The following is a 57,671-nucleotide window of genomic DNA, read 5'->3' on the forward strand; positions in this document are numbered from 1 at the left end:
ATAAAAAATGCACCTCCAATTGTTAGACCGTGTCTAACAATTGGGGTGCACTTCAATATGGTGCAGACTTTTCTTTTAATAGTTCTGGTAATTGGGAAGAGTGCCTACATGGAGAAAAAGTGGATTTAATTATAGATAGTATAGGTCCGGCGACTTTCTTAAAATATTTTGATATATTAAAACCAAATGGAAGAATCGTTAACTTTGGTGCAAGTTCAGGAGATAAAATCGAATTACCGTTACGAGCATTATTTTATAATCAAATTGATATTATGGGAACATCAATGGGAAGCCGTGAAGAATTTAATGAGATGGTTCATTTTATAGAGAAACATAATATTAAACCAATTATTGATAAAGTATATCCATTAGAAGAAGCAATCCAAGCTTTAAATCGAATGCAGCAAGGAGAACAATTCGGTAATATTGCCCTTCGTATGGAATAAGAATATGATTTCGTAACTAATATATTTAAATGAATATGTTATGTATTATATTCATGCATAGAGTGTTCACCATACTATTTAAAATGGTTTACAACCTTTATACATATTTAGCTCGTGTAAATAGTTACGCCATTGTCAAATGAATAGTAGCAAAATGAGAATTAGATGAGAAAAGTTTAAGTCCATTTTCATATTGATGTTGTATACTGTGTAAATCAAGAACACTTGTATCTTTATTTAAAGTACAATGAGTAATAATAAGGAGAGAGTAATATGAATTACACAGTATTTCAATGGATTAATAACTTTGCTGGATCATCCAAGCTATTAGATACGCTAATGATCGCTATTACAAATAGTGCTGCATATGTAGCAATACTATTTATGCTTATCCTATGGTTCAATAATGGAAAGAAAGAGAATGCAATTAGAAAACAATATACAGTGTTATATACGACACTTTCAGTTAGTATTGCATTATTAGTAAATGTTCTTATACATGCGGTATATTACCATCCGCGTCCTTTTATAACACATCATGTAAATCAATTAGTACCGCATGCAGCAGATTCATCATTTGTAAGTGATCATTCTGTACTCGTATTTTCGATTGCTTTCGTATTTATTCTAAGAGGAGAAAAACTTAAATATATCGCGTTAATATGGGCAATATTAGTCGGTGTATCACGCATGTACGTAGGCGTTCATTATCCTCTAGATATACTTGGTGCTGCGTTCTTAACATTTATTACAAGTGGATTAGTGATGCAAAGCGCACGTATATTTGAACCGTTAGCAAGTTTTATTTTCAAAATGTATGCACTAGTAGCAAAACGAGTTCCTTTTTTAGCGAAATATAACCACATAGCGTAAACTTAAGAACCTACCAAAAAGTAGGTTCTTTTTATTTGAAGATTCGAAAAATTTCACTCACCGTATTTTATATTAAAAAATACAAAATTAATAAAAAATAAATAGCAACAGAACTGGTTTTCTTATTGTTATAGAGGAATTAGTAAAAAAACTTCGAAAAATATAGTATCTACTATATTAAAGAACATATTTAGTAGCGCATCTTCGCATTAATGCTCTGTAAAGGAAAGGAGATTAGTATGCATAAACTTCAAACGAATAAAGGCGCTCGATATATGATGATTGCTTTTATTGTTTTGTTTCTTACTATGCTTTTACGTATATTTTATATTCAAGCAGTAGGAGTCGTGCATAATGTTAATGTAAAGGATCTTGCGAAGGAACAACAAAACAAAAATGGAGTTTTAGAGGCAAATCGCGGGACAATTTATGATCAAAACGGTAAAGTATTAGTCCAAGACTCAACGACATATCGCATCGTTGTAAACCTAAAAGGAAAAGATAAATTAAAAGATAAAGAAGACACCGCACAACGTTTAGCAGATGCGCTTGAAGTTGATAAAGAGGAGATCATGAAAAATTTTCACGAAGGACGTACGCAAGTTGAAATTGGTAAAATTGGACGTAACTTATCTAGAGAAGCGAAGGAAGAGATTAATAATTTGAAAATACCAGGTGTATCTTTCACAACAGAAAAAGCCAGAGTATACCCAAATGAAGATTTCGCCTCGTATATACTTGGTTTTGCAAGACCAGACGATAAAGGTAATGCGGTGGGGAAGTTTGGGCTTGAAGAAAGTTTGGATAAATATTTGCGCTCTACAAATGGTAATGTTTCATATGTAGGTTCAAGAAAAGGAATCCCACTTACAAATGATATAGGAAAAGTAGAACCTGCTAAAAATGGAAATAACGTATACCTTACGCTTGATAAACAAATTAATAGTTTTTTAGAAGACGCGATGAATAAAGCGGCGCAACACTATGACCCTTCTATGTTAGTAGGAATTATTGCAGATCCAAAAACAGGTAAGATTTTAGCAATGTCTAGTAAGCCTAGTTATAATCCTAACAAGGGAGACATTGAATATTTTTTAAACGATCCAATTGCGAATGCATTCGAACCAGGGTCTACAATGAAAGTTTTTACATTAGCTTCTGCAATTAATGAAGGTGTATATAACGGGAAAGAATATTTCCAATCAGGAAAATACGCAGTTGGTTCAGCAGAGATTAAAGATCATAATGGCGGCTATGGATGGGGCTCAATTACATTTGATGAAGGGTTTGAACGGTCATCGAACGTTGCTTTTTCTATTTTAGAAGACCAGTTACTGAAACCAAATAAATTCAAGCAATATATGAATAAATTTGGTTTCAATCAAAAAACAGGGATAGATTTACCTGGAGAAAGTAAAAATACATTATTGTTAAATACTCAAATTCAACAAGTTACTACTTCTTTCGGCCAAGGCTCAACTGTAACTCCTATTCAAATCGTACAAGCGGCCACAGCTATAGCAAATGACGGGAAAATGATGCAACCTTATATTGTTGATAAGGTTGTAAATCCAACAAATAAACAAGTTATTATGGAAAATCAACCTAAAGAAATAGGGAATCCGATTAAAAAAGAAACTGCAGAAGAGGTAAGGAACTTAATGGAGCGAGTTATTACTTCATCAAAAGGAACGGGAACGATGTATAAAATTGATGGCTATCCGATTGGTGGTAAAACAGGGACAGCGCAAATTCCGAATCCTGAAAATGGACGATATATGGAAGGGAAAGATAATTATATTTTTTCATTCTTAGGAATGGCTCCAATTGATGATCCACAATTAGTCGTATATTTAGCCATTAAGCAACCTAAATTAAAGGGGAATGAATACGGTGCTCAGCCTCTTGCTGAAATTTTTAAACCAGTTATGAAAAATAGTCTAGAATATTTAAAAGTGAAACCATATACAGAAAAGCAAATGGCAGATGCAACAAAGCAATCTGAAATAAAAGTACAAAATTATGTAAATCAAACAATGGATACTGTAAAAAATATTGCAGAAAAAGAGAAACTTCAGCCGGTATTATTAGGAGAAGGAAAGATAATAAAACAATATCCACAGACTAGCGAAGTAATGAGTGAAGGAGATCGCATACTTCTAGTAGGAAGTAATGTGAAAATGCCTAACCTAAAAGGTTGGTCAATGCGTGATGTTATGTATTTCTCCAAGCTATTAAAATTAGATTTAAAAACTTCAGGTATGGGCTATGTAACGAGTCAAAGTATTGAAAAAGGACAAGATTTACAAGAGGGTGACACTTTAGAACTAGAATTAGAACCACCGCTACAACCGTTAGTAGAGGCAAACACGAATTAATTTGGAAATTTTGAAGGGCCTATATATAATTGGCTCTTTTTTTTAGAGATTCAACTAATTTCACGCACCGTAATTTTTAGAAAAAATAATAAATAAGACTATTAACATTGGCATAGCTTGAAATATCTGATTATTTATTATTTACAGTTAAATAGTTATGTGATAATATGGAAAAACCAAATGCAGTGAAGAGAAGAGTAGATAAAATGAATTTTTCACAGAGAGCTCCATTTAGCTGAAAAGGAGCAAAAATTCTTTATTGAATCAAGCCTCTGAGCAGCACATCGGAACCTTTTAAAAGTGGATGGTGTGACGGGAGCTCCCGTTATAGAGCTAAGGTATAAGCATGAAAATAGTGCAGTACCTGATAAGGTTAATATGGCGACATATTAACAAACTAGGGTGGCACCGCGATGATAAATCTCGTCCCTAAGACTAAAAGTCTTGGGGGTGGGATTTTTTTGTTTTTTTTAAACAATTTAGAAAGTGGGTGCCTAAAGTGAAAAAATTACTTAAAGATTGGAAATATCCTTTATTACTATTGTCCGGAGTTGGTATTGCGAATTTAGGTGCATGGATTTATTTAATCGCACTGAATGTACTTGTCTATAATATGGGTGGCTCAGCCTTAGCTGTCGCTACTTTATATGTGATAAAACCATTAGCCACTTTATTTACAAACGCTTGGTCAGGAAGTATGATAGATCGTTTAAATAAACGAAAGTTAATGATTCACCTCGATATATATCGAGTAGTATTTATCGCTATTTTACCCTTGGTTCCATCCCTTTGGATTGTCTATCTCTTAGTATTTTTTATAAGCATGGCCAGTGCGATTTATGAACCAACTGCTATGACATATATGACGAAATTAATTCCAGTAGAGCAAAGACAACGTTTCAACTCACTACGTAGTTTAATAGGATCTGGTGCATTTTTAATTGGTCCAGCAGTAGCGGGGATATTATTAATAACTGGTACACCAGAGTTTGCTATATATATGAATGCTATAGCATTTCTGTTATCAGGGTTCATTACATTACTTTTACCTAATCTTGATAAAAAAGACGATTCTAATACATCCAATGATAAATTTTCACTAACTGTATTAAAGAAAGATTGGAACATAGTTTTAAATTTTAGTAAAAAATCTATGTATATTGTTTGTGTTTACTTCTTATTTCAAGGGATGATGGTTTTAGCTACCGCTATAGATTCACTTGAACTATCGTTTGCGAAAGAAGTTTTATTGTTAACAGATAGTGAGTATGGCTTCCTAGTTAGTATCGCTGGAGCGGGTTTTATTTTAGGAGCCATAACAAATACAATTTTATCAAAAAAATTAGCACCTTCATTTCTAATTGGGATAGGATCATTATTCATTGCAATCGGATATTTGATTTATGCTTTTTCAAGTGAGTTTTTAATAGCTGCTATCGGATTCTTTATTCTATCTTTCTCTATGGCATATGCAAATACAGGATTTTACACATTTTATCAAAATAACGTTCCGGTTCATATGATGGGACGAATCGGGAGTATATACGGGCTCATTATAGCTGTTTTAACAATTTTTATAACGATTCTGTTCGGCGTTGCAACTCAATTCACTTCTATGCAACTTGTGGTCATTGTAGGAGTACTGGTAATGCTACTTATTACTATCATATTGTGCGTGTTTACCTTATTACCATCGCAGTCTAAGATATATTCCGCTGAATCAATAAAATCGAAATAGTTACCTTGATTTTTATTTGAAACTAAAGGGTGGGTGAATAGGAGGTTTCTTTACCCTATATATGGAAAAATAATAAGGGGAAAGAACAATACCAATAAACAAGGGTGGTTATTATGATAAAAACAAAAGATCAAATAGAGAAAATTGTAAAAGAAATACATCAGAATATAGATTTTTCTGGGGTAGTCTTAATAAAAAAAGATGATGATATTATCTATGAAAATTCATTTGGATATGCTAACCGAAGTGAATGTATAAACAATACACTACAAACAAGATTTGGAATTGCCTCAAGATGCAAATTATTTACTGCTATCATAAAGGGGCAGGACCTGAAAAACTAATGGTAGAAATAGAAGTAGCTTTTTAATTACATGGATATAAAAATTAGTGCATATAAAAAAGAAGACGAAATAGGCTAGGTACGTTGCCGTGCGTTATCTTTTTTAGATACAGCATATTATGACAATGTACTTAGAGCGAAAGAAAAATATGAAAATCCCGCAATTGAACTAGTAGCTATATATGAAGACCAAGTAGTAGGAGACGTATGAGTAAAAAGTACGTCTTTTTACTTTTATAAATAATGCTTAAGGCTGATGGGAAATTACATTCCATATTATACAAATTAAAGTAGCTATCGTATTTCAAGTATGATATGAACAGAGACGAATATAATTTTCAAAGGTAAACAAGTATATAGGAGGACTCTAAATGGATATTCTATTTGTTATTCTTATAATTGTATTAATTCAAGGTAAGGAATACAAAGTGAATATTAATCGTATTTGGCTCATTCCGGCTTTGCTGTGCTTTGTAACAATCCAGTCCATTATTCATATGGGACAATTAAATATATTGCAAGGACTTCTCTTCGTTGCAATGCTTGGAATTGGATTGGGTCTTGGAGTTATTAGGGGAAAAGCTTTAACATTTCGATTAGATAGTGAAACAGGTCATGTATTACGAAAAGGAAATTGGTTAAGTACAATTATTCTCCTTGTTATTTTAGGTGCGAAAATCGTGATTAAGCAAAGTATGTTTCCTGGCAGTACTCACCACACATTAATGGTTGTAACGAATGCCTTTTTATGTATCACATTAGGTACCGTAATTAGTAGACGCTATTATATTTGGAAAAAATATAATGAATTAACACAAAAAGCGTAAATACATTCGTCCCTTGTTTAACAACGCTGTGAACGGTAATACTAAATAATATTGAACTTTTACAACAAGGGATGATAATATGATATTCATTTACACAGATTTCGGTGGAACGCATTCAACTGCACTCGCTGCAGCTTATCATTTAAATAAATTACCAACAGATCGTAAGTTAACGAAAGAAGAAATATTAAATGTAGATTACTTTAATAAATTGAAAACAGAGGATATGGGAAAGATTATTTTTCATGGACAAGATGAATATGGGAATCCTGTATATACAATTGGGTGCGGGGCATCCAAAGTCGTTGTACCTGCGATGAAGCATTTAGGAGAGATTCTGCAAAAACATTATCACAGCCATGAAAAGATTATTTTTTCTAATACATCACCAACAGTTCCTTTACCAATGACTTTCGGTGGTCTGTTTTCTAGAAGGTTCCATATCGACTTTATCGGCGTACCATTACTCGTATGGGGAGCAAAACTTAGCTGTGATAACATACAAAGGCTTGTTAATTATACGAAAGAAGCTGGCCGATTGACGAATGATTATGTTGTAATTTTAGATAACGAAACATTTAAGTAATGTTAAAAGAAGGCCGGGAAATTTTGTGGTTTTCTTTTTTTTGATAAATAGACAAAAAACATTCACATTTATTATTACATCTACTATAGCCAAAATAATAAAGTCCTGTTACTATTACAGGGGATATTCTCTTTTCGTAAGATAAATATATAGAAAAGTCAGAAAAGAGGAACAGAATAAGGGAGGAACAACATGAAGCGTGTTGCTTGGTTTACTGATAGTACAACTGCGAGTTTTACAACAGATGGTGATAACTTTGTTATCCCAATTGAAGTTATTATTGATGGAGTGTCTTATAAGGATTGTGAAGAAGGAGTTCATAAACATCTTTATGAAGCGTTAAATGATGGAAGAACAGTTACTACTTCGCAACCTAACATAGGGGAAATGGTAGAATTATTTACTAAATGCAAAGAAGAATATGAAGAAGGCTTTGCAGTTGCTATTAGCGGAAAAGTAAGTGGGACCTATCAAAATATGAAGTTAGCTGCTGATATGGCAGGTTTCCCTTTAACTGTATTAGATAGTGAAACGACAAGTTATCCAATGGATGAACTTTTGAGAAAAGCTAAAACGTTATACAATGATGGTATGACTTTACAAGATATACATAAAACATTAGTAGATGAAAAAAGAAGGCCTTTTTATGTATTTCCAAAAAGCTTAAAAGGTTTATATGCAAGTGGTCGAGTAAAGGGAGTTCAATTTTTACTTGGAAGTTTATTAAGTGTCAACTTAATCTTAGAAGTAAAAGGCGGGGAACTTTTACTTGAAAAGAAAGTGCGTAAAATCCAAAAATGTAGAGAATACATTAAAAATGAGCTTGAAAAAGAATTACCAAAAGTACTTCATATGTTCTATGCTAACGATAAAGATGGAGCTGAAGAATGGATTTTAGATATTAAACAAGCATTCCCTGAAATGGATTTCAAGCTTTATCCATTGCCGATTTCATTTGCTGTTCATGCAGGTGAAGGAACAATAGCAATTAGTTATTAAGAGGAAAACCCGTGAATAATTCGCGGGTTTTTTTATTATATAAAAGCTTCATTACATCATTCTCGTATCATAAATAATAATGTATAGATAAAAGGATTTTCTACTAAAAAAAAGAAGTATGTATAAACAAATATTATAATGGTAGTGATATTATGAAAATCGGAAAGTTTGGAGAAAAAAACAATATAAGTATAGATACAATTAGACATTATATGGATCTCGGACTAATTATTCCTGAAAAGAAGGGTAGCCATTATTTTTTTGATGAGTATTGTCAAAAAGATATAGAGCTTATATTAGAGTACAAATGGCTAGGTTTTAGTTTGAATGAAATTAAAGAACTTTTTCTTTATCAAAATTTAGCAAAATCTATGAATTACGAAACAGATACTTCTTATCAATCTTTATTTAAATTGAAATATGAAAAGGTTGAACAAGAAATAAAAACATTAGAGGAAAGAAAAGATAAATTAAAGACAGCGTTAAATAATTTATCTACAGCAACTAAAATTTCGAATTCAATTTTAGGGATAGATTTAACAGTACTTAATTTATTTAAATGTTTTAAGTGTAACGGAAATTTAATTCTGGAAGATGGCATTATCAATAAGAACCAAATTGTTGAGGGAAATCTAATTTGTAATTGTGGTGAAGAATACGAGATTACCTCAGGGATTTTAATAGCTGGAAAATCATTTAAAGCGTATGAAAGGACTTTACTTGAGGAGTATATTTCAGATTATATCAATGAAACAGATACTACTTTTTTGGAGAATATACAAAGAGGAGGAGAATGGGCGAAAAAGAAACTAATGCAGCTAGATTTAAATAATAAGGTGTTACTTGATTTAGGATCGGGTCTTGGGTTCTTTTTACGAAATATTTATGAAGAACTACCAGAAGATTGTTTATATATTGCTGTTGATCGAGATTTGAATAAACTTCTATTTTTAAAAGATGTAATTGAAAAAAGAAATTCCAAAAGAAACATTCTTTTTATTTGCGCTGATTTTTTAAGTATACCTATTCAGAATCATTCTGTTGATATTGTAATTGATCAGTCTGGTACAAGTAATTACAGTTTTGAGCATGAAAATTTTTTATTGCACGAATTAAACTATCTATTCAAACCTGATTGTTATTTATTAAGTTCATTTATTGTATTTAAAAATTTTAGCATAAATAGCCAAATTACAACTAGATTAAGAGATAATTTTACGTCTTCAAAAGTCAAGGGAGAAATCCAAAAGCTACAGTTTAATTCCATAGATGAAAGAACTTCAGAATATATTGAACGAGGAGGAAAATACGAGGATTTCTTTGTTCAAGGAGAAGAAATTTATACATATTCATTTTTCGGAAAAAGATGGGGTTAACCCCATCTTTTTTAATTTTTCTTTTAAAAGTTTTTAATACTAGCATATTGATATTGGGTTGACCCGAGAACTTACACTGTACGTAATACAAAGTTCAGCGGGAGGGAAATGTTATGGGAAGTTTACGATTACATATAGAAAATAAAAAAAGAAACCAAGAACTAAGAAATATTTGTTTATATTCAATTGCAAAAACAGTATCAATATTCGGTAGCTCTATATATAGTTTCGCATTAGGATTATATGTTTTACAAATAACCGGATCTGCGTTAAATTTTGCGATTACGCTCATTTTAGGAACGATTCCAATGATTGTTATGAATCCATTTGCCGGTGTAATTGCTGATAAGGTTGATAAAAAGAAACTGGTTATTTGTATGGATTTACTAAGTGGATGCTTATTAATAACTGTTTATATATTAAGCAGCTATTATGGATTAAACTTATTCATCGTTTATACTACTACCTTTCTTATGACGGTATTTACAACATTTTTTGGAATAGGATTAGAAGCCGCAAAACCAAATATCGTCTCTAAAGAGCGGCTTATGAGTATTAACTCTATAAGTAAAATTATCGATTCTGTATCTTTAATTCTCGGTCCTATGTTAGGTGGCATCGTTTTTGCAGTCTTTGATATTAAAATTTTTATAATTATAAACGGTATTTCATTTATTCTTTCGGGTATATCCATAGTATTTATTCATTTTAAACTGTTCGAGTTCAATATAAATGAGGAATGCCCAAAAAGGAGAATTAATTTTATTAAAGATATAAAAGAGGGGTTTTCATACTTAATTGAAAAGGAAAGCTTAAAGAATACGTTTCGAATTTTAATTTCACTTAATTTCTTCTTAGGGTTTGCTGTAACTGTTCCATTGCCATACATTATTAACACAGTTCTCAATCTTAGTTCTAAGCAATTTGGTATCATTCAAGGGACTTTTCCAGTAGGGATGATAATTGGTGCAATTTTAGTAAAAAAGATAACTAATCGTTTTTCTTACTCTTATCTTTTGAAAAAGCTAAGTTCAATGTTGGCAGTTTTTATGATTATTTCAGGAATTCCAGTTCTATTCAAAAGTTTTGAAGTAAATGATTTTGTATACGTTATTATGTATTGTGTCGTTATGTTCTTTTTAGGGCTAATAATAGCGTTAATTGATATTCCTTTAATTTATTTCATGCAAAAAGAGATTCCTGATGAATATAGGGGGAGGGTACTCAGTATTGGATTAAGTATAGGTAAAATGATGCAGCCAATAGCATTGGCATTATCAGGATTAGTATTAAATTATATCCCTGCTTACACGCTTCCAATTACAGGAGGGATAGTATTTCTTATTTTGAATAAGGCTTACTCAAATAAGTTAAATTTAGAAATTCATTCAAAAGATTATAGTGTTTTGCGTAGCTAAGTGAACTTGTTAAGTAACAAAAAAGATGCTTATTTTGCAATAAAGTCCTTTAAAAAATAATAATGTTGTTTAAAAATCCTTCTTTAACTAAAGTGATAGGTGGTCGAAGTAAAGGCGCTTTTTTAAATACAAAATTTATTATTTGATTTCGGCTGTGGAATTTGATTTATCTATTTTGTATTTACTAATAAATGTGTTAATGCTTGCTTTAATGGTGTAGCCTGACGTTCTAATAAGAAATTCAAATGGGTATGTGTTGATTCTAATCCTCCTTCACGAATCCCTTTTTGAATCATTACTAACATTGGAAGGTAGGCTTCAGGTACTCCAGCACCTTTTAACATTCCTTCATAAGAAGAGTCATCTACTTCTAATAAAGGAATTTCTTTTCCTAATACTTCACTTAATGTATCAACAAATTGCTGTTGTTTTAAATTTTCACCAGAAAGTTCATAAATCTTATTTTTGTGACCATCAGCTACCAAAACATTCGCTGCTGCTTCAGCTAAATCCGGACGATATACCCAACCGATTTTCCCTTCTCCTGCAGAAGTCACCCAAGGGGCACCAGCCATACAGCTTTGAATTGTACCAAGTTCATTTTCTACATACCAGTTGTTACGCAGAATCACATAAGGAATACCTGATTCAATAATTGCTACTTCACGTGCTCTATGCATGCCCGCTAGGAAAAAGTCATTTCCTTCTGCTCTTGTAACACTTGGATAAATAATTTGTTTTACACCTGTTGCTTTGGCAGCTTCTACTGCATTTGTATGCTGACGTATAACTGTATCAAAGTCACCAAATGTTGACATGATGAATAAACGATCAACATCTTTGAATGCTGAAAACAAGGTTTCTTGATTTTCAAAATCCGTTACACGTACTTCTAAGCCTTGTTCCTTATAGCTAAGTGCTTTTTCAGACTTGTCATCACGTACCCCAACAATTATTTCTTCAATTGATAATCTGGTAAGTAAATACTCAACAATTTTAGAACCTAAATTTCCGTTTGCACCTGTTACTAAAACTTTCATACAATCTCCTCCGTTACATACATCGTTATTTTTGATTTTTGTATACATTACATATACTATTTCTTAAGAAGGATTTATGTAAGTAGGCACAATTTAATAACATAGTCATAAAAATAGTACTTAGCGAAAAAGGAGATTTTATTATGGCACGTTTTAGTTATCAAGATGAATCGGTTTCTGAAGAAACACAGCAAGAAATTTGTCCATTAACAGTTACCCAAAATGCAATTGCAGGAAGATGGAAAATCGTGATTTTGTGGCATTTAAGCAAAAATGAAATTATTAGGTTTAATGAATTATTGAGGATGTTACCTGGTATCTCAAAAGGAATCTTAACTAGACAATTAAGAGAGCTTGAAGAGGACGAGTTAGTACACAGAGAAGTTTATAAAGTTGTTCCACCAAAGGTAGAATATTCTTTAACAGAGCAGGGGAAAAAGTTTATACCTGTATTAGAAGCAATGCAAGTCTGGGGTAAAGATTTACTAAATAAAAAATAGAGATGTATGAAAAGCATAAGGACTAATAAATTATTAATACCTTCCTATTACCAATAGGAAGGTATTAAGTTCAAATTAAATACTGAAAAATTTATTAATGTAAGTTGTACTGGAAAACTATCGTAATTCAGCCGTCTTTCTAATAACAATCTTATCAATATCATCCTCTTCATCACCAATAAATAACCCTCGTTCTTTTAAGTATGTTTCAAAGTATAAATCTGCTTCTGCACGTTCATCATATGGCTTTACAGATAGAACGAAACCTAATTTATTTTGCTCCTCTAAATGAGAAGTGGAGATGTAAGCCGGTACATTGTGGCGTAAAAAGAGCTCTTTAACCGGAATAATCATATCTTTCATTAATTTCGTTAACATACCCATTTCAAACTCAAAATTAAAGCGATCTATACTAGATAAATCCGCGAATACTACACCAATAAAACCTGTATTAAATACTTCTTGATATTCTACTTCTTCGTTACCGTAAAAATTCTTTTCAATTAAATAATTTATAAAATAAGAAACACCATCACTTTGTTCAAAAGGTTTTGTTGAAAGAACGAAGCCGATTTTCTTTTGTTTATGTAAATACACACATGACATGTATGCAGCGGTATTATGTTCTTTAAATAATGCACTCGTTACTCCAGATAGACCATCTAGTACGTGATGCACAATTTGAAGTTTTTTACGAGCGAAATAATAGGATTTCTTTTGTAACTCCAATGTATCAATAAAGACAGAGCCGATAAAGCCTGTATTTGAAATAATAGGTGTTTGCTTTTTTCTTCCTCTGCGCTTTGCTTGAGTCATTGTTGAAATCATCCCTTCATGTACAAATAAATTAAAAAGAACATTTGTTCGTATATTTATATTTTACTATTAAAACGCACTAAAGTAAAGGGTTTTTGACGAAAAAACAATAAAAAAGACACCTATAAAAGGTGCCTTAAACGTTGCAGGGAAGAGGTTTCATCCCATTATTTATATTAAGATACAGATACAATCTCTTCTGTATCTTCTACATCTAAATGACAGTCCATAGTACGAACATCTTGATCTTCATGACTTCCGAAATAAATAGTAATTTTCATATGTATCGCTCCTTTATTCTAGGAATACCTAAAATAATTACTAGTAATGTTAATATTTATTATATACCACTTTTTTCATTCCGACAACGTTAGATCATTTTTAATTCTTTTAGGGCGCAAAGAGTGATTTATAGAGATATTTTTATAGAAATAGGTACATTTCTTATATGATATATTTAATACTGAAGGATTCGAATACGAATTTTTATGAAAGGAGCAAAATGAATGAATTATAAACAGTTACTAATAGACAATTTTACATATAAAACCTCATATATTGCGCGGCAGGTAAATGGAATGGATGTAAAAGAAACGAAGGATTACATTACTGTCGACTGCGGATTACCTGCAGATACATTTAATATTATCACACTACTAAATAGTAATGTAACGGAAGGAATCGAGAAATTATATAAGGAGGTAGAATACTATAATCAAAAGAAATTTCCAATGAGTGTTTGGTTTTGGGATGATAAGCAAGAGCAGACTATAAAAAGCGAATTAATCAAACTTGGTTTAAAAGAAGCTGAAAAGAATATCGCGATGGTAGCAGAATTAAAAACAATTCATCCAAGAATAAACATGCCAGTAGGTTTTACGATACAAAAAGCATCTTCTTCAGGACAAATCAAAAAGTTTGGAGAAACGTTAGCTAATCTATTTGGTACATCAGAGGAAGGTAAAAATGTACAAGCATACTATAATCAAATTTCTTCTTTAAATTTATGGAATAGCGATAATATGAAACTATACTTAGGTCTTTATAAAGGTGAGGTAGTATCTGTTGGCTCTTTAGTATGTACGAAAGATAGTGTCGGTATTTATGATATAGCGACTAAAGAAGAAATGAGAGGAAAAGGTTTTGGCTCTACTATGTTTAATTTCCTGCTGCAAGAAGCAAAACAATTAAAAAATACGTATTGTGTATTACAAGCTTCACCTGATGGAATAAATATTTATAAAAAATCCGGCTTTCAAGTTGTAGGACAAATGACTGTTTTTGAAAATCGGCATTTATTTGAGTAAATCATCCAAGTCAAATTGTTTTAAATATAGGAGTTAACATACCGTTATGAAAAAAACATCTATAATTACAATCATTTGTTTCTTCACAGTAATAAGCATCTTTGTTTTTCAGCAAGTAAATGAACAAAAATATACAAAAGCTATTAATCAATCAAATCATATTAAAAATATTGCGCATAGAGGGGCTTCTGCATATGCACCGGAACATACATTAGAAGCGTATCAATTAGGACAGCAATTAAAAGGTGACTATATAGAAATAGATCTCCAAATGACAAAAGACGGACATTTAGTAGCTATGCATGATGAAGCATTAAACCGCACAACAAACGGTACTGGTTTTGTAAAAGATCATACATTAGATGAAATAAAACAACTGAATGCAGGTTCTTTTTTCAATAAAAAGCATCCAAATTTAGCAAAGAAAGAATTTGAAGATACTAAAGTTCCAATATTAGAAGAGATTATTGAAACGTTTGGACATAATGCTAATTATTATATCGAAACAAAATCACCAGATGAATATCCTGGAATGGAGGAAAAACTATTAGAAATTATTAATCACTACCAAATAAATGATAAAGTTATTATTCAATCATTTAGTGAAGAAAGTCTGCGAAAGATTCACAGTTTAAATGATAATATACCGTTAGTACAATTATTATCATATAAAAAAGCAGTTCAATTAACAGACTCAGAAATAGAAAAGTATAAAACATACTGCATAGGTCTTGGTATGAATTATAAATATATTGATGCAGCCTACGTAAAAAAAATAAAGAATTATGGATTAGAAGTTCATCCATTTACAGTAAATAATGAAAAAGATATGAAAAAGTTACTTTCTTGGGGCATCGACGGGATGTTTACTAATTATCCGGATCGTTTACATTCAGTATTAGATTTGAAAAGTCATAATTAAAAAGTATTATTCTTAAGGGAGTAATAAACAAAAAAGAATCCAATAAACATATTGGATTCTTTTTTAGTTCTATACGCCAAACTTGATATAATACAATATTGATTATTATTTTTCATAAGTTTTGTCAGAAAGTAATCAAAATGTAATTAATTTTCCCTTTCTTTTTTATATTTTTTTGATACACTGGCTACGAGAGGAATACCGATTATAGTAGGTAAGAACCAAAACCATATTGGTGGAAGTAGATTTAAAATAGGGATATACATACCAATGTTTACTAAAAGTGCGGTAACTGCACCAATATAAGAGCCTAACATACCTCTAATATGGTGTTGCAACCAATTTCTCCATCGTTTTTTTCTTGCGAGATATCCGTAAATCGCAAATGAATAGGAGATAATTGCTACATAAAATAAATATGCGATTTTATCCCAGTTTAAAATAGACAATATAATTGCAGTAAGGGTTATGACAACATAGGACGCATGGTATATTTCGCCCCATTCCGTATGTTTTCCTTTCTTTTTTTGAGCAACCATCGCTACAATACCAGTAATTAAACATATGGTTCCAAATAATATGTGTATGGTCAAAAGAATGTTGAAAATGCTCATAAAAGTTCCTCCTTTTTTATTTTTATAGTATTGCAGTATAGGAGAAAAGTTGAACAATATAGTTAGTTCGCCTTAATATATTGAAATAAAGGTACTCCTAGAACAAAATGGAATGATTAAATTTTTTCTCAAATTTAGTGAGACGAGTATTACGTTAAATGAAGGAGAGACTTCTATGTTTACATCTATTACATATTTACAATCTGGGAATGATAAGCAACAAAAAGTTTACGAAGTTATTAATAAACTAAACATAATAGAGGATTTAGCTTTATATAGCCCTGTACTTTGCGGGACAATCCCTATTAGAGTTGATACCCTTCATTCTGACTTAGACATTGTAATGGAAGTACATAATTATGATTTTTTTGAACAGGAAATTAGATCATTGTATGGCTCATACGAAGGATTTGAAATGAAAAAGAAAATCATTAAAAATATCTTAACAATAAAGGTGAATTTTCAATTTGAAGGTTTTGAATTTGAATTATTTGCTCAACCGCGGCCAGTACGTAACCAAAATGCATATAAACATATGATAGTGGAGCACATGCTATTAATGCAGCACCCACACATTAGAGAAGAAGTAATTGAATTAAAAGAACAAGGGTTAAAAACAGAACCGGCTTTTGCTCAAGTATTAAACATTGACGGTGATCCCTATAAAGAACTTATTTTATTAGGACAGGAAATGAGATTATGGTAAAAAAGGCACACAAAAAATCCTCTTTATAAAAAGAGGATTTTTTTATTATGCCATTAACTTACGAATCAAATTACTTAATATAATAATACCTTGAGTAATTTGTTCAGGGGAAGAATACCCATAAGATAAACGTATAAACTGATCTGATTCTTCTTCATAAATACGTCCCGGGTTAAAAAGAACTCCCTTTGATTGAGCCTCTGAAAATAGTTTTTTCATCGAAATGTTAGGCACTACCCTTAGCCATATAAAAAATCCACCACTAGGAATATCCCATGTAGTAATGTCAGCGCAGTACGTATTTAGTGCTTGTATCATTATTCGTCTTCGTTTTTTTAGGTGAATCCTTACATTCGCTACGTGATCCTCATAAAACCCTTTACTTAACCATTCTGCAGCAACTCTTTGAGATAAAGAACTTGACCCATAGTCAGTTTGCATTTTTATGTCTGATAATCTCTCAATAACAGGCTCTGGTCCGATAATCCAACCAATCCTAAGTCCTGGGCTAAGTGTTTTAGATAGACTACCGATATATAAAACATGTCCATATTTATCCATCGACTTTAAAGGAGGGGGCGGTAGTTCATCCATCCATAACTCACGGTAAATATCATCTTCAATGATAGGCAATTGTTCTTTTTCGCATATTCTTAGTATTTCTTTTCGTCGATCCTTGGACATTAATACACTCGTCGGATTTTGAAAACAAGGAATCGAATATAAAATATTTTTCTTTTGACTATAATTAATTTTTCTTAACAAATCATTAGGGATAATTCCATGTTGATCCATCTGTATTCCAGAAAGGTGAATATTAGCCGATTGAAATACGTGAAGAGAATATAAGTAAGAAGGTCGTTCAAGTAAAACAGTTGACTCTCTATGTAAAAGACCGATTGATATTAATTGTAATGCCTGTAATGCACCAGAGACTATTAATATAGAGCTTGGTGATGTATTTATTCCAAATGATTTTACATAATTACTTATTGCTTCACGTAAAGGGAGATATCCTTTTTGTTCTTCATATCCGAAATAATCTAGTTCCTCACATACGTTACGCATAATGAATTGCATAGTTTCTAACGGGAAAAGATGAGGTGCAAGTTCTCCTTTACTAAGATGAATCAATTTTTTATTTGCTTCTGCTTCATTTATTTCCCGTACCATTAACTTGCTTGGTTTATGAATACCAGCCTTTACATATTCACTCCAATCGGGCGGGGGATTGGTGGCTAATAATGACCATGTATTATTCGTTACAATTGTTCCTGACCCGATTTTCCCTTGAATTAAGCCATCTGCCATAAGTTCTTCTAGTGCGGTTATTACAGTACTACGATTTACATGAAATAATTTCGCTAACTGCCGCTGGCTAGGAACCTTACTTCCAATCGGCCATTCTCCGTATTCAATTTTTTCTTTCATATAGTCTATTATCTGCCGATATTTAGGCAGTTTTTTATCAGTAGACATATTAAAAACTCCCTCATTCATTTTAAAAATGCAAAGTGGTTGGTTTTTTCGAGGATTAACTGGTTGAAGACATTGTATCAACTATTAAATATGATGAAAAGAAATAATTGGTAATTAGAAAATGGCTGGTTTATTGGAGAGGGAGAGAAAATATGCATAATAAAAAATGGGATTTTCGTATTGTATGTGCTCACGCTTTTACGATTCTTATATGGGGAACAGCTTTTCCAGGAATTCGGATGGGGCTTGAAGCTTACACCCCTGAACACCTTACTTTGCTACGATTATTAATCGCTTCTTTGATTCTTTTTCTGTTTTCACTTATATACAAATTACGTTTACCTGATTTGAAAGATATTCCAGTAATTTTTATATTTGGTGCTCTTGGATTTACAATTTATCATATTGCACTGAACTACGGTGAAAAGAGTGTGAATGCTGGACCTGCTAGTTTAATTGTATCAGTAACACCTATATTAACGGCAATTCTTGCTTCTGTTTTTTTGAATGAAAAAATGAAATTAAATGGTTGGATCGGTGGTGTAATTAGTTTTGTAGGAATTGCTTTTTTATCGTTAAGTCAAGGAGATTCCATTCAATTGAATAGTGGGGGATTACTAATTTTATTGGCGGCAATTTCAGAAAGTCTATTTTTCGTTTTTCAAAGGCCATACTTAAAAAAGTACGGTTTCTTGCCATTTACAATATATACAATTTGGTCTGGTACTGTATTTATGCTTATTTTTTTGCCAGGGATTTATGAAGAAATTGTAGCAGCTCCTATAGAAGTTACTTTGAGTGTTATATATTTAGGTGTGTTCCCGACAGTACTGCCGTATATTGCATTAGCATATATTACATCCCATGCCAGTGCTTCTGAGGCAACAAGTTCTCTATATTTAACACCAGTAACTGCATGTTTTATCGCTTGGATATGGTTAGGTGAGGTGCCAACCTTTGTTTCGATAATTGGAGGGGGAATTACTATACTTGGAGTTGTGATTGCTCATTTAACATTTAATAAAGATGATTATAAGCAAATTGAGAGTGAAAAAGTATGGTAAGACATCCCTGCGAGTATTTGCAATTTAAATGCAAAATTTCGGATTAATAACAGGCTTTCAGTTCTATAAATATAGTGAAAAAAATCTATATTAAAATCAGCTAGTCCAATATTTGTACAAGATTTAATTAAACTGGTAGATTATTTATCTGCAAAAGAACTAGCATAATGCTAGTTCTTTTTTATCAATACATTACTCACCATTAATATTTGCTTAGAACTGTATAGATTTAAATTATTTCCACATATACATAATTATCTTACCTATGAAAGGAGTGCATTTCTTGGAGAAGGTTTTATTTTTTGGAGACCCAGGTATTGATGATTCGTTTGCAATTATGTATGGCTTACTGCATCCTGAAATTGAAATCGTTGGTATCGTAACTGGATATGGAAATGTTGAACATATACATGCCGCTCATAATGCCGCATATATTTTACAGTTAGCAAACAGACAAGATATTCCTGTAATTAGCGGTGCAACAGGCCCACTTACAAATGAAATTACAACGTATTACCCTGAAATTCATGGACCAGAAGGATTAGGGCCCATCCATGTACCGGAAAGTGTGTTATCTATTCCTATATACAATTTTGGTAGTATTGCTGCGATTCTTGTAAAGTATGGAGAAGATTTAACAATTGTCGATGTAGGAAGATCTACCTCATTAGCGATTGCTTTTAATTTATGGAACGACTTGATGTTAAATATAAAAGGAATTTATTTTATGGGTGGTGTCTTTTTAGAAGCAGGGAATGTTACTCCATTAGCAGAGGCAAACGTGTACGGAGATCCTATAGCAAGTCAAATTGTATTTCAGCAAGCGAAAAATATAACGTTATTCCCTTTAAATGTAACAAATAAAACGGTTTTAACCCCAAGTGTATTTACTTATATTTTAGTTAATACACAAAATCCATTTAAGCCGATTATGAAACCCCTGTACGATTATTATTTATCAGCATACCAAAAACTCAATCCATATATTGAAGGGCCATTATTACACGATGTACTTGCTATAAGCGGTTTAGTGAATCCTACATTTTTAAATTATACATCCCGAAAAGTGACTGTGGATATATGTGGCGAAACGAAGGGACAAACTTTTGCTGATTTTCGTCCACACTCTAAATCTGAAGGGGCGCGTATAGCGTTACAATTAGATGAGGAAAAATTTATTCAGGATTTTATGAAAATCATGTTATAAGTTGATGTCGAAAAAGGGAATCATTTCACTCCGTTGAATATAAAAGATAAATTCTCTTTTTAAAGGAGCTTAAAATAGTGAACGTCCAATTAAAAATTGTTACGAGAGAAAATTGGGAAGACGCATTAAAGTTACAAGTTAAAGAAAACCAAATACACTTTGTTCCGGCAGTGGCAGTATCACTTGCTAAAGTATACATAAAACCAGATGGTGAAAATGTCGAATATATTCCATTCGCTATATATGATGGTGACCTTATAGTTGGTTTTATTATGCATGCTTTTGTGCGAGAGTCAACAGATATGTATTGGATTAACGGATTTATCATTGATGAAAAAGAGCAAGGAAAAGGATATGGAAAAGCAGCATTACAGGAAATCATTAACTTAATAAAAAATAACTTTAAAGAGTGTGAGGAAATTAGATTAACTGTCCATAAAGATAATATTTCTGCAAAGAAACTATATGGATGTTATGATTTTAAACCATTAGGAAATGTATATGACGGTGAGGAAGTATATCGCTTATTGTTATTGAAATAAAGATATACTGTTTTGAAACAATAAGTTGTTCCGTTAAAGGGTCATATCGCGGAGAATTGGTTGTACTAATTCATATAAATTATCGCAAACTCAATTCACGCAATTATTTAAACATTTTATTATAAAACAGTATTTATATATACTTAAACTATCATTAATAAAAACATCAATGGAGGAACTAATATGAAAGAAAGCAATAAAAAAGAGTTGTCACTAGAGCAAGGTGAAGAATTACTACAAACATTGAAAGATCGTTTTGAGAATAATATGAACCGTCATAAAGGTTTAGAATGGGCTAATGTTCAAGAAAGGCTGGATGCTAATACTGAAAAGTTGTGGTCGCTCAACGAGATGGAACGAACTGGTGGCGAACCTGATGTTGTTGATTTTGATAAAGAAAAAGGCGAATATATTTTTTATGATTGTTCAGCAGAAAGTCCTAAAGGTCGTAGAAGTGTTTGTTACGATCTTGAAGCGCTAGAATCAAGAAAGAAACATAAACCAGAAAATAACGCTATTGATATGGCAACTGCCATGGGTATTGAACTATTAACGGAAGAAGAATATCGTACATTACATAATCTTGAAAATTTCGATATGAAGACGTCGAGTTGGGTGGAAACACCTTCTGATATTAGAGAACTTGGCGGTGCCCTTTTTTGCGATTATCGCTTTGGACACGTCTTTGTGTATCACAATGGGGCAGAATCTTACTATGCCGCAAGAGGCTTTCGTGGTTCGTTAAGAGTCTAAAATTTGTACAGGCAGGTAAATTTGAAGTAGAGAATAGATTTGCTTAGGGAATAGTAGTGATTGCATACTTTAGCTACGGATTCGATTTTGAGGCCGCAAAGAATAGGGCTAATCAAACCTTATTGTAAAAGAATGAATCAACTAAAAATATTAAGAGTATGTTTTGATAATTTTCTTCATAAACATACTCTTTTTTAGAATCATTTATCAAAATTATTAGTTTTAATTAACGTATAAACGAGAACTTGTAAAAGGTACTCTTGCAATTATCAATGAAATTCACCCATATGAAACACCTATGATTTATATTATCCCGCTTTTAAATGAAAATTTTCGAGCAAGTATAAAGTGAATGATTAGGAGGAATACAAAATGAAAAGTAAATTCCATCATATTGTACGAGCTATCATGATAAAAGATGAAAAACTACTAGTCGCTGAATACATAGGCCATCACTATTTTTTACCCGGTGGCCATGTTGAAATTGGGGAATCAGCAGAGAATGCACTAATAAGAGAGTTACGAGAAGAACTTGGAGTAACTTGCAGTATAAAACAATTTTTAGGCGTCATAGAAAATCAATGGCAAGCCAAAGAAACCCTCCACCATGAAATTAACCACATTTTTGAAATAGATTCAAATGAGTTAAAATCCGATTTCACTCCAATATCTAAAGAGTCCCATTTAGCATTTCACTGGATTGATTTTAATAAAGAAAATATAAATTCCTATACAATAATGCCGACACCTTCAGTAAAAGAATTACTAGAAAGAAAATTAAGTGATGAACTATTAACTTGCTGGATTAGTAACTTTTAATTGTCTCTATTTATATTAATTCCGTCCACTAAAAGAATATAAAGAAAATAGGCTCATAAACAAGGTACATCACCTAGTGTAAAGTCATATTTTGTTGATGTACGCATTTAGTCTATAGCCTTATTTCTACTTTATTTTTAAAAGTAAATAAACTCGAAAATTTGGACGGAATTTACATTTGTAAATGGAGGGTTTCATAATGAATGAGTTTCAACAAGAACTACAAGCGTTAAACCTTAATGCTTATCAACCTGGTAATGTTGTGTATTGGGATCAACAACAAAATCAATATCCATATTACTACATTCAAGACGATGCACGTCGTTGTGGCGGATGCGGTGGCGGCGGACGTTGTGGCGGTTGTGGTGGTCGCTGTGGTGGTTGTGGCGGCGGACGTTGCGGCGGTTGCGTAGGTTGTGTAGGCTGTGTTGGTTGTTTCAGCTGTTCTAATTGCTGGAACTGGTGGATTATTTAAGTACTATAGATCAATAATATTTCACATGAAAGAAAAGTACAGATGCAAAGTTATAATGTATTGAAACTTTTCTTTCATGCTGTTATTTTTATATGTTTTAGGGGGATATTTATTTGTACAAATATGAAAAATTAATTTCAGGGGTAGAAAACATTAAAGAGACAAATCAAAGTTCTACGGCAGCACTTTGTATTATGAAAGATAATAAGATTGTGCTAGAGCATTATAGTGGAGCGCATTCAAATATTCCTACTAGTAAAAAAGTAACTATATCTTCACAATTCAATGTCGCTTCCGCAAGAAAAAGCTATTTAGGATTAATGGTAGCTTATGCAGTTTATGAGGGGAAAATAAAATCTCTTGATGACGAGGCTGTAAATTATTTTAAAGAATATGATCCTTCATTACTTGGAAAGACAACGATAAGACATTTAGTAACTCATTCACACGGTTTAAATGAAACCGATGATGGGACAGCTTTTCGTGAATTTGAGCCGGGACAAGCTTGGGCGTACAGAGATATTAATGTAAGAATGGTGACGCAGCTTATTTATCACTTGTATAACAAAAGTTTTCCTGAACTATTAAAGGAGCGTGTATTCATACCTGCTGACTTCAAGGAAACTGGATGGAGAATAAAACAAGATGATAATTTAGTTAAGGTTGTTGTAAATCCAGATGAAGATGCAATAAGTAGTGTTGGTGCAGTAGATGACGGCTCCGAGAAAAATCTTTTTGTCTCTGCGAGAGAATTTGCATTTTGGGGTAGCCTTCATTTAAATAAAGGGTTTTTAAATGGTAAACAAATTGTGCCAAAAGAAGTTATAGCACTTGCTACGAGCTTACAAAGTCCAGAGTATACAAATAAAGAACTACCTCAAAACGGGTTGTTTTGGTTCGTTCAAAATGAACCTGCTTTATTTAGCGAACTTGGTGAGCGAGTTCCTAAAGGTTCCTATCAAATATTAGGAATTACAGGACCAACGATATTAGTCATTCCAGAATATAATGTCGTCGTTGCTAAAATGTACAATAAAAGATACAACTATGGTGGGGATAATTATTTATATTATTTACGTGAATTTAGCAATTTAGTCGCTGATACATTTAGTAGCAGTAAAAATACTATGGTTAGGGTATAACTACTCCTATAATAAAAAGGAGTGAACTTTAATGAAAAATGAAGTGAATAAAAATAAAAAGCAAAATATAAAGGATGTAAACACAGAACAAAACGCGATTTATAGCGATCCGAAAGATGCAGCTAATATGCAAACTGTACCGCAGCCGAAAGACTTTGAGGAAATTGAATATTAATTTTCTCTCCGACTTATTTATGAAAGAAAAATACGTCTTAAGTCTCATCACTTTCAGCAAATTATTTGATAACATATATACATAAGCATTCGAAAATGTCTTATCTTAACAAAGCTTTCTTTAAATGCTGTATATAACCTACAAAAAGGCACTTCTTGATGAAGTGTCTTTTTTGTGTAAGCTAACTCAATTTCCATTTTCCGTACAGTATCTTGCAATTTATCATGGATATACTAACTGTGAAAATTCATGTCATGATAAAAGAAGGGGACAGTTAGCATGAAACAAACATCTATAAATCCATTGCTAATTGTTCTAGGTACAATCATTGTTCAAATTGGCCTAGGAACAATTTACACATGGAGTTTATTTAATCAACCCCTTGTAAGTAAGTTTGGATGGAACCTCAATTCAGTCGCGATTACGTTCTCAATTACGAGTTTTTCTTTATCATTCTCAACTCTATTTGCAGGAAAGCTACAACAAAAATTTGGGCTTCGTAAACTTATCGCTACTGCAGGAATTGTTTTAGGACTCGGTTTAATACTTAGTTCACAAGTTTCCTCATTACCATTACTTTATTTATTAGCCGGTGTTGTCGTTGGATACGCTGATGGAACAGCATATATTACATCACTATCTAATTTAATTAAATGGTTTCCAAACCGTAAAGGACTTATTTCTGGTATATCTGTTTCGGCATATGGAATGGGAAGCTTAATCTTTAGATATATAAACGGAAATCTTATCAACAGTCTTGGAGTATCACAAGCATTTTTATACTGGGGTATTATCGTCTTACTATTAGTGTTGATAGGATCATTCTTCTTACGTGAAGCAATTGTAAGTAACACTGCAACTGAAACATTACACAATGATTATACGCCGCGTGAAATGATGAAAACGAAACAAGTATATCTCTTATTTTTCATGTTATTCACATCATGTATGGGCGGACTGTATTTAATCGGTATGGTAAAAGACATCGGGGTGCAGCTCGTTGGTCTTAGTGCAGCGACTGCCGCAAATGCCGTCGCAATGATCGCAATCTTTAATACGATAGGTAGAATTATTCTTGGAACGTTATCAGATAAAATAGGCCGATTAAAAATCGTCTCGGCTACATTTATTATTATTGGATTATCCGTCTTCACTTTAAGTTTTATTCCACTAAATTACGGGATTTATTTTGCTTGTGTAGCAAGTGTTGCATTTTGCTTTGGTGGTAACATCACTATCTTCCCAGCAATTGTGGGAGACTTCTTCGGATTAAAAAATCATAGTACAAACTACGGGATTGTTTACCAAGGTTTCGGATTTGGTGCACTTGCAGGATCATTCATTGGAGCACTACTTGGCGGATTTCAGCCAACCTTCATTACAATCGGTGTTCTATGTGTTATATCTTTCGTTATCTCTATAGTAATCCGCCCTCCAAATGCAGAAAAGAAGAAGGAAATCAAATCGTTAAATCGAAAAATAGCTTAATGCTAAGAAAGAGTCCTTATGCTAGGGCTCTTTTTCATTACAACATAATGTATAAACAATGGATGCCATTCAAAAAATCTAATTTTGTCCCTGTACTTACTACATAACTAACATTAAAGAAGATAGGAAATTCCGATTATTAAATTGAATAAATAACATAAAGGAGCGTGCTAGTTAAAATGAAAATAGTAAAGCAATGGGTACAAGAAGATAGTGATTACATAAGAGAAAAAGTAATTGAATATAACCAAAAACAACTTTCAAATGAAGAAAAAACACCTTCAGAAAAGGTTAGTTTTATAGTAAAAAACGAAAAAGAAGAAATAGTAGGAGGAATAACAGCAATAACATTCTGGCATCATTTACATATCGACTTTCTATGGGTTTCTGAAGAATATAGATACGAAGGATACGGTAACAAATTAATGGAACTCATTGAAGAATTTGCAATTAAAAAAGAATGTAGGCTAATCAAATTAGATACTTTTAGTTTCCAAGCCCCCAATTTTTATAAGAAGCATGGGTATAAAGTGATAGGGGTAAGTGAAGATCATCCTAAAGGGCATAATCATTACTATTTAGAAAAAAGGTTATAAATGAATCATTAAAGAGTGTATTATGATTAATCTTTTTCAAAATATGCTCTTTTCTTTTGTGTGTCTATGAACACGATATCGTTTCGTATTAGTTATTTACTCAAATTACTTTTTATGAATCAAAACAATTTAATGATAGAATAAAATAAAGACAGAAAATTTCCACCATTCAAGGGGGTTACATATGAAAAAAGTAAATGTTACATACGCACTTCTATATGATGAAACTCATGAAAAGCTATTAATGGTTAAAAACAAAGGGGAAAATGGGTCTTATTACACTTTACCAGGTGGAGCAGTTAAATTCGGGGAAACGTTAGAAGAGGCAGCAATTCGTGAAGTGAAAGAAGAAACAGGGCTAGATATATCTGTAAAAGGGGTTTGTTCCATTAGTGAAGCCTTTTTTGTGGAGAGAGGACATCATGCAATCTTCTTTAATTTTTTAGGAGAAATAATCGGAGGGGAAATCTGTATATCACGGCCAAAAGAGATTGAGGAGATTACCTGGATGGAATTAGATTCAGCAGAACCTTATTTACGTATACCAGAACACTTAAAAAGCCTTTTACAAAAGAAAGAAACAGTTCCTTATATTTTTAATGGAACTATTATTCATCAATCTTCATAAAGATAGTATTTCATTTAAGGCGGGGGAAAAATGGAGTTTATCGTTAATCACAAACAATTTACACAAGCTCTTTCAGAAGTAAGTAAAGCTATCTCAACAAAAACTTTAATTCCTATATTATCCGGAATAAAAATAACAGCAGATCAATCTGGAATTACTTTAATCGCAAGTAATTCGAATATTTTCATTGAAAAATTTATACCTATTTCAATTGAAGGTGTACAAATTACAACTATTTTAAAAGCAGGAAGTATTGTTGTACCAGCAAAATATTTCATTGAAATTATTAAGAAAATGCCAAGTGATATTTTAATAAAAAGCATGAATGAGCAGTTGATTACAATTCAATCTGATGAAATTACTTTAAAGTTAAATGGACTCTCGGCAAATGAATTTCCTAATGTACCATTTTTAGACGCACATACAGAAATACAAGTAGAGACGGAACAATTAATTGAAGTCTTTAAACAAACTGTCTTTGCAACTGCTAAAAATGAATCTAGACGAGTTCTTACTGGCGTACATTTCGTTATTGATCATAACAAATTAATTTGTGCTGCTACTGATTCGCACAGACTGGCTTTACGTGAAATACCCATTTCTTCACATGCGAAATTAAATTGCATTGTACCAAATTCCACTATTAGTGAACTACTAAAATTAATGAACAGTAATTCAAATTTAGTATACATATATCTTTCAGAGAGTCACATTATTTTTAAATTCGGTACAATTACGTTGTATTCAAGACTTATTGAAGGAAAATATCCTAATATATCCGGCCTAATTCCAAATGAATCCCAAACGGTTATTAATATAGATAGAAAAAAGATTTTACAAGGTGTAGATCGGTCAAGTTTATTGGCTAGTGAATGGGCAAACAACAACGTTAACTTAGAAATCATCGACGAATGCACAATACAAATTTCTTCCAACGCTTCTCAAATTGGTAAAATATCCGAGACACAACAAATAGATGCTATTCACGGTGAAAAGCAATTAAATATATCTTTCGATGGACGATATATGGTCGATACTTTAAAAGCAATAAAAGAAGATAGAGTTACTTTAAGTTTTGGTGGTTCCATGAGACCGATATTAATTGAAGCAGGTGAACAATCTGCAGCAGTATATTTAATATCACCTGTTAGAACTTATTGAGAACAAAGGAAGGAATTAAATTATGTACAAGCACACTTTATGTTTTATAAAAAGAAATGAAGAAATACTTATGCTAAATAGAGAATATGATCCTGTAAAAGGATTATGGAATGGTGTAGGAGGGAAGATAGAAAAAGGAGAAACACCGTTAGAAAATGCAATTCGTGAAATAAAAGAAGAAACAAATATAGATGTTGAACAAAATCAAATTCAATTTAAAGGCATTATTAAATGGGAGGATTCCTCATATTCTGGTGGCATGTATGTCTATTTAGTAAAGCTACTTAATGAATTTACATATCACACTCAAAAAAAAGTCTCAGAAGGAATTCTAGATTGGAAAGAGGTATCTTGGATTCTAAGTGACTATAATTACGGCGTAGGAGAGATGATACCTAAATTTTTAACTGAAGTACTTTATAATGAATTAATATTAGAGCACTCTTGCGTTTTATCAAATCATAAATTAGTAGAGTATAAGAATAAAGAATTAGCTAAGCAGACCAGCCCAATAGATTCAATACATAAATTAGTGTAAGCATGAACAGAAAATAGTTAGTGTAATCGAAATGTAACTAAAGATAAATTTTAACGTGAGGGTGAGTATTATGAAGAAAATAATCGCTTTACTCTTAGGTATTGTTCTAATTACTTTTGCTTTTTTTCATTACAATAAAGAAAGTTTAGTTCAAAATGATAAACTGTTTGTTGAAGACTTTAAAGGTAAAAATGATTCAAATAAAATTCAAGCAGCTATTAATAAAGCAGAATCAAGTAAAATTAAAACGGTTTTGCTCGATGATAAAAAGTATAAAATCACTTCACCAATTATCGTTAAACAAGGTGTAAAACTATTATTCGGTTATGGAACACAATTTGTTGTAGAGGGAAACTTTAGGGTTCTGGAACTAGAAAAAAATGCTTCTATTGAAGGAGCTTATATAGCTATTGACGATCCTAAATTTAATTCTGAAGTTATATATTTAGACGGCAAAAATAAGTACTATAACACTTGGAACAAAACACAAGTAAAAGATATTAACATTATCAATTGGACGGAAACGAACAAAGGTACAGGGATTTCTTTATACTCCGGTGGCAAAGAAAATGAGATTTCGTTTGTTAACTTCGAAAACATTAAAGTAGCAGGAATGGAAACAGGGCTAAAATTAGTAGCGAAAAAACCGAAAGCTGGACATTCCTGGATAAATGCCAACCGTTTTATGAACTTCTCTCTAGAGGATTGTGTAAATATGATTTATATGGATAGTAATTTAACTACGCCAAATGAGATTAGCGGGAATCAATTTACAAATCTACAAATACAACCTTCAAGTAAAACAAAAAATATTTTAAGGGTGAGTGGACAGCATAACGAGTTCAATGCAATGGTGTGGGATTTAAATAAAATTAATCACGAAAACGAACTCATTGAACTAACTGATAAGAGCATGAATACAGTCATTGATATTACCTCCGTGCCGACAAGTAGAGTTTTAGATAGCGGGAAAGCAAATATAGTAAAGTAGTAATTAGGGGCGATTAATATTTAATAGAAGGAGGGGCTCATGAAAAAAGAAAAAATGCAATTCCAATAGATAAAACAAAGAATATTAATAGATGAGTCATAAATGAATAAAAAGCGAACCATCAATATTAAATTGGTTCGCTTTTTATTATACTTACACTTCTCGCCACCAAGCAGCCGTAGGATAATCTTTAGATTGTAACGTAATAGCTTCACCGATTTGTGGCGTTGCAATATTAACCCCTAAACGATTTGCTTCTTTCGTAACACGTTCAATAGGATCACTCCATTCATGTAATGCTAACGTAAAAGCACCCCAATGAATAGGAACGAGCAATTCTCCTTTAACGTCAACATGAGCTTGTACTGTTTCTTCTGGCAACATATGAATAGCAGACCATCTCGTATCGTACTGCCCGCATTCCATTAAAGTAAGATCGAATGGACCATAATTCTCACCAATTTCCTTAAAGTGAGGAGCATAACCACTATCACCACTAAAGAAGACTTTAGTTTCTTGACCAAGAATAAGCCATGAACACCATAACGAACAATCTCTATCTGTCATACTTCGTCCAGAGAAATGCCTTGCAGGAGCGCAAACTAACTTAATATTATCAAACGTAATTTCATCCCACCAATTATGCTCACTAATTTTACTAGGTGAAACACCCCATTTAATAAGATAACGCGCAACTCCAGTCGGAACATAAAAGTGTTTTGCACGATCTTTTAACTGCATAATACTTTTGTAATTTAAATGGTCATAGTGATTATGCGAAATGATAATCGCATCAATTTCCTGAAGATCTTCACGTTCTAAAGAAAAAGCACCACTATAACGTTTACTATTAAAAATAGGGAACGGGGAAGAGGCATCGCCAAACATAGGATCTAATAACAGCTTTTTACCTTCTATTTTTAAAAGAGTAGCAGAATGCCCAAACCATGTCACACTCTCTAAAGACTCATTATTTTTATTCGATAAAACAATAGGTAAATTCTTTACAGGACGCAGCTTTGTTTTCATTTTAAAGTAATCAGTCATTAAACCGATAATATTTTTCGGATTAAAACTTACATCAGTCGGAATTTGATTCATATATTTCTTTTTCATTAGTTCTCCTTTTTACGTTTAACAATATACGTATGTTGTTATTGTAGCTAATTGTAGTTTAAACGAAATCATTTTACCTTTCATCTTAAATGCAGTACATTTCATAAATTCTTCAAATTTATTATTTATATATAAAAAACAGAATTCATTTAGCAGCAGCTAAAACTAATATTATGTATTTGTAAATTGTTTTGCTTAAGTAAATTCTTTCTCATAAACAACAAAGAACGTACGTTTCGTTGTATGTTATAGAAGCAGATAGGTAACTAATTATCCACAGGAAGGAGAGTCTATAAATGCTAGAAGAAAGAAAAAAGAAGTCTAAATGCAAACTATTAAATAGCAATAACTAAATATAGAATTCTAGATAACCTTAGTATAGGTATTAACATAGCTATACTAAGGTTTTTTATTTAAAATCATTAAAGGATACTTATTTTTATTTATAGAACATAGTAAATACATAGATTTTACAATTAACTTATTTAAAAAGGAGGGATGTAATGATGCTTGCTAATAATACTCCAGAGAAAATACTACAAAAAGCTTATGAGACTAAAATGATTTCATCTGGAGATAATTCGCCATCTATAAAAATAAGTGGAACAAATCTTCAATATTTACTTGTGATGCTGCATCTTGGTATAGGATCCAATGCTATAAAAACGAAGCTAAATTGGACTAACGAGGAATTCGAAAAACAAATGCATACATTAGAACTAGAAGGTTTATTGAAAAAGACAGGAGGGAGTTACTATCCAACGTGTATGGTTATAACAGCTAATAAAGGAGAAAAACTGTATAGCCTCTGTGAGCCTCTAATTAAAACTGCACTTAAAATTATTGAAAAATATTCCGATCAAATTGATGCTATGTCTAAAAGAATCGAGACATTTAATCATTTACCTAAAGAATCGTACAGTCTTTTACTATATAGTGGTGTGTTATTAGATTTTGGACAAATAATTAACATTGAAGAAAACTATTTAGAAATAGAACGGCCTTTGAGAAACAATAAAAGATATTATTATGCGATTCTAGAACAAGAACAAACAGACAAAGAGTCCTTTGGAATGTATGGTAATACGTATTTGGATTTAGGGGAATATCAAATTGGTCTTTATGGAAACACTCGATATACAACTTTGAATTTAATAACTGCGAATAAAGAAACGTTTGAAGAGTATTTTCACGATGCTATTACTGATATTAATTATACAAAAAACAATTAGTTAAAAATTTTGTAGCGGCAGATAGACAATTAGACTTAAATTTAAATTTATTATACGAAAAATTAGGCTTGTATAAAAATTCACAACCTGTTATCCCAGTGTTTACAGCCCTAGATTTATCTATACTTAACGAAATCGCGAACACGATCAGTGCAGATTTGATTTTATTATGTAAAGAAAATGAGAAACCTTTAAAAGAATACTTTGCAAGCAGCAGATACTCAAAAGAAATAACTTACGAAGAATTTTTTATTTGGTGGTATCACTTTTTCTATACAAAAATAACTGAAGAATTAATACAAAAAGGCGTAATTATAACAAGCGCTCAAAAAAATCAAACGTACATAATCTATTAAAAACTTCAAATTAAAGTGACTAATATCCTTTTGCATATGTAGCAGCTGAATGATGTATAGACAATAATTAGTAAATAGAGGATAATCCAAAATTAAAACCTAATATAAAGAAAATAAGATATTAAAAGGAGAGAAGAGCCATGCAAAAGAAATTTATCAATCCAGAAACAATGCCAGTAACTTTTGGATACTCACATGTAGTTGAAGTTAGTAACGCTAAACGAACAATTTACATATCTGGACAAGTAGCGATCAATACTGATGGTCAAATAGTTGGCGTTGATGATTTAGCTACACAAACGCGACAAGTATTCGAAAATATTAAAAGCGCATTAGAAACTTCGGAATTAAAATTTAATGATGTAGTAAAATTAACATTTTTCTTAACAGATATTTCTCAAATGGCCATTGTTAGAGATGTTCGAGATCAATACATTGATACTAAGAATCCACCAGCAAGTTCAGCTGTAGAAGTTAACAAACTAATTCATGACGAACTATTAATCGAAATTGAAGCAATTGCTGTAGCAAACTAATTTAAAAACTTATCATCAATTAAATTAACATCGAAGCAATTTGTTTAAAGTTAACGATTAAACAAATTGCTTTTTTGTCTTAACTAAAATTTGTTTGCGGCATTATTTATGAAAATAAACAACAAAAATATATTAGAACAATTTATCTAAGCTATTAAGCTGTATCAATTCATATAACACACAACCAATCATGAACAAACAAAGAAAAGGGAAGTGTAACAACCGAGACCAATGTGTAATAAGTTTATTACTTTTTTCTAGTTAACATAATATATATTATACGAAGTTGTATAGAGTAAGTGTTTATCTGTATCAAAAACCAAGTAAACTATACTTAATGAGACGAAACAGGTATTTTTAATGAGATTCACATAAAATCTTATCTAAATGAATTTCTACAGTTTTTATCGTTTATTTTGCTATAAATTAATCACAGCAAATCTTAATCGATTAATTATCGTTTAACGAGTCAAAAATAATTTTGATTAGCACGGAATTTTTTTATGCGAAATAAATTTTTCTATACAAATGATAAATTTCATTTTATGTTTTGCTTTATAGATTTATTGCTAATTACATATGTTTTATTATTTTATATTTTTGTTGTTATTTCTTTTATTTACGCTTGACTTTCATTGTATTCTTCATTCTAGTTAACATAACGTTTATTTTTAACGTAAAAAAATCCTCCTCACCTTCAGGAAGATTTCTTTTGCTAGCTAGTAATCCATTTATCTATTTTTAGTAACAATCCCAATTGTAAATAACATTGGAAAAATCTAGATTTAATAAATCATCTTTCTTTATAAAGAAATTAGCAACACCAGAATCTCCCCACATAATATTTAATGAATCATCTGTATCGATTTGCAGCAATAATATATCATGTTGCTGGTATTTTTCTTCCCATTCCCTTGGATCTGTCTGTGTGAAAAATGGATAACCACCAATTTTATGCCCTTGATCTTTACATAAATCATCATACAGTTCGCCTAATTCTGTATGATTTTCTTCATCAACAATTTCTTCCCAATCAATTTCCTCACTAAACATCTTTTCAAATCGATAATCCCTTGATGTTACGGGTTGATAACCCAATTCAAACTTTAATTTCGCTGCTTCAGGTATGATAAAGTCCTCTAATTCTGAAGTGTTTAAATAACTAAAATCAGTAATAACCTTATTTAAATCTTCTATAATTGTAGAATGATAAATAATTCGAAAGTCTTTTTGGATTGTTGGATGATCAAAATCTGCTCCGTAAAGCTCATCTTCAGCACTTACGAAAAACTGCAGCATACCCTTTTGAGGCATATATTCAACATGCGGCATTTCTTCAAAGTTTAGCTGCGCAAGTAACATCATAGGTTGTCCATTTGAATCTTTAGGATGCTCTTGATCTATAGGTACATACGGATAGCCACCAAACTTACTTTCAAAAAGAGTTGTTTCTGCTTGCGTTCCAGACACTTTAATATACGGTTTCACACTTTCTTCTAAAATACTACGATACTGCTCTAGTTCTTTCGGAATTTGAAGTTGATACGTATTCTTCATTACATTTGCCTCCCCTTAATAATGAATTGAAAATGCCTTACTTAATTATATAGCAAAAGATAACTTCATTGAAAATCGTTAAATATCCGTTTTCACCCTCGTTTTTTGCGCACTTGGTGGACAAAGTAAATTATGTTCTAAAACCTTTTTATTAATAGTTCGAATTAAATCCGCTGCTTCTGCAGTATTTGTAGTTTCTTTTAGCCTTTCTTTTAAATCATCAATTTCCTTTGAAAGCTCAATCCACCTAGGTAAAACATGATTATTTTTTAAAGTTCTATACAGTTGTTTTTCAGGATTATACGAAAGATCTTTATCTAGATTTAGAGGTTTCCCTTTACCTGGCAAATTATCAAAAGACCCTTTCTTTTCTGCTTCTTTAACGATAGAGCTAATATGATCCTCATACGTGAACGACCAAACTTTTTCATCTTTAACTAAAATTTCTTGTTTTTTAAGTTTTTTATCTAGCTCATCTTGATTCATAGATTCTCTCTCCTTTTTATTTTATAGTGTGGTTTTTGTATATTTTAATGCTTTCAACCCATCAAATAACTTTTCTCGCCACCAAACACCGTCATGACCGCCTTGAAACTCTTCATAAGTAATTTGGTATCCTTTTTCTTTTAAAGCTTTATACAGGCGTCTATTAGCCGTTAAAAGAGGTTTGTTTTCAAGCTCTCCTGCTGCTATGTAAAAATGAGGTTGACTCGTATTAGAATCTATAGATGAAATTTGATTTTCAATCCAAGGAATTTGATTTTCATAACCATCCTTTTTCCAATGCACGGATCCAGACATTGACAACACGTTTCCGAAAACATGTGGATTTTGAAGCGCTGCATAAAAAGCTGCTAAGCCACCAAGACTGAAACCAGCAATTGTTGTATGATTCTTTTCTTGATATACGTGATACCTAGCTTGAATCCATGGAAGTAGTTCCTCCGTTAAAAATGTATTCATTTTATCGTTATAAGTTAGCTCTTCTAGTCGATCAACGGGTTCTATTGCAACAGCAATACAAGATGGGATTTCTTTTTCGTATATTAAATAATTGAGTGTTCTTGCGATTGAAAGGTTATTAATGAATGAATTCCCATCAAAAACAATGAGAAGTTCTTGAAGATGTGAAGTGTGAGAATAGTCACGAGGCGTATAAATATAAATTTTACGTGTGTCATTTAAAATCGTACTATGAAAAGAATATGTTTCAATTTTTCCAGATGGATAATGATCTGAAGGAAAACGACTGCTATACTGTACTTCCATTCCTATGTTTAACACAGACGCTTTATTGGCATCTTCTCCAAATGTATTTTTATTAAATCGATCTAGTTGGTACTTTTCACTGCGCTTTATCCAATCATTTTCGAAAAAATCGTTTACTGAAAAATAGTACGTTGAAATAAAACTCTCATCCGTCCTAAACGTTACATACCAAATATCTGTCTGTAACAACCGTTGTAGTTGATTTACAGACAGATCCCAACCAGGAAAACTACCGAATACATAAACCTTTTCAGTTTTTTGATCCCCTAACCATATATACGTTATAAGCTTATACTGATTTTCTACAGGACATTGTTCTATTAGTGGCGTATTATTTGACTTTATTTCATGCAAAAAAGTATAAATTGCTTTCTCGTTTCCTTTTTTTAATTGATTATTAAGCTCCTCTAACTTAGGACTAATTATTGAAGTCACCCATCTGCCTCCTTTGTATTTCTTTCTTGTCACTAGATTGCTTTTATAAAATTTAGGATTAGTATGTTATGTATTTAGATGAGTTATTTATTAGAAGGTTTATCAATTGCCTGAATAGAAAGTTCCAACGCTTTTATTCTTCTTTCTAAAAGTGTTCTTTGAGGACTACCAGCCTTGGACTTATCATAGGCTCTCTCAATTGATGGAAGCAAACCAGCAAGGACATTACGAGCTTCTGCTAACTCTTCTGGACTATACTGGTGGCTTTCTTGATTCCACACGTTTTCTAGCACTGCTAACCCTATGCAAACAGCTTTAAATCGTTTTTTCACTAATGTAGTATTTGCACCTTTTTGAGTCATCTGTAATAGTGCATTTTCAAGTTTACGAATAGTCGATTGTAAAGATTTTATTGATTCCGATTTATCTATATTTGATACGTTTTCCATGTTACTGTTGTTCCTCCTGGCTTAACTTATTTAATACTGGATATAATAAGTACTTGATTTCACTCGAAATATTTTATCATAAATAACTAACTATATTCGAATTGGATAATGGATTAAAGGAAAACGGTATATAAACGCCTCTCCCTCCTTTACATCATTCTATATGTACTTCTTTCTTCGTATTAGAATCCCTATATAAACAAGGTATTAAAATTGTATTTTTTATGAACAAAAAACGCACAAGCAGCATAACTTGTACGTTTTTATTTTTATTCAGTAAGGTAATAAAGTAGTAGTTTCCTGGTCTTCTCAAAATTCATGAAATCTCTATACAAAATGGGATACTTCACAATTTCTATTTCTAGAAAGTGATATTGCGGAAACCATTCAAAAAACGATTTCTTTAGCCACTTTATTTGATCAAACACAATCTCCTTTTCGTTGTTATTAAGTATGTAACTTAAAGTACCTGCTGTATGCATCCAATAATAATTTAAATCAGCATTTATACAGTCATCATCTGTAAACATATTATTAAAATCTTTTCGTATTTTTCGAAGGTCACAATTCGGAAACGGTTTAAGCAGTGGACTATGCATTTTCTGCAATTCATTAAAAATAACCTTTTTACCTAATAGCAATTTTCCACCCCTTTATTTCCTTACCCAACTTAATAATTTTTCATAATGATGTTGAGCATCTGTATAGCCAAGATTATATAGGTTAACAAGTTTCTCTTTATTTCTTTCTATTCCGCTTATAGGAAGCTGTACGCTAGGCTGAATGATATAAAAATTTTCTTTTTGTTCTATTTGATTCATATAAGTTATCGTCTCATTATAAAAACGATAATGTTCTACTAAAGATTGTGCGATATTCGGATATTTTCTATATAACATTTTAGCCAGCCCAGAAAATTTATTCCGCTGCTTCTCGTATCCATCCGGCTTTGTCATAATAACAACATTCTTTTGGTAACCATCATTTTGCGCTTTTAATACTGGAATAGGATCTATAATCCCTCCATCTAACAATTTTCGATTATCATATTCTACAGCAGGTGCTATAAACGGCACAGAGCTTGATGCACGAATAATTTTTAAAATATCATTTCCATGTTCTGTTTTATTATAATAAACTGCCTGTCCTGATTCACAATCAGTCGTTCCGATTACAAACTGTTCATTTGAATTTAGGAATGTTTGAAAATCAAACGGTACAATTTTGTTTGGTACTTCATCAAATAAAAAATCCATTCCAAATAATTCACGTTTTTGAATTAAGTTTCGATAAGATATATACCTGTGATCTGCTACTAGCTCTGTATTCACTTTTTTATTTCTTCCTTTTTGACGTGACAAATATGTTGCTCCCATACACGCTCCGGCGGATACACCGACTACATACGGAAAGAATAAGTCCCTTTCCATAAAATATTCGAGTACTCCTGCAGTATATAATCCTTTCATTCCGCCGCCTTCTAATACTAAACCGATATTCTTCATGCTCAGTCCCTCTGCTTCTGTTTTCTTAATTACATGTTAGCACAAGATTTTAGGATGAGGTTATATAAATTAGTTGCAATAATAACAAAAAACTATTGAAGCAATGTCATAATCTATTAGTCATTCGCATGGTACAATATAAGAAACTCATTCCACATATTATAAAGGAGGAATTTCATATGGGTTTATTTAGTGGTATTTTAGGAAATGCATCAAGTGCGAGTACAGAAAGCGTTGAACGTGATTTAGAAAAGATTATGCTAGATGATGAGAAAGTTGAGCATGCTTATAAATTAATTCGTGATTTAATCGTATTTACAAATCGTCGTCTTATTTTAGTTGATAAACAAGGGATATCAGGTAAAAAAACAGAGTATCATTCTATTCCTTATAAAAGCATTACACAATTTAGCATTGAAACAGCTGGGCATTTTGATTTAGATGCAGAACTTAAAATATGGGTATCTAGTTTGAGTACACCAATTACGAAAGAATTTAAAGGTGACGATAGTGTTTTAAGCATTCAAAAAGCGTTAGTAACATATACGACGAAATAACGCCTTTCCGTATGTTTATTCATTATCGAAATTACTAACCCGAGTATTTTGGAAGAATATGCATTATTTTTGTATATTTAATCTAAAATAATATAAAAAGGTAAAGCATTTAAAATGTGCTTTACCTTTCTTTTGTATAATAAATTAAAGTTGCTTTATCATTTAATTTCTTTTTAAATTCCGCTCTTATATATCCCATCTTTTCGTATAGAAAACAATTTCGTTCTTCCTCTAAAATTGTAGCAAGCTCCCAATTCGTTATTTCCGGAAACATCTCCTCGATTAAAATTAATACTTTTTGAGCAATTCCGTTCCCTTGATAGTTTGGAATAATAAACATCGGGCTTATCCAAAATTTAGATGTCTCTTCTTTACGTGATATACATATCGCGCCGACAAGATTCGTATTTACGAAAATTTTATAAAATCCACCGTCCAGATTATTTATTCTTGAAATCGTTCTTTCAATACGTTCATTTGCCGGACTTGTTTCATAGTCCTTATACTTTTCTAATAATGAACTAAATGATTCTACTTGCATTTGAAATATAATCTCTGCATCAATTTCTGTCGCCTTCTCTAATGTTACCAATTTAAACGCTCTCTTAAAGAAGTAATGTGAGCTGTATGATGACGACCGTGCCATGCATATAGTCCAATTGCAGCAGCAAGTTTTGTTTCTCCTGATTCAGGATGATTAAATGTCTTTTCTAAATCTGCCGGTTCTAAAGAATATAATAAGTTAACCCATCTTTTATGTAATGAATCTAGCATTACAAGTGAAACATCTACTGGTAATTTCGAGTCAGGTAGCTCTGCCCATTTTTCTTCTTTGTACGGTTTAATAGTTGGATTCTTTTCTGTCATTGCTAATTTAAAGCGTATGTAGCTATTCATATGACTATCAACAACATGATGAACAACTTGGCGAACAGTCCATCCACCGACGCGATACGGTGTATCTAACTGCTTCTGATCTAAATCTTTTATCGCTCTTGCTAGTTCATTAGGTAAATCCTCTATTTCTTGAATCCATTTATCAATTATTTCTTCTGTAATAGTTCCTACGTAAGTAAATTGACCTATTGGATAACGTAAATCCTTCATGTACATGTCCCTCCCTATTATTTTTAACCCTTAGTAGTCCTCCAAATATAATGTACGAAATTTACGTTTTCCCCGTTTAAATCTACAGTAGTTGTCTCCGCTTCCTTTTCACGAGAAAATCCGTTCTTTTCTAATACAATTTGTGAAGCTATGTTATTTGTTGTTGTCATAGCACGTATTTCATTAATTTCATAGACTCTTGCTTGAGCCAAAATCAATTTTACAGATGCTGCTGCAACTCCTTTTTTTGTAAAACCCTCTCCAACTCGGTAGCCTAACGACCCAATTCGTTTTTCCTTATCTACATCAACTAAATTGATACGTCCTACAATTTCTTTTTCTGTATTACGTATGAGATGAAAATAAGAAATCCCCTCAGTTTGTTCTTTTAATAGTTCGGCAAGTTGCTTTTGAAAGTATTCATACACGTAATAATTAGAGCCACGACTTGGTACCATTGTTTCAAAAAATGATTTGTTCGTGAGTTCAAAATTAAATAAATCTTCAGCGTCTTGATTCTTTAATTGTTCTATGTATATTTCCATCCCGTTTACCCCTTCTTGATTTACTAACTGTTATACATTCTTTTTTAAACGATAATTTTCCTGCTATTTCTTTCGTCTGAGTAATACAGTAAGTAATACTCTAGGATGAAAAAGATGAAATGGACTACGAATTAAGTTCATAACTCTGACTAACCGAATATAAATATCAGAATCACTTGCAGAAAGTTGATATATTTGTTTCGTATACCATTGCTGAAATTTTTGTTTCGTAGTTAATTCTTTCTGTAACTTAGGATGACGTGCTATCTCCGTTGTGGTCATTTCCCAAGGTGTTTTGATAATCATAGCAGTCTTCCTATAAAACTCTCGAGTTAATATTTTATCAAGCCTTTTTCTCCCTTGAAGAATTAGTTGTAATTGGTGAGCTTCCATAGCTGCAACTGAAACACCTTGTCCGAAAACTGGATCAAAACGACAATGCGCATCTCCAACTACTAACAATCCTTCAGGCAAATTATTAACTAGATCAAATCGCCTGCGTACTTGATATGGAATTTTGTACGTTTTTATATCGGTAATCGCCTCAGATTTGTTTAGAAACTCTGTAACATTAGTGATTGATAGGTTTTCAGCAAAATCATAAAATTCATCATCTGTTTGCGGTGCTTTTTCATTTGCATATCCACTAAAAGTAACAAAATAACGATCATCTTCAATCGTTTGAATTAGAACACCATAAGGATTCTCAGGAAAACTTGGAGACATAAGCATATTACAGCAGTCTAATTTCTCTTTTTCTTTGAGCCTAAACATTCTAGTTGCGTAAAACAAATCAATTCTTACTTTCTCTTCTTGTACTTCGAAATTGTATTCTTGTAACCAATCTATACTTTTCGAACCAAATCCACTCGCATCAACAACAAGATCTGCATGAAATTCTTCTTTCATTCCTGTTTTCAAACATTTAGCTCTTATTCCATAGACTTTATTAAGCTTGTTATCTACTAGTAATCCTTCAACCAACATTTCATACTTCGAAGTAACATTTGAAACTTGTTCAATTCGTTTTTGAATATGCGATTCTAACAGAAGACGACTTTGTTGAATCATATTTATTTCGCCTTTGAAAGGCTGCTTCCATAGGCCGAACTGATGCCATTTTAAATCGCGAGTAAAATTATTTACGATGCTACCTGCTTCAATTAATTCATTAGTAATGTTAGGAAACAACTCCTCAAGTGCTTCTTCGCCGCCTTTTAATAACACATGCGGATGATTACTTTGCGGAACCCTTTTTCGCGGGCCTTTTCCATCCCATTCTTCACCAGCTTCTACAATGATTACTTCTTCAAACATATTTGATAAAGCCTTTGCGGCGAGTTTTCCTGCGATACTTCCACCAATAACAATAGCCTTAGTAAACATTTTTTCCCCCTTAATGAAAAGAGATCCTGTCGTGTATGAATGGAACAGGATCTTAACTAATAATTCCTTGATAATTATATTTAAAACACCTGTGTGAATTGCAACATTAAAATTAAAATACCTAATCCCCATACGTAATACGCGAATACTTTTAAAGAATGACGTTTTAAATATTGGATCATCCATGAAACTGCTATGTAACCAAAGAACGCTGCTGATAATGTTCCGACAATTAATGATGTACTAGAAATAGATTCAGCTTTCCCTTGAAAAACATCTGCAAATTGCAAGATGATAGCTCCGACAATAGCTGGTGTTGATAATAAAAAGGAAAAGTACGCCGCTGTTTCACGGTCTAACTTTCTCCATAATGCAGCGACAATTGTCATTCCAGAACGGGAAATTGCTGGAAATATAGCTACTGCTTGAAATGAACCAATTATGAATGCATCTTTATATGTAATATCATTCATTTTTTTACGACCGTTCTTTTGTTTATCGGTCATATAAAGAAATAAACCCGTCACTAAAAACTCCCAACCTATTGTTATACCTGTTTTTGAAATATCTTCAAAAAAGTCTTTAAATAATAAGCCGATTACAACCGCAGGTATCGTCCCGACAATAAGTAATAGCATAAGCTTTGAAAATGGATTTTTTATTAAATAAATAAATTCTTTTCTATAATAAATAAACACCGCAAGTAACGTCCCTATATGCAGCATCGTATCCAAAAACAAACCTGCCTCATCTAACTGAAAAATATGTCGCCCTAAATATAGGTGACCTGTACTGCTTATAGGTAAAAACTCTGTCAGCCCTTGAATAATTCCTAAAATAAAAGCTTCTAGCCAATTCATGATGATCTCCTTTCTCATTTGCTTGTACCAATATATGATGCTTTAATTTTTGTTATGAAAGAAAATATATTTCTCTTGGGGATTTACTTTAACCTTTATTTAGAAGTTATGGATTGCGATAAAGATGGATATATATGTAAAAAAGGAGGGTTTACATGGAGAAACATACAAAATTAGGAAACATATTACTTTGGATTGGACCAATTCTTGTGTTCTTAGGCTTATGTATGACAAATGTAATTACAGACATACCTTTCTTCGAAGGAAAGCATAAAACTTTTGGAATTATTATGTTATTTATAGGGGTACTTTGTTTAATTGCCGCTCATTACTTTAAAATACGAAAAAATTATGCCGATTAAATAATCTATTCCCTTATAAGGAGGAACAAATGCGAGGAAAATCATAACGGACAAAAATTACAAAGCTATATAAATAAAAACAATCCTAGTGTATGTACTAGGATTGTTTCATTTCGCTAATGTTGTTTATTTATAAAACACTTTATCAACGTTATATTTCGCTTTGTACTTATTAATGATGTATGTTTCGTAAATTTCTCTTTCAGTTGGATCTTCTACGATACATGCATCGATACGGTATACTTCATCACGATTATTTTTGATTGGTGAAACATTATCTTCAAAATGCTTTTTAATACGTTGTCTAATTTTACGAGCTTTACCTACGAAAAGAAGTTCGTCATTAATATTGTAAAACATAAAAATGCCGCCTTTATCTCTAGGGAACAAGTGGAAATCGATAAAACCGTTAATTGGAGTAATTAATGGCTCGTCTCCTTTAATAACTTGGTTACGTTCAGTAATGGAAACATCAGCTTCAGGAATATTAATTTTAATCAAGTTCATTCACGTCCTCTTTTATTATAAAGATAAATAATAGCATAAGTATGTAAGAAAAGCTATGTTAAGAGAGATATTTCATTTTATAATTCAAATATTATAGGTATATCATGTAAACTTTTTTTCCAAATCATATGATCGTTTGATTCGCCCCAATAATCCTTCAGCACATAACTAGGTTTTCCAAACTTTTTTGTCCATATACTTTGTGCTTTTTTGTATCCACTATCTAAACAGCATTCGGTTATTCCTCTGCTAAGTAATGTAAGATACATTGTATTTAGTAGTAAACTCCCTATACCTTTTCTTTGATACTCCGGAAGTATTAATACAGTTCCTATTTCATACAAATCCTTAAGTACACCGTCTGTACAACTATTAATCAATGCACTTGCTGGACCGATTTCAATCGTTCCAATGATTTTATCGTTACTTGTATCTATCGCTAATAAAAAGTAACGATTTTCTCCATTACTATCAAAATCATTTTTTAAATATTTCTTTTTCGAGTTAATTTCATTTTCTATGTCATCTAATAGATGTGATAACCCTTCGTTTTTAAATGTATTAGTAATAACAAGACGAAAAAACAAATGTAATTCATCTAAATCATTCGAATTCGGCCTTCTAATTTCAATGTTATACATGGCTTACATCTCCAATTTTTAAAAATATATGAGAAAGTGTATTTGTTCAAAAAGATTTTATGCAATTGCTAAGACCATACTTTATATACTCTATTCATTATTATTCTACACAACTCTGCATAGATCCAGCAGTATAAAAAACTCAGTATAAATATTAATGTAATAACTTTTATATCCATAGTCGTATGAATACTAGGACCAAGTACAGGAAAACGGAAGATATCGAGAATGATCATAATTCCTATAAGTAGACATATCGCTGAAAAGGAAATTACCCAAATCCTCCTCTTGAATTGTAAAAAGGATACTCCTAACGCTATACCTAATAAGCCTGTAGTAAAGGGAAAGACAATTAGTTCACTTGGCTCAATAATGAATAGTAGGAAAATAGTAAGAATATAAGAAAGTACTCCCTCACGAATAGAATAACAAATAGCCAGAAAAATCGGTAGCGTCGCGAAAGGACTAATAAATAACCCAATTCCAGGGATTAAGTTCCCCGCAGATTGAAAAATAGCAGCAAATGAACCGAGTAATGCTGTAATGACTAACCTACTTGCAGGCGTCACCTTTCTTTTATGAACAAAATTCGCATCCTGCTCTATCATCCATTGATACCAATAGCTTCTAAAGCGATTCATCAAATTCCCCCCTAAAGAGACTTAATTCACCACTTTCTATTTTTATTCAAATACTTATTGGTTATGTTTTACTTTCTGCTTGTTAGGAATCACTATACAATAGATGTTTATCCATAGAAGGTTTTTTAAGAGGCGCTAAGTCGTGCGTTTGAAAAAGTATGAATTCCATATATTTTTAGACTAAGAGTTTATACCGTATCATGGAACAATTTCAAAAATAGTACCTTTGTTAAATTCAGTTACTTTCATAGAACCATAAACTCCTAAATATAATCTAGTTTGATCTAAGTTTGTTCCTAAACTAACATAATAAGCTGCTTGAGTCCCAAAATCATAAGTGGTTTCAATAACATGAAAATCATTACGTTTCCCGTCTAGAGCTGCTCTAGTAAAAGCTAACACTCCCTTTACTGGAGATTGAAATTCTTCTTTCTTAGCAAGATCAGTAAACACGATACTACCAGTTAAACTAGGAATTGTAGTTCCCATATATGGTTGTACTCCTGTAAGTGAGGTTCCTCCAAACTTATCTGCTCTGGAATCTTTATGAAAATAACTAATTAGGGGCTGTATGCGCCTCGCTGATGTTTCTATTGTTTCATTATAATAAGCCATTGTTCTCTCATCCAAAGTAGGGTTTTCAGAACAGTGCCTTATAAAAGAAGTAGGAAATTCTCCTTCCCATCCTCGCCAACCAAAATTAATAAATCCATCTTGATTGGGAGTGGATCTCATTAAATGCGTTTGAACAAGTTCGGTAACCGGTATGGGTTTATAATGAACAAACGAAAAAACAGACTCTACAATATCCTGCCCGACATTTCCAGCATATTTGATATACTGATTATAAAACCTTTGAAATGAAATACCTGTTATATTCCGAACTCCTTTCGCAATTACTGTAAGTGTTTCTTGTATAGATAAAGGAAACTCATTAAAGCGTGTAACTACTGGAGGGTTATTTATGAATGTATTTTTACTTACATCAATTTCAATTATTTTACCCGCTATTTCTAAATCATCCTGGCTTAAATTAAATGGATCATAACCCGATCCACCATCTCCATTTGTAAAAACAAGTTTTCCACTCTCAGGTGAAAAGTTTAAACTATTGACTCCGTTATGATTAAAAAAGGGCCTTCTTATGTTAAGTAATGTCCGTCGTTTTTGAGGTTGACTATGTGATTGTAAAATCCATTCCTCAACCGTATCAATATGATCATATTGAGTATCTCTATTTACCCACTTTAAGTTTAAAGTTTTCGGATCACACGGATTAGGTTTAAAAGGTTCAGAAAGGGCACCCGGACCTTGAGTGCCAGCTACTGAATAATGAAGGTAAAATAAACCGTTTTGATAAAATTGTGGATGAAACGCTAGTCCTAGCAATCCGCGTTCATCATAACCGCTACTAGAGACACCTTCTTCAAACGTGCCTAATTTGATAATTCGCGGGCGAATATCTAAAAAAGTCCTTATAACTCCGTCTCCTATGTAAAAGATTTCTCCTACCTGGGTTGCAATAAATAACCTTTCAATTGAGTCACCTGGTAGTATAGTTGTTTTCAAAACAGTAGGTAAATTGAACTTACTTGCAATGGGCCGTAAACTAACCTTAACTTTTGTCAACTCACTTTACACCCCTTTAATTGCGTTTTATTAAAAGAATATGATTGGAACTGTTCAATTAGTATCCAATTAGGGACTAGAGAATTGGATACTATTTCTGACTGCGCTGCTTTTCCTGCTTCTCCATATAACTACGCATCCGTCGCATATATTCAGGTGCGTCCATTCGATTCCCTGCGATCATTTCAATTATACAGAGTCTTTCGGCGCTTTCCTTTTCAGCATGGATTATAGCCTGATCAAGCTCTCCATAGGTCCGGACCGTAACGGTAAACGCGTTACCTCCAAAAGCTTCGGCCAGCTTGGTGTAAGACCATCGAGGGATTTGGTTGTACTTTTGATCCTCTGTTTTGACATTTAAATATTTCTCAATTGTATAACCATCGTTGTTCAAGACAAAGATTATGGGCTTGCAGCCGTAATAGAGCATAGAACTGATTTCCTGTACCGTTAGCTGCAGGGCACCGTCACCTGTAAACACCAATACTCGGCGTTCCGGCGCGGCCATAATAGCACCAAACGCCGAAGGGATTGCGTAACCGATGGACTGCCATCCACCTTGTCCAATATATGTTACATTGCCCGGCAGTCTTATCTCTCCCATTCCGTAATAAAGCGTTCCGGTCTCGGCGATTACAATATCCTCCTCTTTCAGCATGCGCTGAAAACGCGGATAATAGCCGTCAGCCATTAGAGGTCCGTCGGCAGTAGTTGTGAATTGCTCATAAGGGAATGACAATTTTTTTGTCAAACCTTTGCCCTTATAATTCACCTTCTGAACGGCAAGTAGCATGTCGGCTGCAAGAACATTCGGATATTCCGCCTCAGCGATTTTAACTATATCCGGTTGAATATTGACAGTTATCAGCGGATTCAGCTTTGCGGTAAAACTTGCGGTGTTTGTGTCCGCCCATACCATGCCAATCGCAATGATACAATCTGCATTCTCTACCGTACTTTGGACTTCAGTCCTCCCGAAAGAGCCTTGATACATTCCGATATAATTTGGATGGTTCTCGTCGAATCCTCCCTTCCCGTACATCATCGTTACAACAGGTACATTCATTGCATCGGCTAGCTGCCGAGTCGCTGTCTGAAGGCCGAATCGCATCGTTTTCACATCCACCAAGATAACTGGTCGGTGGGAACGTTCCAAAAGCGGACGGACATGATTCACTGCAGCCTGAAGGGTATTCGGATTGGATGTTGGACGTGGTGGTACCGGTTCTGCCCAGACTTTAATCGGCTTGGTCACTAAATCATTAGCCACAACCAGGTATACCGGCTTTTTCTTTTCCTTAGCAATGCGAATCGCAGTCTGAATTTCAATCTTGGCATTTTCCGGCGTAAGCACCGCGGTATATGCCGTAATCTGCTCATACACCTTGCGAAAAACGTCAAAATTCCCATCCATTAAGGTGTGATGCATAAGCTTATGCTCTTTTTGATCCTTCTCAGGAGGCGCACCCACAATGTGTATAATTGGCACATGCTCGCTGTTGGCTCCCGCTATCGCATTGCATGCACTGAGCTCCCCGACCCCAAATGTCGTAATAAGAGCCGATATTCCTTTGATTCTTGCATAGCCATCTGCAGCGTAGCCCGAGTTTAGTTCATTTCGTCCTTCTATAAAACGGATGCCGTTATAACACTCCAAAGTATCAAGAAGTGTAAAATTATAGTCCCCTGCGACACCAAAAATTTCGGTAATGCCCTCGAGTTTCAGGCAATCGAACAAATACTGGCCAACCGTTTTTGGATCAGGTCCCCTTTGTAAACCAAAGCTGCCCGTATTAATCATGTTGTCCATCGCTTGCTCACTCCTTATCTATTTCTTTGGCTTGTTCTATTTTATAGTACCCTTTTTGATAATTCCCTTTAATTAAACCGGTTATCCGTTGTGCAACAATTAATCGGGAAGAAATGCTCCTTATCTTTGGAGATATTCATAAAACAAGAGAAGGAGGAGAAACACTAAAACATTACAAGAATGTATTAATTAATCTTCTAATGTTCTTTTTAAATTGTTTCCCTTTAAAACATCCCATTTATCATGCTCCTCACTCTGTTTTGCAAAAGTCTAGCTTACTTTTAAAAACTTTGTAACAGAACCTTAAAAATAATAAAAACCCACGAAGAAAATGCATTTTCTTCGTGGGTTTAGTTATTTAAATGGACTTTCACCTACTAACTCAAGAAGCATCCGCACCTTCAAACTGACTATTATAAAGCGAAGCATAGAAACCATCAGCTTTCAATAACTCTTCATGATTACCTTGTTCTACAATATCTCCGTCTTTCATGACAAGGATTAAATCTGCATCACGTATTGTTGATAATCTATGAGCGATAATGAAGCTTGTTCTACCTTCCATAAGGTTTTCCATCGCTTTTTGAATCAGTACTTCTGTACGAGTGTCAATGGAGCTTGTTGCTTCATCGAGTATTAATATTTTCGGATCCGCTATAAGGGCACGTGCAATTGTTAGTAGTTGCTTTTGTCCTTGGGATACGTTGCTTGCTTCTTCGTTTAGTTCCATTTGATATTTATTTGGTAATGTTTTTACGAAGTTGTGAACGTGAGCTGCTTTCGCTGCTTCAATTACTTCTTCGTCTGTAGCATCGAGTCTACCGTAACGTATATTTTCCATGATGGAGCCGTTAAATAGCCAAGTGTCTTGAAGTACCATACCAAACATGTTGCGCAGGTCTTCTCGCGTGAAGTCTTTTATATCGTGACCGTCGATACATATTGCACCGCTGTTTATGTCATAGAAACGCATTAACAGTTTTACAATCGTTGTTTTACCAGCTCCGGTTGGTCCGACGATTGCTACCTTTTGTCCAGGTTTAATGTTAGATGAGAAATCATTGATGATGATCTTATCTGGATTGTATCCAAATTGAACATCTTGGAAGGTAACTTCTCCTTGAACTTTTTGCAGCTTCACTGGATTTTCTGCTTCTGGCACTTCCTCTTCTTCTTCTAAAAATTCGAAGACTCTTTCTGCAGCAGCTGCAGTAGATTGAAGTACGTTCGCGATTTGTGCTACTTGAGCGATTGGTTGCGTAAAGCTTCTAACATATTGCACAAAGGCTAAAATGTCTCCAACTGCGATGGTTCTCTTTACCGCAAGCCATCCACCTAAAATAGATACAGCGACGTAACCGATATTACCGATAAATGTCATAATCGGCATCATCATTCCAGATAAAAATTGAGATTTCCATGCGGAATGGTAAAGGGTATCATTTACCTTTTCGAATTTTTTCACTTCTTCTTCTTCTTTGTTGAAGGCTTTTACGATATTGTGACCACTATAAATTTCTTCGACCTGACCGTTTACGTGTCCTAAATATTCTTGCTGGGATTTGAAGTATTTTTGTGATCGTTTTACGACTGCCATGATGAGAATCATGGATACTGGCAATATTAAAAGCGCCACTAATGTCATTTGCCAGCTGATTGATAACATCATGATAAGTACACCGATGATTGTAATAACGGATGTGATGATTTGCGACATACTTTGGTTTAAAGTTTGGCTCACCGTATCTACGTCATTTGTAATTCTCGATAATACTTCGCCGTGCGTTGTTTTATCAAAGTATTTCAGCGGCATACGGTTAATTTTTTCATCGATTTCTTTTCTGAAGTTATAAGATACTTTTTGAGCTACTCCAGAAATAATGTACCCCTGGATAATACCAAACACAGTGCTCAGTATATATAATCCAAGGAGTAAAATGACAATGTTTCCGATATAGGTAAAGTCAATGGCCGCACCGGGTGCTCCTGATACTTTGCTTACGAGTCCTTCGAAAAGTTTTGTTGTCGCGTTTCCTAAAATTTTTGGACCAACGATTGTAAAGGCTGCACTGCCGATTGCGAAAAGGATAACGATTAAGATTGATAATTTATAGGGCTTCAAGTATTGAAGGAGTTTATTCATCGTTCCTTTGAAGTTTTTTGCTTTCTCAATCTTTCTCATGCCGCCGCCCATAGGACCGCCACCGCCAGGACCAGGGCCGCTTTGTTTTCTATTTTCTATTTTTCTATCACTCATGATGACAACTCCTCTCTTGAAAGTTGTGATAAAGCAATTTGCTTATAAACTTCACAGTTTTCCATAAGCTCTTCATGAGTACCAGTTCCAATTATTTTTCCTTCGTCAAGTACAATAATCTTATCGGCATTCATGATTGTACTGATTCTTTGGGCAATAAGTAAAATAGTACTTCCTGTAATCTCATTGTTTAAAGCTCTGCGCAATGCTGCGTCTGTCTTAAAGTCAAGAGCTGAGAAACTATCATCGAATATGAAGATTTCCGATTTTTTCGTAAGAGCACGCGCAATAGAAAGTCTTTGTTTTTGACCACCGGAAACGTTCGTACCACCTTGTGATATTTCTGTGCGGAAGCTTTCAGGCTTCGCGTTAATAAACTCCATAGCTTGCGCGATTTCCGCCGCTTTTTCGAGTTCTTCTTCAGTTGCTTCTTTTTTACCGTATTTCAAATTACTCTCGATTGTACCTGAGAAGAGAACTCCTTTTTGCGGTACATAACCAATTTTCTCTCTTAATTCCTTCTGAGATACTTCTCTAATATCCGTGCCATCTATTAATATTTGGCCGCTTGTGACATCGTAAAAGCGTGGAATTAAGTTGATTAATGTTGATTTACCACTACCTGTACTTCCGATGAAAGCTGTCGTTTCACCAGGTTTTGCAGTAAAGGTGATATTGGAAAGCACATCTTCTTCTGCACCTGGGTATCTAAAGCCAACATTTTTAAATTCAACGTAACCTTTCTTGTCTGAAGCAAATGTTTTCGGCTCTTGTACATCACTAATGGTAATGTCAGTATCTAAAACTTCTGCGATACGTTGTGCGGAAACTGAAGCACGTGGAACCATAATAGATACCATTGAAATCATTAAGAAGGCCATGATGATTTGCATTGTATATTGCATAAATGCCATCAAATCACCAACTTGCATATGTCCCATATCCACTTGGTGTGATCCAACCCAAATAATAAGTACAGTAACGGCATTCATGATAAACATCATCATTGGCATCATAAATGACATTAAACGGCTTACAAATAAATTTGTTTTTGTTAAATCTTGATTTCCTTTTTCAAATTTCTTTTCTTCATGTTTTTGAGTATTAAAAGCACGAATAACGAGCATACCGGTTAAAGATTCACGAGTGATTAAGTTAATTTTATCTACTAACTTTTGGATACGCTTAAACTTAGGAATCGCGATGCTAAATAAACCAATGACTAGGCTTAAAATCGCAATTACCGCAACTGCGATAATCCATCCCATTGAAAGGTCTGTAGTAAGTACTTTAATAATGCCGCCGATACCTAAAATTGGTGCATAGAATACAATGCGAAGCATCATAACCATAAGTGTTTGAACTTGTTGGATATCATTTGTACTTCTTGTGATTAGAGATGCAGTGGAAAACTTATCAAACTCTGCATTCGAGAAGTTTGTAACTTTCCGGAATACTTTCTTTCTAAGGTCTCTGCCGAGTCCTGCAGCTACTTTTGCAGCAAGTAAACTCACGATAACGGTAGCTGCCATACTTACTAAGGATAAAAGCAGCATTTTCCCGCCGGAAGTAAGGATAAAATTAGATTGAAGTTTATCAGTATTGATACCGATTTTCTTATACTCATTCTCAATGTATGAAACAGCTGATTGTGTTACCATGCTGCCTGGCATATTCTTAAACTTTTCATCTGCCTTTTCTTTCATTGCATTGATTTGATCTTGAGGAAGTTTCGCAATGATTGCAAAAGGATCTGTATTTGGCGGAAGTTTCGCTGGTGTGTTGTTGTCACCTGTCGCAGCAGGAGAGAAAGCAGATGAGCCACCTTTTTCAATTCCTTGTGTAATTAACATTGGTTTCCCAAAGATATCGTTAAGTTCGTTAATTATTTTTTTATCTTCTGTATGTAACTTATAAAGTGGCTCTTTATCAAGCTGCGGATAATCTTTTAAGTCATTTTTTAGTTCACTTTGAGAGAGGTTGTTCTTATCTAAAAGCACATAGTTGTCAGCAACTTTTTTCTTCTCATTTTCATTCATAAAGAGCGTAAGTTTATCCATTTCACTTTTACGAATAACCTCAGGTACTGCATTTTCTACACCTTTTTGTTGAATCCCTACATTGACAATGTTAGACATGTAGTCTGGCAGTGATAGATCGCATACTGCCTGTACAGTTAAAAGACATACAACTGCAATGATAGAAGCAATAAATGGTTTTAAATGTTTGATGATCTTTAACATTTAGTTCATCTCTCCATTTTCTTTGTCTAATTTTTTTAGTTTTTACCCCGCTTCTCTCCTTTATTCTTCGTATTCTCAGTAATTCATTCTAGCAGCTCTTTACGTATTTTCGACTACAGATTAATTTTATGACTATATGAAGATATGATGCACCGAAAATAATCAAACATATTTTATAAAAAGTGATTCTATAAAATATGTTTAAAGCCTATTTTGATAACTCTTTTTTTCAAAAACGGGGTTTTTATATTAGGTAAATTAGCAGTAATAGACTTATCTTTGATCAAACATGTTTATAAACCAACATAACGTACAGGAAATCGACTTTTCTCTTGTCGAAATTTACTTAGCATACAGTGGTCATATTTTTTCAAGAATAACGGAAGAATATATAGAAAATGCTACATAAACGTGAAGTTTGATCAACTTAGGGGGGACAACCTTGTTCAATCAAATAGTAAAAGCTGTACCCAATTTATTTACGATTGGAAATTTATTGTGCGGTGTTTTTTCAATTACCATGAATATGAGTGACTATTTGGAAGTAGCCTCCATTTTCATTTTCTTTTCAGCTGTTTTAGATCTCCTTGATGGAAGAATTGCGAGGAAATTAAAAGTGAACAGTGAGTTTGGTGTACAATTGGATTCCTTAGCTGATATTGTTAGTTTCGGAGTTGCTCCTGCACTTTTATTTCATTCGATAGCAACACCTTCTATTTTAACTTCTTTGGCATTTATCCTTTTCCCAACGATGGGTGCTTTAAGATTAGCTAAATTTAGTGTAAAACCAACCATTGGATATTTTAAGGGATTACCTATTCCAGCTGCTGGATTACCATTGGCCGGTATGGGATTGTTTTCATATAGCAATGCATGGATTACATTAATCCTCGCTCTCTTAATGGTAAGTCCAATTAGGTTTAAAAAACTTTAATTGGGATCCCGTCTATCGCTATAATTTCATTTGTGGAACGGTTCGCTAATATCCATCAAGTTGAGGGTTTTGATGTTATTCATCATTTTACGAATGCAGCGATGGGATAGACTTTAAAGAGCTTATCTATTGTAATTAATCATAATAGATTGTGAAATTGAATAGCCTCCAGTTTTTGAGGCTATTGTTTATATTTCTGATATGTATTTTCGCCTCTATATTGAACGAATCAATCTTTCTTCTCTAATACCTCAAACGATAAAAATGTACTTCGTTGCTATAAAGGGCAAAAAATTTTCGTTTTGTGGATATTATTTATTTTTTTAGCTTGATAGCGATGTGGTGATCCCACTTGTTTAAAAGAACTCCTACCTCTCAAAATACTTAGTTACGCCCAAATAACATAACAAAAAGATTAGGAAATCACTCCTAATCTTTTTGTTTATTACTATTCCATTGCCCCAGCAACATCATAATCATTTAAATCTAATTCAATCGGTTGCCCTAACGCAAGTTTCGCAAGTTCTGATCCTAAGTATGGACCTGCTGTTAATCCTGAAGCACCTAATCCGTTTGCAATGAGTATGCCTTCAAAATTAGGGAGTGGGCCAATAACAGGTAAGAATCCTGGCGTAAATGGCCTGAAGCCAACTCTAGTTTCAAGCATTGTACCATCTTCTAAACCAGGCGCTACTGTTAACGCTTTATGGAATACTTCATGTAAACCACCAGCTGTTACACGGTGATCGAAACCAGTATCATTCTCATGCGTTGCACCAATTACAACATGGCCATTGTCAAATGTTAAAATATATTGATCGTTCGGCGGCATAACAACTGGCATATTTTCTGTTGCTGTATTTTCCATTTGCAAATGAACAATTTGTCCTTTTTGGAACGTAACTAAGAAATTAATTCCTAATGGATTCAAGATTTCGTTCGCCCATGCGCCTGCAGTTACCATTACCTTTTCCGCTACAATTGTTTCGTCATTTACTTTAACTCCCGTAATATGATTCCCTTCACGGACTAATACTGCATCACCTTTAATGAAAGTTGCACCATGTTTTTTCGCAGCGCTTATTAATGCGTTGCGTAATAATCTTCCATTTACTCGTGCAGCGCCACTAATATGAACAGAACTATATTCTTCCGATAATGCTGGGAATAACTTTTTCGTTTCTTCAGCTGATAAGCGAGTGATTTCACCAATCTCCGGTGCATCTTCACGGCGTTTATACGCTCGCTCTTCCATTTGATCTAGTTTTTTCTCATCAGTATGTAAACTAATTGCACCTACACGGTTGTAACCTGTATCCGTTTCACCGTCTTCTTCTAATTGCTGAATTAACGAAGAATAGTAACGTGCACCGCCTTTAACGATTTTATACCATGCTTTATTACGACGTTGCGACAGCCACGGACAGACAATACCTGCTGCTGCATCAGTTGCTTGACCTAAATCTTGACGATCTACAATAGTAACCTTCGCACCAGCCTTAGCAAGATGATAGGCAGTAGATGCCCCTAAAATTCCAGATCCAACTACAATATACGATTTCATTTCAAACACCTTTTCTCTTTTGCTAATTATTTAAATATAAGAACATACTTTAGTATACTGAAAGGAATCCTTTTTTCAATGTGCTCAACGTAATTAATTGTTGCATCATTGTGACGTTCCTAATCATTATTTTTTCTTCTTACGGAATAATTCAATTGTTTTATAGCCTTGTGAAAGGATTTCAATCATTTTCTCAAGACGTTTATCGCGTGTTTTTTCTTGTTTCACAGAAAATAAATTACGTGCCCAATCTTTTTGATAACCAGGAGTTAAACTTTGATAAAACTTAAGTTCAGCTGGATGATTAGCCAATAATGCTTCAACATCTTGAATACGGTCTGCATAATCAGCAACACATTGACTCACTGCAGGTGTTTTCTTCGCTTTTTTCTTTTCACGTTTTAAACCTACAACTGTAAAGACATCATCCATACTTACCATTCGCGCAAATTTAATTTCGCTTTCCCCCACATATCCATCATCTCCAACGTTTAATGCCGGAAACATCTCATCACGGTGAATAAACGTACTGTAACGAGCATTACCTTTTTTCGGATATGCGAAAAACACGTAACCTTTTTCAATTAGTAATTCTTCATTACTAATAATAAAATTCGTTTGTTTCACCATTTCATCAAGTGTTTCAACAAAAATAAAAATAGCATCATGTTCTTTTGAAAATGAGGTTTCTTTACCTGTGAAAATGTCATAATCACTTGGTTCGTTAATTACGACCATATTTGTATACTTATTTAGTTTCAATTTATCAATAACTGACATTATAATCTTCCTTTGCATCCAATATTCATTTTATATACTTCTTTATACTGTTCTAGTGTATTATATCTATTAAGAAAATTAAACTTGAAATCGTATCATTCTGTTTCAATAGACCATAATTTTTTACTATAAGGAGTGGTTTTATGCCGTATGTAATCCGGGATGAAGGGCTAGTTTTGCAAGGAGATAATGGAAAAGAGCCAGTCTTTCATACATATGAAAAAGCTGAGGAAACGTTAAAAACGTTTCCTATACCGCAGTTTCCGAAACATATTAGACGAAAACCATTTAAACCAAAAATAATAAAAATAGCCGATTCTGAATAAGAACCGGCTATTTTTATATTCACAACTCAATAGCAAATAAAGTATATAAAAGCTCTTTATATTTATTTTCTGTAATTTCATGCTTCGTTTTTTCTCCATAAATAATTTCAGTTAAACTAGTATTCGTTAATGAGACATGGCCAAAGTTCGTCAATTTTACTGCAATGGGTCCTTTATTGAAAATAGATTTCTCATCTTTTATCACTCTTCTTTGAACATCGTTTACTACTGTCTCATCAATAATATGTTTATAAAAAGCATGACAAACTTTCCATTCTCCATCAACATCTATTCTTTCTAGAACATAGTTTCCTTTACTCGTATCTTTTTGTCTTACTCGATACGAACCGTTTTTAGAAGAAACAAGTTCGCCAGTAAACGGTACTGGTACAAGAGGTACTAATGAAGCAATACCTACATCAATTAAGTACCTTACGTTTTCGTAATTTAAAATAATTGTTATATGCCCATCTTCAAGTGCCCAATCGTTTATATCATTTTTATATACGGTACCTAGTGCGAGTTGTACATCATAACCACTATCTTTTAAAAAATAGTAAAAAAGAGTATTTAATTCATAACAAAGCCCACCTCGAGAACTAGTTAAAATTTTCTCTTGTAAGTTTTTCATAGAAATTGTATTCGCATTACTTGCTATTACATTTAAATTCTCAAACGGGATTGTGTGGGCAAATGCAAAGAGTATTGTACTTAATTCTTCAAATTTTATTTCAGTACGTTTTTCAAGGTTTAATCTTGTAAAGAGTTGATCTTGTAACTTTGTCATATTCAGCACCCCTTAATAAGTTATAAATTAAAATAATATATGCTGATTGTAAATTTGAAGGGATATAGTAACAATGTACATTTGCAGTTACTGTACCGGTACAAAATTTAAATTTGAAAAACATATTTATATAAAAATACAAATAAGAGGCACCTTCACGGATGCCTCTTTCGAATTACATTTTATATCTTTATTTCAATGAGCTTAATTTTTCAATTGCTTGTTGCTCAGTTGCTAATAAAAAAATATCCTTACCTTTATTACATTCATAAATAAAATCCTTTAAGCTTTTACTCGTATACATAGAGAAATCTCCAATAATAGCAATCTTTA

General features: G+C 32.9%; 57 protein-coding genes, 5 pseudogenes and 1 other annotated feature (1 of these 63 running past the window's edge). Of the genes and pseudogenes, 35 read left to right on the forward strand and 27 right to left on the reverse strand.

The genetic code is table 11. The features are described from left to right. Positions 1 to 53 precede the first annotated feature (53 nt). From CQ058_RS00005 to CQ058_RS00065, 11 genes and pseudogenes are all read left to right on the forward strand, one after another. Positions 54 to 446 (forward strand): annotated as a pseudogene (locus CQ058_RS00005) (zinc-binding dehydrogenase); the annotation flags it as partial. A gap of 273 nt (positions 447 to 719) precedes the next feature. Beyond that, entirely contained in the window at positions 720 to 1,319 is a 600-nt protein-coding gene (locus tag CQ058_RS00010) for an undecaprenyl-diphosphatase (RefSeq protein ID WP_002141978.1), read from the forward strand. Between the two features lie 239 nt (positions 1,320 to 1,558). Further along, positions 1,559 to 3,697 carry a penicillin-binding protein gene (locus tag CQ058_RS00015; RefSeq protein WP_002189760.1) on the forward strand — a complete coding sequence of 713 codons (2,139 nt, stop codon included), beginning with the start codon at positions 1,559 to 1,561 and terminating at the stop codon, positions 3,695 to 3,697. A 176-nt stretch (positions 3,698 to 3,873) separates the two neighbouring features. After that, positions 3,874 to 4,131: a binding site (T-box leader), on the forward strand. A 65-nt stretch (positions 4,132 to 4,196) separates the two neighbouring features. Continuing rightward, positions 4,197 to 5,435 carry an MFS transporter gene (locus tag CQ058_RS00025; RefSeq protein WP_002189759.1) on the forward strand — a complete coding sequence of 413 codons (1,239 nt, stop codon included), beginning with the start codon at positions 4,197 to 4,199 and terminating at the stop codon, positions 5,433 to 5,435. 113 nt (positions 5,436 to 5,548) lie between these two features. After that, positions 5,549 to 5,752 (forward strand): annotated as a pseudogene (locus tag CQ058_RS00030) (penicillin-binding protein); the annotation flags it as partial. Between the two features lie 57 nt (positions 5,753 to 5,809). Next, positions 5,810 to 5,980 (forward strand): annotated as a pseudogene (locus CQ058_RS00035) (GNAT family N-acetyltransferase); the annotation flags it as partial. Between the two features lie 169 nt (positions 5,981 to 6,149). Further along, positions 6,150 to 6,605, forward strand: coding sequence for a DUF1453 family protein (locus tag CQ058_RS00040; protein ID WP_105589361.1), 456 nt, complete (start codon positions 6,150 to 6,152; stop codon positions 6,603 to 6,605). A 79-nt stretch (positions 6,606 to 6,684) separates the two neighbouring features. Beyond that, positions 6,685 to 7,191, forward strand: a complete 507-nt coding sequence (locus CQ058_RS00045) for a DUF3189 family protein (protein WP_002013190.1) — start codon at positions 6,685 to 6,687, stop codon at positions 7,189 to 7,191. Positions 7,192 to 7,383: 192 nt separating this feature from the next. Beyond that, the gene (locus CQ058_RS00050) at positions 7,384 to 8,190 is read left to right on the forward strand and encodes a DegV family protein (RefSeq protein ID WP_002032412.1); all 807 of its coding nucleotides are present in this window, start codon (positions 7,384 to 7,386) and stop codon (positions 8,188 to 8,190) included. Positions 8,191 to 8,342: 152 nt separating this feature from the next. Beyond that, positions 8,343 to 9,566, forward strand: a complete 1,224-nt coding sequence (locus CQ058_RS00055) for a methyltransferase domain-containing protein (RefSeq protein WP_002032411.1) — start codon at positions 8,343 to 8,345, stop codon at positions 9,564 to 9,566. A gap of 113 nt (positions 9,567 to 9,679) precedes the next feature. Beyond that, positions 9,680 to 10,984: an MFS transporter gene (locus CQ058_RS00065; RefSeq protein ID WP_002032410.1), complete on the forward strand. Its 1,305-nt coding sequence runs from the start codon at positions 9,680 to 9,682 to the stop codon at positions 10,982 to 10,984. A 170-nt stretch (positions 10,985 to 11,154) separates the two neighbouring features. Here the strand turns inward: CQ058_RS00065 and CQ058_RS00070 are convergent, their stop codons facing one another. Further along, positions 11,155 to 12,024, reverse strand: coding sequence for an SDR family oxidoreductase (locus CQ058_RS00070; protein WP_002189755.1), 870 nt, complete (start codon positions 12,022 to 12,024; stop codon positions 11,155 to 11,157). Between the two features lie 143 nt (positions 12,025 to 12,167). On the opposite strand from CQ058_RS00070, the pseudogene CQ058_RS00075 reads away from it, so the two are divergent. Next, positions 12,168 to 12,550 (forward strand): annotated as a pseudogene (locus CQ058_RS00075) (winged helix-turn-helix transcriptional regulator). 91 nt (positions 12,551 to 12,641) lie between these two features. Here the strand turns inward: CQ058_RS00075 and CQ058_RS00080 are convergent. Continuing rightward, a complete protein-coding gene (locus CQ058_RS00080) occupies positions 12,642 to 13,340 on the reverse strand; it encodes a hypothetical protein (RefSeq protein WP_002189754.1) in 699 nt (232 codons plus the stop codon). Between the two features lie 506 nt (positions 13,341 to 13,846). On the opposite strand from CQ058_RS00080, the gene CQ058_RS00090 reads away from it, so the two are divergent. Beyond that, entirely contained in the window at positions 13,847 to 14,647 is an 801-nt protein-coding gene (locus tag CQ058_RS00090; RefSeq protein WP_002189753.1) for a GNAT family N-acetyltransferase, read from the forward strand. A 46-nt stretch (positions 14,648 to 14,693) separates the two neighbouring features. Continuing rightward, positions 14,694 to 15,569 (forward strand): glycerophosphodiester phosphodiesterase, encoded by an 876-nt coding sequence (locus CQ058_RS00095; RefSeq protein WP_002189752.1) that lies wholly within the window; start codon positions 14,694 to 14,696, stop codon positions 15,567 to 15,569. 146 nt (positions 15,570 to 15,715) lie between these two features. Here CQ058_RS00095 and CQ058_RS00100 read toward each other — a convergent pair whose 3' ends face one another. Continuing rightward, complete coding sequence (locus CQ058_RS00100) at positions 15,716 to 16,183, reverse strand: DUF2306 domain-containing protein (RefSeq protein ID WP_002189751.1); 468 nt, start codon at positions 16,181 to 16,183, stop codon at positions 15,716 to 15,718. 175 nt (positions 16,184 to 16,358) lie between these two features. Between CQ058_RS00100 and CQ058_RS00105 the strand changes: the two genes are divergently transcribed. Continuing rightward, entirely contained in the window at positions 16,359 to 16,889 is a 531-nt protein-coding gene (locus CQ058_RS00105) for a DUF4269 domain-containing protein (RefSeq protein WP_002192869.1), read from the forward strand. Between the two features lie 45 nt (positions 16,890 to 16,934). On the opposite strand, the gene pdxR is transcribed toward CQ058_RS00105, so the two are convergent. Continuing rightward, complete coding sequence (pdxR, locus tag CQ058_RS00110) at positions 16,935 to 18,368, reverse strand: MocR-like pyridoxine biosynthesis transcription factor PdxR (protein ID WP_002192870.1); 1,434 nt, start codon at positions 18,366 to 18,368, stop codon at positions 16,935 to 16,937. A gap of 152 nt (positions 18,369 to 18,520) precedes the next feature. Between pdxR and CQ058_RS00115 the strand changes: the two genes are divergently transcribed. From CQ058_RS00115 to CQ058_RS00180, 14 genes are all read left to right on the forward strand, one after another. After that, positions 18,521 to 19,432, forward strand: a complete 912-nt coding sequence (locus CQ058_RS00115; RefSeq protein ID WP_002032395.1) for a DMT family transporter — start codon at positions 18,521 to 18,523, stop codon at positions 19,430 to 19,432. Positions 19,433 to 19,715: 283 nt separating this feature from the next. Next, positions 19,716 to 20,639, forward strand: a complete 924-nt coding sequence (locus CQ058_RS00120) for a nucleoside hydrolase (protein WP_002189748.1) — start codon at positions 19,716 to 19,718, stop codon at positions 20,637 to 20,639. 77 nt (positions 20,640 to 20,716) lie between these two features. Beyond that, on the forward strand, positions 20,717 to 21,181 hold the full coding sequence (locus CQ058_RS00125; protein WP_002189747.1) for a GNAT family N-acetyltransferase: 465 nt from the start codon (positions 20,717 to 20,719) through the stop codon (positions 21,179 to 21,181). A gap of 183 nt (positions 21,182 to 21,364) precedes the next feature. Further along, positions 21,365 to 21,934, forward strand: coding sequence for a DUF4256 domain-containing protein (locus CQ058_RS00130; RefSeq protein WP_002032391.1), 570 nt, complete (start codon positions 21,365 to 21,367; stop codon positions 21,932 to 21,934). 372 nt (positions 21,935 to 22,306) lie between these two features. After that, positions 22,307 to 22,753: an NUDIX domain-containing protein gene (locus CQ058_RS00135; protein ID WP_002032390.1), complete on the forward strand. Its 447-nt coding sequence runs from the start codon at positions 22,307 to 22,309 to the stop codon at positions 22,751 to 22,753. Between the two features lie 199 nt (positions 22,754 to 22,952). Next, complete coding sequence (locus CQ058_RS00140; RefSeq protein ID WP_002032388.1) at positions 22,953 to 23,228, forward strand: heterocycloanthracin/sonorensin family bacteriocin; 276 nt, start codon at positions 22,953 to 22,955, stop codon at positions 23,226 to 23,228. A 113-nt stretch (positions 23,229 to 23,341) separates the two neighbouring features. After that, positions 23,342 to 24,370, forward strand: coding sequence for a serine hydrolase domain-containing protein (locus tag CQ058_RS00145; RefSeq protein ID WP_002032386.1), 1,029 nt, complete (start codon positions 23,342 to 23,344; stop codon positions 24,368 to 24,370). A gap of 31 nt (positions 24,371 to 24,401) precedes the next feature. After that, positions 24,402 to 24,545 carry a hypothetical protein gene (locus tag CQ058_RS31645; protein ID WP_002013225.1) on the forward strand — a complete coding sequence of 48 codons (144 nt, stop codon included), beginning with the start codon at positions 24,402 to 24,404 and terminating at the stop codon, positions 24,543 to 24,545. A gap of 279 nt (positions 24,546 to 24,824) precedes the next feature. Beyond that, positions 24,825 to 26,033, forward strand: coding sequence for an L-lactate MFS transporter (locus tag CQ058_RS00155; RefSeq protein WP_002032385.1), 1,209 nt, complete (start codon positions 24,825 to 24,827; stop codon positions 26,031 to 26,033). A gap of 179 nt (positions 26,034 to 26,212) precedes the next feature. Then, positions 26,213 to 26,629, forward strand: coding sequence for a GNAT family N-acetyltransferase (locus CQ058_RS00160; RefSeq protein WP_002192872.1), 417 nt, complete (start codon positions 26,213 to 26,215; stop codon positions 26,627 to 26,629). 184 nt (positions 26,630 to 26,813) lie between these two features. Further along, positions 26,814 to 27,257: an NUDIX hydrolase gene (locus tag CQ058_RS00165; protein ID WP_002192873.1), complete on the forward strand. Its 444-nt coding sequence runs from the start codon at positions 26,814 to 26,816 to the stop codon at positions 27,255 to 27,257. Between the two features lie 30 nt (positions 27,258 to 27,287). Further along, positions 27,288 to 28,418, forward strand: a complete 1,131-nt coding sequence (dnaN, locus tag CQ058_RS00170) for a DNA polymerase III subunit beta (protein ID WP_002189741.1) — start codon at positions 27,288 to 27,290, stop codon at positions 28,416 to 28,418. A 22-nt stretch (positions 28,419 to 28,440) separates the two neighbouring features. Continuing rightward, on the forward strand, positions 28,441 to 28,956 hold the full coding sequence (locus CQ058_RS00175; RefSeq protein WP_002189739.1) for an NUDIX hydrolase: 516 nt from the start codon (positions 28,441 to 28,443) through the stop codon (positions 28,954 to 28,956). Positions 28,957 to 29,026: 70 nt separating this feature from the next. Beyond that, positions 29,027 to 29,947, forward strand: a complete 921-nt coding sequence (locus CQ058_RS00180) for a hypothetical protein (RefSeq protein ID WP_002189738.1) — start codon at positions 29,027 to 29,029, stop codon at positions 29,945 to 29,947. Positions 29,948 to 30,100: 153 nt separating this feature from the next. On the opposite strand, the gene CQ058_RS00185 is transcribed toward CQ058_RS00180, so the two are convergent. Then, positions 30,101 to 31,063 (reverse strand): MBL fold metallo-hydrolase, encoded by a 963-nt coding sequence (locus CQ058_RS00185; RefSeq protein ID WP_105589363.1) that lies wholly within the window; start codon positions 31,061 to 31,063, stop codon positions 30,101 to 30,103. Positions 31,064 to 31,569: 506 nt separating this feature from the next. Here CQ058_RS00185 and CQ058_RS00190 point away from each other — a divergent pair. Further along, positions 31,570 to 32,651, forward strand: a pseudogene (locus CQ058_RS00190) (hypothetical protein). Positions 32,652 to 32,791: 140 nt separating this feature from the next. Beyond that, complete coding sequence (locus CQ058_RS00195) at positions 32,792 to 33,187, forward strand: RidA family protein (protein WP_002032373.1); 396 nt, start codon at positions 32,792 to 32,794, stop codon at positions 33,185 to 33,187. A gap of 741 nt (positions 33,188 to 33,928) precedes the next feature. Here the strand turns inward: CQ058_RS00195 and CQ058_RS00200 are convergent. The 6 genes from CQ058_RS00200 to CQ058_RS00220 form a co-directional block, all read right to left on the reverse strand. Continuing rightward, entirely contained in the window at positions 33,929 to 34,744 is an 816-nt protein-coding gene (locus tag CQ058_RS00200) for a YwqG family protein (RefSeq protein WP_002189733.1), read from the reverse strand. A 78-nt stretch (positions 34,745 to 34,822) separates the two neighbouring features. Further along, positions 34,823 to 35,230, reverse strand: a complete 408-nt coding sequence (locus CQ058_RS31410; protein WP_002032371.1) for a DnaJ family domain-containing protein — start codon at positions 35,228 to 35,230, stop codon at positions 34,823 to 34,825. 21 nt (positions 35,231 to 35,251) lie between these two features. Next, positions 35,252 to 36,448, reverse strand: a complete 1,197-nt coding sequence (locus tag CQ058_RS00205; protein WP_002032370.1) for an alpha/beta hydrolase — start codon at positions 36,446 to 36,448, stop codon at positions 35,252 to 35,254. Positions 36,449 to 36,531: 83 nt separating this feature from the next. After that, on the reverse strand, positions 36,532 to 36,897 hold the full coding sequence (locus CQ058_RS00210) for a hypothetical protein (RefSeq protein WP_002032369.1): 366 nt from the start codon (positions 36,895 to 36,897) through the stop codon (positions 36,532 to 36,534). Between the two features lie 269 nt (positions 36,898 to 37,166). After that, positions 37,167 to 37,538 (reverse strand): YxiJ-like family protein, encoded by a 372-nt coding sequence (locus tag CQ058_RS00215; RefSeq protein ID WP_002141942.1) that lies wholly within the window; start codon positions 37,536 to 37,538, stop codon positions 37,167 to 37,169. Between the two features lie 12 nt (positions 37,539 to 37,550). Continuing rightward, positions 37,551 to 38,402, reverse strand: a complete 852-nt coding sequence (locus CQ058_RS00220; RefSeq protein WP_002189731.1) for a patatin-like phospholipase family protein — start codon at positions 38,400 to 38,402, stop codon at positions 37,551 to 37,553. A gap of 179 nt (positions 38,403 to 38,581) precedes the next feature. On the opposite strand from CQ058_RS00220, the gene CQ058_RS00225 reads away from it, so the two are divergent. After that, positions 38,582 to 38,959, forward strand: coding sequence for a PH domain-containing protein (locus tag CQ058_RS00225; protein WP_002032364.1), 378 nt, complete (start codon positions 38,582 to 38,584; stop codon positions 38,957 to 38,959). 121 nt (positions 38,960 to 39,080) lie between these two features. On the opposite strand, the gene CQ058_RS00230 is transcribed toward CQ058_RS00225, so the two are convergent. The 5 genes from CQ058_RS00230 to CQ058_RS00250 form a co-directional block, all read right to left on the reverse strand. Further along, a complete protein-coding gene (locus tag CQ058_RS00230) occupies positions 39,081 to 39,605 on the reverse strand; it encodes a GNAT family N-acetyltransferase (RefSeq protein ID WP_002189730.1) in 525 nt (174 codons plus the stop codon). Further along, entirely contained in the window at positions 39,545 to 40,066 is a 522-nt protein-coding gene (locus tag CQ058_RS00235) for a YfiT family bacillithiol transferase (protein WP_002085329.1), read from the reverse strand. Before CQ058_RS00235 ends, CQ058_RS00230 begins: the two co-directional genes overlap by 61 nt. A 23-nt stretch (positions 40,067 to 40,089) precedes the next feature. Beyond that, entirely contained in the window at positions 40,090 to 40,611 is a 522-nt protein-coding gene (locus tag CQ058_RS00240; RefSeq protein ID WP_002032360.1) for a GNAT family N-acetyltransferase, read from the reverse strand. Positions 40,612 to 40,674: 63 nt separating this feature from the next. Further along, on the reverse strand, positions 40,675 to 41,997 hold the full coding sequence (locus CQ058_RS00245; protein WP_002189728.1) for an FAD-dependent oxidoreductase: 1,323 nt from the start codon (positions 41,995 to 41,997) through the stop codon (positions 40,675 to 40,677). Between the two features lie 80 nt (positions 41,998 to 42,077). After that, the gene (locus CQ058_RS00250; RefSeq protein WP_002189727.1) at positions 42,078 to 42,857 is read right to left on the reverse strand and encodes an undecaprenyl-diphosphate phosphatase; all 780 of its coding nucleotides are present in this window, start codon (positions 42,855 to 42,857) and stop codon (positions 42,078 to 42,080) included. A 155-nt stretch (positions 42,858 to 43,012) separates the two neighbouring features. Here CQ058_RS00250 and CQ058_RS00255 point away from each other — a divergent pair, with 155 nt between their 5' ends. Then, positions 43,013 to 43,219: a hypothetical protein gene (locus CQ058_RS00255; RefSeq protein WP_002032353.1), complete on the forward strand. Its 207-nt coding sequence runs from the start codon at positions 43,013 to 43,015 to the stop codon at positions 43,217 to 43,219. Between the two features lie 126 nt (positions 43,220 to 43,345). On the opposite strand, the gene CQ058_RS00260 is transcribed toward CQ058_RS00255, so the two are convergent. From CQ058_RS00260 to CQ058_RS00295, 7 genes are all read right to left on the reverse strand, one after another. After that, entirely contained in the window at positions 43,346 to 43,726 is a 381-nt protein-coding gene (locus CQ058_RS00260; RefSeq protein ID WP_002013261.1) for a nucleotide excision repair endonuclease, read from the reverse strand. Positions 43,727 to 43,803: 77 nt separating this feature from the next. After that, positions 43,804 to 44,367 (reverse strand): GNAT family N-acetyltransferase, encoded by a 564-nt coding sequence (locus tag CQ058_RS00265; RefSeq protein WP_002189726.1) that lies wholly within the window; start codon positions 44,365 to 44,367, stop codon positions 43,804 to 43,806. 68 nt (positions 44,368 to 44,435) lie between these two features. Further along, positions 44,436 to 45,008, reverse strand: a complete 573-nt coding sequence (locus tag CQ058_RS00270; protein ID WP_002189725.1) for a YybS family protein — start codon at positions 45,006 to 45,008, stop codon at positions 44,436 to 44,438. A gap of 198 nt (positions 45,009 to 45,206) precedes the next feature. Further along, positions 45,207 to 46,637, reverse strand: coding sequence for a PQQ-dependent sugar dehydrogenase (locus tag CQ058_RS00275; protein ID WP_002189723.1), 1,431 nt, complete (start codon positions 46,635 to 46,637; stop codon positions 45,207 to 45,209). Between the two features lie 91 nt (positions 46,638 to 46,728). After that, on the reverse strand, positions 46,729 to 48,447 hold the full coding sequence (locus tag CQ058_RS00280; protein ID WP_002189722.1) for an alpha-keto acid decarboxylase family protein: 1,719 nt from the start codon (positions 48,445 to 48,447) through the stop codon (positions 46,729 to 46,731). 382 nt (positions 48,448 to 48,829) lie between these two features. After that, positions 48,830 to 50,704: an ABC transporter ATP-binding protein gene (locus tag CQ058_RS00290; RefSeq protein ID WP_002189721.1), complete on the reverse strand. Its 1,875-nt coding sequence runs from the start codon at positions 50,702 to 50,704 to the stop codon at positions 48,830 to 48,832. Beyond that, positions 50,701 to 52,947 (reverse strand): ABC transporter ATP-binding protein, encoded by a 2,247-nt coding sequence (locus tag CQ058_RS00295; protein ID WP_105589364.1) that lies wholly within the window; start codon positions 52,945 to 52,947, stop codon positions 50,701 to 50,703. The genes CQ058_RS00290 and CQ058_RS00295 overlap by 4 nt, the downstream gene beginning before the upstream one ends. Before the next feature lie 442 nt (positions 52,948 to 53,389). Here CQ058_RS00295 and pssA point away from each other — a divergent pair, with 442 nt between their 5' ends. Continuing rightward, a complete protein-coding gene (gene pssA, locus CQ058_RS00300) occupies positions 53,390 to 53,881 on the forward strand; it encodes a CDP-diacylglycerol--serine O-phosphatidyltransferase (RefSeq protein ID WP_002085344.1) in 492 nt (163 codons plus the stop codon). A gap of 448 nt (positions 53,882 to 54,329) precedes the next feature. Here the strand turns inward: pssA and CQ058_RS00305 are convergent, their stop codons facing one another. Next, positions 54,330 to 55,445: an NAD(P)/FAD-dependent oxidoreductase gene (locus CQ058_RS00305; RefSeq protein ID WP_002085346.1), complete on the reverse strand. Its 1,116-nt coding sequence runs from the start codon at positions 55,443 to 55,445 to the stop codon at positions 54,330 to 54,332. 126 nt (positions 55,446 to 55,571) lie between these two features. Continuing rightward, positions 55,572 to 56,225: a YdeI/OmpD-associated family protein gene (locus tag CQ058_RS00310; protein WP_002189719.1), complete on the reverse strand. Its 654-nt coding sequence runs from the start codon at positions 56,223 to 56,225 to the stop codon at positions 55,572 to 55,574. Between the two features lie 143 nt (positions 56,226 to 56,368). Here CQ058_RS00310 and CQ058_RS00315 point away from each other — a divergent pair, with 143 nt between their 5' ends. Next, positions 56,369 to 56,551 (forward strand): hypothetical protein, encoded by a 183-nt coding sequence (locus CQ058_RS00315; RefSeq protein WP_002189718.1) that lies wholly within the window; start codon positions 56,369 to 56,371, stop codon positions 56,549 to 56,551. A gap of 19 nt (positions 56,552 to 56,570) precedes the next feature. Here the strand turns inward: CQ058_RS00315 and CQ058_RS00320 are convergent, their stop codons facing one another. Together CQ058_RS00320 and CQ058_RS00325 are read right to left on the reverse strand one after the other, a co-directional pair. Further along, the gene (locus CQ058_RS00320) at positions 56,571 to 57,338 is read right to left on the reverse strand and encodes an arylamine N-acetyltransferase family protein (RefSeq protein ID WP_105589366.1); all 768 of its coding nucleotides are present in this window, start codon (positions 57,336 to 57,338) and stop codon (positions 56,571 to 56,573) included. 190 nt (positions 57,339 to 57,528) lie between these two features. Continuing rightward, positions 57,529 to 57,671 carry the end of a DUF4180 domain-containing protein gene (locus CQ058_RS00325; protein WP_002141909.1) on the reverse strand. The gene runs 226 nt beyond the window's last position, so only the last 143 of its 369 coding nucleotides appear in the window; the start codon falls outside the window, past its right edge; its stop codon occupies positions 57,529 to 57,531.

Source organism: Bacillus sp. MYb56 (genome assembly GCF_002976445.1).
Taxonomy (GTDB): Bacteria; Bacillota; Bacilli; order Bacillales; family Bacillaceae_G; genus Bacillus_A; species Bacillus_A mycoides.

Coding starts and splice junctions, on each gene's coding strand:
- CQ058_RS00115 (WP_002032395.1), top strand. CDS start 18,521: ATGCATAATAAAAAATGGGATTTTCGTATTGTATGTGCTCACGCTTTT.
- CQ058_RS00310 (WP_002189719.1), bottom strand. CDS start 56,225: ATGTCAGTTATTGATAAATTGAAACTAAATAAGTATACAAATATGGTC.
- CQ058_RS00080 (WP_002189754.1), bottom strand. CDS start 13,340: ATGACTCAAGCAAAGCGCAGAGGAAGAAAAAAGCAAACACCTATTATT.
- CQ058_RS00240 (WP_002032360.1), bottom strand. CDS start 40,611: ATGGAAATATACATAGAACAATTAAAGAATCAAGACGCTGAAGATTTA.
- CQ058_RS00160 (WP_002192872.1), top strand. CDS start 26,213: ATGAAAATAGTAAAGCAATGGGTACAAGAAGATAGTGATTACATAAGA.
- CQ058_RS00290 (WP_002189721.1), bottom strand. CDS start 50,704: ATGAGTGATAGAAAAATAGAAAATAGAAAACAAAGCGGCCCTGGTCCT.
- CQ058_RS00200 (WP_002189733.1), bottom strand. CDS start 34,744: ATGAAGAATACGTATCAACTTCAAATTCCGAAAGAACTAGAGCAGTAT.
- CQ058_RS00070 (WP_002189755.1), bottom strand. CDS start 12,024: ATGAAAGTTTTAGTAACAGGTGCAAACGGAAATTTAGGTTCTAAAATT.
- CQ058_RS31645 (WP_002013225.1), top strand. CDS start 24,402: ATGAAAAATGAAGTGAATAAAAATAAAAAGCAAAATATAAAGGATGTA.
- CQ058_RS00010 (WP_002141978.1), top strand. CDS start 720: ATGAATTACACAGTATTTCAATGGATTAATAACTTTGCTGGATCATCC.
- CQ058_RS00295 (WP_105589364.1), bottom strand. CDS start 52,947: ATGTTAAAGATCATCAAACATTTAAAACCATTTATTGCTTCTATCATT.
- dnaN (WP_002189741.1), top strand. CDS start 27,288: ATGGAGTTTATCGTTAATCACAAACAATTTACACAAGCTCTTTCAGAA.
- CQ058_RS00165 (WP_002192873.1), top strand. CDS start 26,814: ATGAAAAAAGTAAATGTTACATACGCACTTCTATATGATGAAACTCAT.
- CQ058_RS00270 (WP_002189725.1), bottom strand. CDS start 45,008: ATGAATCGCTTTAGAAGCTATTGGTATCAATGGATGATAGAGCAGGAT.
- CQ058_RS00045 (WP_002013190.1), top strand. CDS start 6,685: ATGATATTCATTTACACAGATTTCGGTGGAACGCATTCAACTGCACTC.
- CQ058_RS00265 (WP_002189726.1), bottom strand. CDS start 44,367: ATGTATAACATTGAAATTAGAAGGCCGAATTCGAATGATTTAGATGAA.
- CQ058_RS00235 (WP_002085329.1), bottom strand. CDS start 40,066: ATGAAGGATTTACGTTATCCAATAGGTCAATTTACTTACGTAGGAACT.
- CQ058_RS00015 (WP_002189760.1), top strand. CDS start 1,559: ATGCATAAACTTCAAACGAATAAAGGCGCTCGATATATGATGATTGCT.
- CQ058_RS00135 (WP_002032390.1), top strand. CDS start 22,307: ATGAAAAGTAAATTCCATCATATTGTACGAGCTATCATGATAAAAGAT.
- CQ058_RS00280 (WP_002189722.1), bottom strand. CDS start 48,447: ATGGACAACATGATTAATACGGGCAGCTTTGGTTTACAAAGGGGACCT.
- CQ058_RS00315 (WP_002189718.1), top strand. CDS start 56,369: ATGCCGTATGTAATCCGGGATGAAGGGCTAGTTTTGCAAGGAGATAAT.
- CQ058_RS00055 (WP_002032411.1), top strand. CDS start 8,343: ATGAAAATCGGAAAGTTTGGAGAAAAAAACAATATAAGTATAGATACA.
- CQ058_RS00040 (WP_105589361.1), top strand. CDS start 6,150: ATGGATATTCTATTTGTTATTCTTATAATTGTATTAATTCAAGGTAAG.
- CQ058_RS00195 (WP_002032373.1), top strand. CDS start 32,792: ATGCAAAAGAAATTTATCAATCCAGAAACAATGCCAGTAACTTTTGGA.
- CQ058_RS00225 (WP_002032364.1), top strand. CDS start 38,582: ATGGGTTTATTTAGTGGTATTTTAGGAAATGCATCAAGTGCGAGTACA.
- CQ058_RS00050 (WP_002032412.1), top strand. CDS start 7,384: ATGAAGCGTGTTGCTTGGTTTACTGATAGTACAACTGCGAGTTTTACA.
- CQ058_RS00220 (WP_002189731.1), bottom strand. CDS start 38,402: ATGAAGAATATCGGTTTAGTATTAGAAGGCGGCGGAATGAAAGGATTA.
- CQ058_RS00175 (WP_002189739.1), top strand. CDS start 28,441: ATGTACAAGCACACTTTATGTTTTATAAAAAGAAATGAAGAAATACTT.
- CQ058_RS00100 (WP_002189751.1), bottom strand. CDS start 16,183: ATGAGCATTTTCAACATTCTTTTGACCATACACATATTATTTGGAACC.
- CQ058_RS00140 (WP_002032388.1), top strand. CDS start 22,953: ATGAATGAGTTTCAACAAGAACTACAAGCGTTAAACCTTAATGCTTAT.
- CQ058_RS00155 (WP_002032385.1), top strand. CDS start 24,825: ATGAAACAAACATCTATAAATCCATTGCTAATTGTTCTAGGTACAATC.
- CQ058_RS00180 (WP_002189738.1), top strand. CDS start 29,027: ATGAAGAAAATAATCGCTTTACTCTTAGGTATTGTTCTAATTACTTTT.
- CQ058_RS00305 (WP_002085346.1), bottom strand. CDS start 55,445: ATGAAATCGTATATTGTAGTTGGATCTGGAATTTTAGGGGCATCTACT.
- CQ058_RS00260 (WP_002013261.1), bottom strand. CDS start 43,726: ATGAACTTGATTAAAATTAATATTCCTGAAGCTGATGTTTCCATTACT.
- CQ058_RS00185 (WP_105589363.1), bottom strand. CDS start 31,063: ATGAAAAAGAAATATATGAATCAAATTCCGACTGATGTAAGTTTTAAT.
- CQ058_RS00320 (WP_105589366.1), bottom strand. CDS start 57,338: ATGACAAAGTTACAAGATCAACTCTTTACAAGATTAAACCTTGAAAAA.
- CQ058_RS00105 (WP_002192869.1), top strand. CDS start 16,359: ATGTTTACATCTATTACATATTTACAATCTGGGAATGATAAGCAACAA.
- CQ058_RS00095 (WP_002189752.1), top strand. CDS start 14,694: ATGAAAAAAACATCTATAATTACAATCATTTGTTTCTTCACAGTAATA.
- CQ058_RS00255 (WP_002032353.1), top strand. CDS start 43,013: ATGGAGAAACATACAAAATTAGGAAACATATTACTTTGGATTGGACCA.
- pdxR (WP_002192870.1), bottom strand. CDS start 18,368: ATGTCTACTGATAAAAAACTGCCTAAATATCGGCAGATAATAGACTAT.
- CQ058_RS00250 (WP_002189727.1), bottom strand. CDS start 42,857: ATGAATTGGCTAGAAGCTTTTATTTTAGGAATTATTCAAGGGCTGACA.
- CQ058_RS00090 (WP_002189753.1), top strand. CDS start 13,847: ATGAATTATAAACAGTTACTAATAGACAATTTTACATATAAAACCTCA.
- CQ058_RS00210 (WP_002032369.1), bottom strand. CDS start 36,897: ATGGAAAACGTATCAAATATAGATAAATCGGAATCAATAAAATCTTTA.
- CQ058_RS00230 (WP_002189730.1), bottom strand. CDS start 39,605: ATGGCACGGTCGTCATCATACAGCTCACATTACTTCTTTAAGAGAGCG.
- CQ058_RS00065 (WP_002032410.1), top strand. CDS start 9,680: ATGGGAAGTTTACGATTACATATAGAAAATAAAAAAAGAAACCAAGAA.
- CQ058_RS00130 (WP_002032391.1), top strand. CDS start 21,365: ATGAAAGAAAGCAATAAAAAAGAGTTGTCACTAGAGCAAGGTGAAGAA.
- CQ058_RS00245 (WP_002189728.1), bottom strand. CDS start 41,997: ATGTTTACTAAGGCTATTGTTATTGGTGGAAGTATCGCAGGAAAACTC.
- CQ058_RS31410 (WP_002032371.1), bottom strand. CDS start 35,230: ATGAATCAAGATGAGCTAGATAAAAAACTTAAAAAACAAGAAATTTTA.